The 53,036-nt window shown below is 70.7% G+C and carries 65 protein-coding genes (2 of these 65 only partly in view); 9 read left to right on the forward strand and 56 right to left on the reverse strand.

Features of this window, described 5'->3' with window-relative positions; genetic code table 11:
* From groL to ACIP93_RS07905, 4 genes are all read right to left on the reverse strand, one after another.
* Positions 1-1,327, reverse strand: partial view of a chaperonin GroEL gene (gene groL, locus ACIP93_RS07890; protein WP_345228911.1) — the 5' portion only. Its footprint begins 302 nt before the window's first position; the window shows 1,327 of its 1,629 coding nt (coding positions 1-1,327); its start codon is at positions 1,325-1,327; its stop codon lies off the left edge, out of view.
* A 145-nt stretch (positions 1,328-1,472) separates the two neighbouring features.
* Positions 1,473-1,781 carry a co-chaperone GroES gene (groES, locus tag ACIP93_RS07895; protein ID WP_345229175.1) on the reverse strand — a complete coding sequence of 103 codons (309 nt, stop codon included), beginning with the start codon at positions 1,779-1,781 and terminating at the stop codon, positions 1,473-1,475.
* Positions 1,782-2,133: 352 nt separating this feature from the next.
* Positions 2,134-3,024 (reverse strand): polysaccharide deacetylase family protein, encoded by an 891-nt coding sequence (locus ACIP93_RS07900; protein ID WP_401756722.1) that lies wholly within the window; start codon positions 3,022-3,024, stop codon positions 2,134-2,136.
* Between the two features lie 199 nt (positions 3,025-3,223).
* Positions 3,224-4,204: a polysaccharide deacetylase family protein gene (locus ACIP93_RS07905; RefSeq protein WP_401756724.1), complete on the reverse strand. Its 981-nt coding sequence runs from the start codon at positions 4,202-4,204 to the stop codon at positions 3,224-3,226.
* A 196-nt stretch (positions 4,205-4,400) separates the two neighbouring features.
* Between ACIP93_RS07905 and ACIP93_RS07910 the strand changes: the two genes are divergently transcribed.
* Together ACIP93_RS07910 and ACIP93_RS07915 are read left to right on the forward strand one after the other, a co-directional pair.
* Positions 4,401-5,831 carry an SAM-dependent methyltransferase gene (locus ACIP93_RS07910; protein ID WP_401756726.1) on the forward strand — a complete coding sequence of 477 codons (1,431 nt, stop codon included), beginning with the start codon at positions 4,401-4,403 and terminating at the stop codon, positions 5,829-5,831.
* Positions 5,832-5,841: 10 nt separating this feature from the next.
* Complete coding sequence (locus ACIP93_RS07915; protein ID WP_401756728.1) at positions 5,842-6,423, forward strand: hypothetical protein; 582 nt, start codon at positions 5,842-5,844, stop codon at positions 6,421-6,423.
* A gap of 102 nt (positions 6,424-6,525) precedes the next feature.
* Here the strand turns inward: ACIP93_RS07915 and ACIP93_RS07920 are convergent, their stop codons facing one another.
* Positions 6,526-6,891 carry a hypothetical protein gene (locus ACIP93_RS07920; protein WP_345228916.1) on the reverse strand — a complete coding sequence of 122 codons (366 nt, stop codon included), beginning with the start codon at positions 6,889-6,891 and terminating at the stop codon, positions 6,526-6,528.
* On the opposite strand from ACIP93_RS07920, the gene ACIP93_RS07925 reads away from it, so the two are divergent.
* Positions 6,866-7,117, forward strand: coding sequence for a hypothetical protein (locus ACIP93_RS07925; protein WP_401756730.1), 252 nt, complete (start codon positions 6,866-6,868; stop codon positions 7,115-7,117). The two genes, ACIP93_RS07920 and ACIP93_RS07925, sit on opposite strands and share 26 nt — an antisense overlap.
* A 20-nt stretch (positions 7,118-7,137) precedes the next feature.
* Here ACIP93_RS07925 and ACIP93_RS07930 read toward each other — a convergent pair whose 3' ends face one another.
* From ACIP93_RS07930 to tsaB, 5 genes are all read right to left on the reverse strand, one after another.
* Positions 7,138-7,548 carry an SH3 domain-containing protein gene (locus ACIP93_RS07930; RefSeq protein WP_401756732.1) on the reverse strand — a complete coding sequence of 137 codons (411 nt, stop codon included), beginning with the start codon at positions 7,546-7,548 and terminating at the stop codon, positions 7,138-7,140.
* 108 nt (positions 7,549-7,656) lie between these two features.
* The gene (locus ACIP93_RS07935) at positions 7,657-7,920 is read right to left on the reverse strand and encodes a hypothetical protein (protein WP_345228918.1); all 264 of its coding nucleotides are present in this window, start codon (positions 7,918-7,920) and stop codon (positions 7,657-7,659) included.
* Positions 7,917-9,092, reverse strand: coding sequence for a tRNA (adenosine(37)-N6)-threonylcarbamoyltransferase complex transferase subunit TsaD (gene tsaD / locus ACIP93_RS07940; RefSeq protein WP_401756734.1), 1,176 nt, complete (start codon positions 9,090-9,092; stop codon positions 7,917-7,919). Before tsaD ends, ACIP93_RS07935 begins: the two co-directional genes overlap by 4 nt.
* A complete protein-coding gene (gene rimI / locus ACIP93_RS07945) occupies positions 9,089-9,559 on the reverse strand; it encodes a ribosomal protein S18-alanine N-acetyltransferase (protein ID WP_345229176.1) in 471 nt (156 codons plus the stop codon). Before rimI ends, tsaD begins: the two co-directional genes overlap by 4 nt.
* Before the next feature lie 44 nt (positions 9,560-9,603).
* Positions 9,604-10,257, reverse strand: coding sequence for a tRNA (adenosine(37)-N6)-threonylcarbamoyltransferase complex dimerization subunit type 1 TsaB (gene tsaB / locus ACIP93_RS07950; RefSeq protein WP_401756736.1), 654 nt, complete (start codon positions 10,255-10,257; stop codon positions 9,604-9,606).
* A gap of 230 nt (positions 10,258-10,487) precedes the next feature.
* Here tsaB and ACIP93_RS07955 point away from each other — a divergent pair, with 230 nt between their 5' ends.
* Positions 10,488-10,715 carry a hypothetical protein gene (locus ACIP93_RS07955; RefSeq protein ID WP_345228921.1) on the forward strand — a complete coding sequence of 76 codons (228 nt, stop codon included), beginning with the start codon at positions 10,488-10,490 and terminating at the stop codon, positions 10,713-10,715.
* 34 nt (positions 10,716-10,749) lie between these two features.
* Here the strand turns inward: ACIP93_RS07955 and ACIP93_RS07960 are convergent, their stop codons facing one another.
* The 4 genes from ACIP93_RS07960 to alr all read right to left on the reverse strand — a co-directional run bounded on the left by ACIP93_RS07960 (position 10,750) and on the right by alr (position 14,707).
* Positions 10,750-11,319 carry a hypothetical protein gene (locus ACIP93_RS07960; RefSeq protein ID WP_401756738.1) on the reverse strand — a complete coding sequence of 190 codons (570 nt, stop codon included), beginning with the start codon at positions 11,317-11,319 and terminating at the stop codon, positions 10,750-10,752.
* Positions 11,320-11,548: 229 nt separating this feature from the next.
* Positions 11,549-12,079, reverse strand: a complete 531-nt coding sequence (gene tsaE, locus ACIP93_RS07965) for a tRNA (adenosine(37)-N6)-threonylcarbamoyltransferase complex ATPase subunit type 1 TsaE (protein ID WP_345228923.1) — start codon at positions 12,077-12,079, stop codon at positions 11,549-11,551.
* Entirely contained in the window at positions 12,048-13,403 is a 1,356-nt protein-coding gene (locus ACIP93_RS07970; RefSeq protein WP_401756741.1) for an alpha/beta fold hydrolase, read from the reverse strand. Before ACIP93_RS07970 ends, tsaE begins: the two co-directional genes overlap by 32 nt.
* 110 nt (positions 13,404-13,513) lie before the next feature.
* Positions 13,514-14,707, reverse strand: a complete 1,194-nt coding sequence (gene alr, locus ACIP93_RS07975; RefSeq protein WP_345229177.1) for an alanine racemase — start codon at positions 14,705-14,707, stop codon at positions 13,514-13,516.
* A gap of 392 nt (positions 14,708-15,099) precedes the next feature.
* On the opposite strand from alr, the gene ACIP93_RS07980 reads away from it, so the two are divergent.
* Positions 15,100-15,939, forward strand: a complete 840-nt coding sequence (locus tag ACIP93_RS07980) for a L,D-transpeptidase (protein ID WP_401756743.1) — start codon at positions 15,100-15,102, stop codon at positions 15,937-15,939.
* A 100-nt stretch (positions 15,940-16,039) separates the two neighbouring features.
* Here ACIP93_RS07980 and ACIP93_RS07985 read toward each other — a convergent pair whose 3' ends face one another.
* The 4 genes from ACIP93_RS07985 to ACIP93_RS08000 form a co-directional block, all read right to left on the reverse strand.
* On the reverse strand, positions 16,040-17,515 hold the full coding sequence (locus ACIP93_RS07985) for an NAD(P)H-hydrate dehydratase (RefSeq protein WP_401756745.1): 1,476 nt from the start codon (positions 17,513-17,515) through the stop codon (positions 16,040-16,042).
* 75 nt (positions 17,516-17,590) lie between these two features.
* Entirely contained in the window at positions 17,591-17,959 is a 369-nt protein-coding gene (locus ACIP93_RS07990; RefSeq protein ID WP_401756747.1) for a holo-ACP synthase, read from the reverse strand.
* An 18-nt stretch (positions 17,960-17,977) separates the two neighbouring features.
* Positions 17,978-19,837: a glutamine--fructose-6-phosphate transaminase (isomerizing) gene (gene glmS, locus ACIP93_RS07995; RefSeq protein ID WP_401756749.1), complete on the reverse strand. Its 1,860-nt coding sequence runs from the start codon at positions 19,835-19,837 to the stop codon at positions 17,978-17,980.
* Positions 19,838-19,938: 101 nt separating this feature from the next.
* Positions 19,939-20,742, reverse strand: coding sequence for a hypothetical protein (locus ACIP93_RS08000; RefSeq protein WP_401756751.1), 804 nt, complete (start codon positions 20,740-20,742; stop codon positions 19,939-19,941).
* 283 nt (positions 20,743-21,025) lie between these two features.
* On the opposite strand from ACIP93_RS08000, the gene coaA reads away from it, so the two are divergent.
* Entirely contained in the window at positions 21,026-22,012 is a 987-nt protein-coding gene (coaA, locus tag ACIP93_RS08005; protein ID WP_345228930.1) for a type I pantothenate kinase, read from the forward strand.
* A gap of 74 nt (positions 22,013-22,086) precedes the next feature.
* On the opposite strand, the gene glmM is transcribed toward coaA, so the two are convergent.
* The 4 genes from glmM to ACIP93_RS08025 form a co-directional block, all read right to left on the reverse strand.
* Positions 22,087-23,445 carry a phosphoglucosamine mutase gene (gene glmM / locus ACIP93_RS08010; protein ID WP_345228931.1) on the reverse strand — a complete coding sequence of 453 codons (1,359 nt, stop codon included), beginning with the start codon at positions 23,443-23,445 and terminating at the stop codon, positions 22,087-22,089.
* Between the two features lie 217 nt (positions 23,446-23,662).
* Positions 23,663-24,187 carry a 30S ribosomal protein S9 gene (gene rpsI, locus ACIP93_RS08015; protein WP_345228932.1) on the reverse strand — a complete coding sequence of 175 codons (525 nt, stop codon included), beginning with the start codon at positions 24,185-24,187 and terminating at the stop codon, positions 23,663-23,665.
* A 44-nt stretch (positions 24,188-24,231) separates the two neighbouring features.
* On the reverse strand, positions 24,232-24,675 hold the full coding sequence (gene rplM, locus ACIP93_RS08020; protein ID WP_189821091.1) for a 50S ribosomal protein L13: 444 nt from the start codon (positions 24,673-24,675) through the stop codon (positions 24,232-24,234).
* Positions 24,676-24,934: 259 nt separating this feature from the next.
* On the reverse strand, positions 24,935-26,554 hold the full coding sequence (locus ACIP93_RS08025) for an ABC-F family ATP-binding cassette domain-containing protein (RefSeq protein WP_401756754.1): 1,620 nt from the start codon (positions 26,552-26,554) through the stop codon (positions 24,935-24,937).
* A gap of 86 nt (positions 26,555-26,640) precedes the next feature.
* Between ACIP93_RS08025 and ACIP93_RS08030 the strand changes: the two genes are divergently transcribed.
* Both ACIP93_RS08030 and ACIP93_RS08035 read left to right on the forward strand, forming a co-directional pair.
* The gene (locus tag ACIP93_RS08030) at positions 26,641-27,858 is read left to right on the forward strand and encodes a hypothetical protein (protein ID WP_401756756.1); all 1,218 of its coding nucleotides are present in this window, start codon (positions 26,641-26,643) and stop codon (positions 27,856-27,858) included.
* A gap of 132 nt (positions 27,859-27,990) precedes the next feature.
* Positions 27,991-29,202 carry a hypothetical protein gene (locus ACIP93_RS08035; protein WP_401756758.1) on the forward strand — a complete coding sequence of 404 codons (1,212 nt, stop codon included), beginning with the start codon at positions 27,991-27,993 and terminating at the stop codon, positions 29,200-29,202.
* Between the two features lie 18 nt (positions 29,203-29,220).
* Here ACIP93_RS08035 and ACIP93_RS08040 read toward each other — a convergent pair whose 3' ends face one another.
* The 32 genes from ACIP93_RS08040 to rpsJ form a co-directional block, all read right to left on the reverse strand.
* The gene (locus ACIP93_RS08040) at positions 29,221-30,012 is read right to left on the reverse strand and encodes a hypothetical protein (RefSeq protein WP_401756760.1); all 792 of its coding nucleotides are present in this window, start codon (positions 30,010-30,012) and stop codon (positions 29,221-29,223) included.
* 127 nt (positions 30,013-30,139) lie between these two features.
* Positions 30,140-31,021, reverse strand: a complete 882-nt coding sequence (truA, locus tag ACIP93_RS08045) for a tRNA pseudouridine(38-40) synthase TruA (RefSeq protein WP_401756762.1) — start codon at positions 31,019-31,021, stop codon at positions 30,140-30,142.
* A gap of 111 nt (positions 31,022-31,132) precedes the next feature.
* Positions 31,133-31,630: a 50S ribosomal protein L17 gene (rplQ, locus tag ACIP93_RS08050; protein WP_345228937.1), complete on the reverse strand. Its 498-nt coding sequence runs from the start codon at positions 31,628-31,630 to the stop codon at positions 31,133-31,135.
* A 98-nt stretch (positions 31,631-31,728) separates the two neighbouring features.
* Positions 31,729-32,751: a DNA-directed RNA polymerase subunit alpha gene (locus tag ACIP93_RS08055; protein ID WP_185028035.1), complete on the reverse strand. Its 1,023-nt coding sequence runs from the start codon at positions 32,749-32,751 to the stop codon at positions 31,729-31,731.
* Positions 32,752-32,933: 182 nt separating this feature from the next.
* Positions 32,934-33,338, reverse strand: a complete 405-nt coding sequence (gene rpsK, locus ACIP93_RS08060) for a 30S ribosomal protein S11 (RefSeq protein ID WP_003948617.1) — start codon at positions 33,336-33,338, stop codon at positions 32,934-32,936.
* 72 nt (positions 33,339-33,410) lie between these two features.
* Positions 33,411-33,791, reverse strand: coding sequence for a 30S ribosomal protein S13 (rpsM, locus tag ACIP93_RS08065; protein ID WP_345228938.1), 381 nt, complete (start codon positions 33,789-33,791; stop codon positions 33,411-33,413).
* A 198-nt stretch (positions 33,792-33,989) separates the two neighbouring features.
* Positions 33,990-34,103, reverse strand: a complete 114-nt coding sequence (gene rpmJ, locus ACIP93_RS08070) for a 50S ribosomal protein L36 (protein WP_009740505.1) — start codon at positions 34,101-34,103, stop codon at positions 33,990-33,992.
* 58 nt (positions 34,104-34,161) lie between these two features.
* The gene (gene infA / locus ACIP93_RS08075; protein WP_003956442.1) at positions 34,162-34,383 is read right to left on the reverse strand and encodes a translation initiation factor IF-1; all 222 of its coding nucleotides are present in this window, start codon (positions 34,381-34,383) and stop codon (positions 34,162-34,164) included.
* Positions 34,384-34,571: 188 nt separating this feature from the next.
* Positions 34,572-35,408 (reverse strand): type I methionyl aminopeptidase, encoded by an 837-nt coding sequence (gene map / locus ACIP93_RS08080; protein WP_401757027.1) that lies wholly within the window; start codon positions 35,406-35,408, stop codon positions 34,572-34,574.
* A gap of 102 nt (positions 35,409-35,510) precedes the next feature.
* A complete protein-coding gene (locus ACIP93_RS08085) occupies positions 35,511-36,176 on the reverse strand; it encodes an adenylate kinase (protein WP_345228939.1) in 666 nt (221 codons plus the stop codon).
* Positions 36,176-37,498 (reverse strand): preprotein translocase subunit SecY, encoded by a 1,323-nt coding sequence (secY, locus tag ACIP93_RS08090; RefSeq protein WP_401756768.1) that lies wholly within the window; start codon positions 37,496-37,498, stop codon positions 36,176-36,178. The genes ACIP93_RS08085 and secY overlap by 1 nt, the downstream gene beginning before the upstream one ends.
* A gap of 224 nt (positions 37,499-37,722) precedes the next feature.
* Positions 37,723-38,178, reverse strand: a complete 456-nt coding sequence (rplO, locus tag ACIP93_RS08095) for a 50S ribosomal protein L15 (protein WP_345228941.1) — start codon at positions 38,176-38,178, stop codon at positions 37,723-37,725.
* Position 38,179: 1 nt separating this feature from the next.
* Positions 38,180-38,362 carry a 50S ribosomal protein L30 gene (gene rpmD, locus ACIP93_RS08100; protein WP_345228942.1) on the reverse strand — a complete coding sequence of 61 codons (183 nt, stop codon included), beginning with the start codon at positions 38,360-38,362 and terminating at the stop codon, positions 38,180-38,182.
* Positions 38,362-38,964 carry a 30S ribosomal protein S5 gene (rpsE, locus tag ACIP93_RS08105; protein WP_345228943.1) on the reverse strand — a complete coding sequence of 201 codons (603 nt, stop codon included), beginning with the start codon at positions 38,962-38,964 and terminating at the stop codon, positions 38,362-38,364. The genes rpmD and rpsE overlap by 1 nt, the downstream gene beginning before the upstream one ends.
* 46 nt (positions 38,965-39,010) lie before the next feature.
* Positions 39,011-39,394, reverse strand: coding sequence for a 50S ribosomal protein L18 (gene rplR, locus ACIP93_RS08110; RefSeq protein ID WP_345228944.1), 384 nt, complete (start codon positions 39,392-39,394; stop codon positions 39,011-39,013).
* Between the two features lie 3 nt (positions 39,395-39,397).
* Entirely contained in the window at positions 39,398-39,937 is a 540-nt protein-coding gene (gene rplF, locus ACIP93_RS08115; protein ID WP_345228945.1) for a 50S ribosomal protein L6, read from the reverse strand.
* 21 nt (positions 39,938-39,958) lie between these two features.
* A complete protein-coding gene (gene rpsH / locus ACIP93_RS08120) occupies positions 39,959-40,357 on the reverse strand; it encodes a 30S ribosomal protein S8 (protein WP_067163170.1) in 399 nt (132 codons plus the stop codon).
* Positions 40,358-40,579: 222 nt separating this feature from the next.
* Entirely contained in the window at positions 40,580-40,765 is a 186-nt protein-coding gene (locus ACIP93_RS08125; RefSeq protein WP_003956452.1) for a type Z 30S ribosomal protein S14, read from the reverse strand.
* Between the two features lie 5 nt (positions 40,766-40,770).
* Complete coding sequence (rplE, locus tag ACIP93_RS08130; RefSeq protein ID WP_345228946.1) at positions 40,771-41,328, reverse strand: 50S ribosomal protein L5; 558 nt, start codon at positions 41,326-41,328, stop codon at positions 40,771-40,773.
* Positions 41,328-41,639 carry a 50S ribosomal protein L24 gene (rplX, locus tag ACIP93_RS08135; protein ID WP_345228947.1) on the reverse strand — a complete coding sequence of 104 codons (312 nt, stop codon included), beginning with the start codon at positions 41,637-41,639 and terminating at the stop codon, positions 41,328-41,330. Before rplX ends, rplE begins: the two co-directional genes overlap by 1 nt.
* A gap of 2 nt (positions 41,640-41,641) precedes the next feature.
* Positions 41,642-42,010, reverse strand: a complete 369-nt coding sequence (gene rplN, locus ACIP93_RS08140) for a 50S ribosomal protein L14 (RefSeq protein ID WP_003966950.1) — start codon at positions 42,008-42,010, stop codon at positions 41,642-41,644.
* Positions 42,011-42,148: 138 nt separating this feature from the next.
* The gene (gene rpsQ, locus ACIP93_RS08145; protein WP_028812368.1) at positions 42,149-42,433 is read right to left on the reverse strand and encodes a 30S ribosomal protein S17; all 285 of its coding nucleotides are present in this window, start codon (positions 42,431-42,433) and stop codon (positions 42,149-42,151) included.
* The gene (gene rpmC / locus ACIP93_RS08150) at positions 42,433-42,657 is read right to left on the reverse strand and encodes a 50S ribosomal protein L29 (RefSeq protein ID WP_028812369.1); all 225 of its coding nucleotides are present in this window, start codon (positions 42,655-42,657) and stop codon (positions 42,433-42,435) included. The genes rpsQ and rpmC overlap by 1 nt, the downstream gene beginning before the upstream one ends.
* Positions 42,657-43,076, reverse strand: a complete 420-nt coding sequence (rplP, locus tag ACIP93_RS08155; RefSeq protein ID WP_189821106.1) for a 50S ribosomal protein L16 — start codon at positions 43,074-43,076, stop codon at positions 42,657-42,659. Before rplP ends, rpmC begins: the two co-directional genes overlap by 1 nt.
* Positions 43,077-43,081: 5 nt before the next feature.
* Positions 43,082-43,918, reverse strand: coding sequence for a 30S ribosomal protein S3 (gene rpsC / locus ACIP93_RS08160; protein WP_345228948.1), 837 nt, complete (start codon positions 43,916-43,918; stop codon positions 43,082-43,084).
* Positions 43,918-44,265 carry a 50S ribosomal protein L22 gene (gene rplV / locus ACIP93_RS08165; protein WP_135332555.1) on the reverse strand — a complete coding sequence of 116 codons (348 nt, stop codon included), beginning with the start codon at positions 44,263-44,265 and terminating at the stop codon, positions 43,918-43,920. The genes rpsC and rplV overlap by 1 nt, the downstream gene beginning before the upstream one ends.
* A 41-nt stretch (positions 44,266-44,306) precedes the next feature.
* Positions 44,307-44,588: a 30S ribosomal protein S19 gene (gene rpsS / locus ACIP93_RS08170; RefSeq protein WP_138894198.1), complete on the reverse strand. Its 282-nt coding sequence runs from the start codon at positions 44,586-44,588 to the stop codon at positions 44,307-44,309.
* A 12-nt stretch (positions 44,589-44,600) separates the two neighbouring features.
* The gene (gene rplB / locus ACIP93_RS08175; RefSeq protein WP_345228949.1) at positions 44,601-45,437 is read right to left on the reverse strand and encodes a 50S ribosomal protein L2; all 837 of its coding nucleotides are present in this window, start codon (positions 45,435-45,437) and stop codon (positions 44,601-44,603) included.
* 40 nt (positions 45,438-45,477) lie between these two features.
* Positions 45,478-45,795: a 50S ribosomal protein L23 gene (gene rplW / locus ACIP93_RS08180; RefSeq protein ID WP_185028010.1), complete on the reverse strand. Its 318-nt coding sequence runs from the start codon at positions 45,793-45,795 to the stop codon at positions 45,478-45,480.
* Positions 45,795-46,445 carry a 50S ribosomal protein L4 gene (rplD, locus tag ACIP93_RS08185; protein WP_345228950.1) on the reverse strand — a complete coding sequence of 217 codons (651 nt, stop codon included), beginning with the start codon at positions 46,443-46,445 and terminating at the stop codon, positions 45,795-45,797. The genes rplW and rplD overlap by 1 nt, the downstream gene beginning before the upstream one ends.
* Positions 46,446-46,452: 7 nt before the next feature.
* Positions 46,453-47,097, reverse strand: coding sequence for a 50S ribosomal protein L3 (gene rplC, locus ACIP93_RS08190; RefSeq protein ID WP_189821109.1), 645 nt, complete (start codon positions 47,095-47,097; stop codon positions 46,453-46,455).
* Between the two features lie 14 nt (positions 47,098-47,111).
* Complete coding sequence (rpsJ, locus tag ACIP93_RS08195; RefSeq protein WP_003948644.1) at positions 47,112-47,420, reverse strand: 30S ribosomal protein S10; 309 nt, start codon at positions 47,418-47,420, stop codon at positions 47,112-47,114.
* A 702-nt stretch (positions 47,421-48,122) separates the two neighbouring features.
* Here rpsJ and ACIP93_RS08200 point away from each other — a divergent pair.
* The gene (locus ACIP93_RS08200; RefSeq protein ID WP_401756774.1) at positions 48,123-50,147 is read left to right on the forward strand and encodes a PIG-L family deacetylase; all 2,025 of its coding nucleotides are present in this window, start codon (positions 48,123-48,125) and stop codon (positions 50,145-50,147) included.
* A 141-nt stretch (positions 50,148-50,288) separates the two neighbouring features.
* Here the strand turns inward: ACIP93_RS08200 and tuf are convergent, their stop codons facing one another.
* Both tuf and fusA read right to left on the reverse strand, forming a co-directional pair.
* A complete protein-coding gene (tuf, locus tag ACIP93_RS08205) occupies positions 50,289-51,482 on the reverse strand; it encodes an elongation factor Tu (protein ID WP_189821111.1) in 1,194 nt (397 codons plus the stop codon).
* Positions 51,483-51,699: 217 nt separating this feature from the next.
* On the reverse strand, positions 51,700-53,036 hold the 3' portion of the coding sequence (fusA, locus tag ACIP93_RS08210) for an elongation factor G (RefSeq protein WP_345228952.1). It continues 793 nt past the right edge of the window; the window shows 1,337 of its 2,130 coding nt (coding positions 794-2,130); its start codon lies off the right edge, out of view; the stop codon is at positions 51,700-51,702.

Consider the following 53,036-nt stretch of genomic DNA (forward strand, 5'->3'; position numbering starts at 1 on the left):
CGACCGCGACACCCGTGGCCTCGTCGCCGGTCTTGTCGAGGTTGCCCTCCAGGACCTTGACGGCGTGGACGAGCGCGGAGCCACCACCGGAGACGATGCCCTCCTCGACCGCGGCGCGGGTCGCGGAGATGGCGTCCTCCAGACGGTGCTTCTTCTCCTTGAGCTCGACCTCGGTCGCGGCGCCGACCTTGATCACGCAAACACCGCCGGCGAGCTTCGCCAGGCGCTCCTGCAGCTTCTCGCGGTCCCAGTCGGAGTCCGTGGACTCGATCTCGGCCTTGATCTGGTTGACGCGGCCCTGCACGTCCTCGCTGTTGCCGCCGCCGTCGACGATCGTGGTGTCGTCCTTGGTGACGGTCACGCGGCGGGCGGTGCCCAGCACGTCCAGACCGGCCTGGTCGAGCTTGAGGCCGACCTCCTCGGCGATGACGGTGGCACCGGTGAGGGTGGCCATGTCGCCGAGCATCGCCTTGCGGCGGTCGCCGAAGCCGGGGGCCTTGACGGCCACGGCGTTGAACGTGCCGCGGATCTTGTTGACGACGAGGGTGGAGAGCGCCTCGCCCTCGACGTCCTCGGCGATGATCAGCAGCGGCTTGGAGCTGCCGGCCTGGATGACCTTCTCGAGCAGCGGCAGCAGGTCCTGGATCGAACCGATCTTGCCCTGGTGGATCAGGATGTACGGGTCGTCGAGGACGGCCTCCATACGCTCCTGGTCGGTCACCATGTACGGCGACAGGTAGCCCTTGTCGAAGGCCATGCCCTCGGTGAAGTCGAGCTCCAGGCCGAAGGTGTTGGACTCCTCGACGGTGATGACACCGTCCTTGCCGACCTTGTCCATCGCCTCGGCGATGAGCTCGCCGACCTGCTGGTCCTGCGCGGAGAGCGCGGCCACGGCGGCGATGTCGGACTTGTCGTCGATCGGGCGGGCGGTCGCGAGGAGCTCCTCGGACACGGCCTTGACCGCGGCGTCGATGCCCTTCTTCAGGGCGGCCGGGGACGCGCCCGCGGCGACGTTGCGCAGACCCTCGCGGACGAGCGCCTGGGCCAGCACGGTGGCGGTGGTCGTACCGTCACCCGCGATGTCGTTGGTCTTGGTCGCCACCTCCTTCACGAGCTGGGCGCCGAGGTTCTCGTACGGGTCGTCGAGCTCGACCTCGCGGGCGATGGTGACACCGTCGTTGGTGATGGTCGGGGCGCCGAACTTCTTGTCGATGACGACGTTGCGGCCACGGGGGCCGATCGTCACCTTCACGGTGTCGGCAAGCTTGTTGACGCCGCGCTCAAGGGCGCGACGGGCGTCCTCGTCGAACTTCAGGATCTTCGCCATGGAGCTTTTCAAGTCCTCTCGGAATAACGAACTGCGGCACGTCGCAGATGCAGAAAACGAACTACGCCCCTCGCCGCCCGGCGTGTGAGCGGGGGCCAGGGGCGCAGTCCAAGAAATGCGGGAAGTGAGGTACTCCCCGGCCTGCTTACTTCTCGATGATGGCGAGAACGTCGCGGGCCGAGAGGACGAGGTACTCCTCGCCGCTGTACTTCACCTCGGTGCCGCCGTACTTGCTGTACAGCACCACGTCGCCGACGGATACGTCGAGCGGAAGGCGCTCGCCGTTCTCGAAGCGGCCCGGGCCCACGGCGAGGACGACGCCCTCCTGGGGCTTCTCCTTCGCGGTGTCCGGGATGACCAGGCCAGAGGCCGTGGTCTGCTCGGCGTCGAGCGGCTGGACCACGATGCGGTCCTCAAGCGGCTTGATGGCAACCTTGCTGGCGGTCGTCACGATCCGGTCTCCCCCTTCGGAGATCTCACGGGGTTAACAGTCTGGGGTGGCGACCAGGTGGATCCGTCGTCGCGGGTGCCGGACCTGCCCGTCGCTGTGTTGGCACTCTCCAGTGGTGAGTGCCAGAGCCGAGACTATGACGCGGTTAGCACTCGGTCAAGCGGAGTGCCAATTGAAGACCCCCGGGGGTGGCACGCGCGTGCCGGGAGCGGGGGAGGACGCGGGTCCGTTCGGGGGGCGCGGGTACGTTCGGGGGCGCGGGTCCGCTCCGGGGGGCCGGGCCCGTTCGAGGGGCCCGGGTCCGTTCTGGGAGCGCGGCGGCGGGAGCGCCGCTGCGGGCGGGACCGGCCGCGGGCTAGAGGTAGTCCTCCAGGCGGGCGACAGTGAAGCCCTGGTCCTGGATGCGGCGGAGCATGCGGGTCGTCATCTCGGTGATCGTCGAGCCCTTGAGCTCGGCGGGGCCGCGGAAGTGGGCGAGGACGATGTCGCCCGGCTTGAGGCGCTTGCCCTCCGCGTACTGCATGTTGTGGATCTGCATGGACTCCCGCCACAGGACGAGTGCCTTCACCCCGCAGGTCCCGGCGGCGCGCACGGTGGCGTCGTTGTAGTTGCCGTACGGCGGGCGGAAGAGGGTGGGGCGGGTGCCGAAGTGCGCCGCGAGGCGGTCCTGCTGGTCGCAGATCTGCTTGCGCTGGGCCTCGTAGGGGAGGGTGCGGAGGTTGGCGTGGCCGGTGGTGTGGTTCTGGATCGTGCCGTTGCCCGCGTCGCGGAGCTTCTTGAAGTGGCCGTAGTCGCTCCCGGCGACGCTGTGCGTGAGGAACATGCTGATCGGCAGCTTCAGGTCGCCGACCATCTTGACGAACTCGGGGTCCTTCTCGGCTCCGTCGTCGTAGGTGAGGAAGACGACCTTGTCGTTCGTCTTCACCCGGTCCAGGACGACCGGGGGCCCGGAGGGCTTGAGGACGGGGGTGCGGTCCGGGGACGCCGGGGCCGGCGCGAGGGGCTTGGCGAGGCCCCAGCGGGTGTACGCCTCGGCCGGTACGCCCCGGGGGTCGAGGCGGGGGGCGGCGGGGGCGGGGTTGCCGGGGGCGGTGGGGGCCTCGCGGTTCGCGGCCTTCGAGGGCCCCTCCCCCACCCCCTCCCCGGAGCCTCCTCCGGAACAGCCGCTCGCCCCCACGGCCAGCACACCCGCCGCCACCGCTCCCGCCACCCACAGCCCCGGCCGGCGCACCCGTACTCCGCTCACTGCGTTCCTTCGCCCTTCGACAACGACCCGGCGCGCTGTGCCGGAGGGCGTGCGATTCCCGCTTCCCCGCTACGAGAGGGAAACCCGCCCCCACGCGTTCCCCCGCACGCCCACGACCTTGCACGAGAAGGTCACAGGGCCCGCCTCCCGGACAGGAGCCGGCAGGCCGGCCGGTGGCCGGTGGCCGCCTGCCGCCGGATCACACGTAGTCCTCCAGCTTGGCCACGGCGTATCCCCTCGCCGTGATCGTCTTCATGACCCGGCGGATCATGTCGGGCATGGAGCCCTTCCAGTCGTCCCGCCCCCGGAAGTGCGTGAGGACGATGTCGCCGGGGTGCAGGTCCTTGTCCCACTCCCGCCACTCCATCCGGTCGGGGAAGGCCTCCGCCGCCCACAGCGGCACCGCCTTGACCCCGCACGTCTTCGCGGCGACGAGGGTGTCCTTGTTGTAGTTGCCGTACGGCGGGCGGAACAGCGGGGGCCGCTTGCCGTAGCGCTTCTCGATGTTGGCCTGCTGGCCGCAGATCTCGCGCTTCTGCTGCCGGTAGGTCAGGCCGGGCAGGAAACGGTGGTTGAGGGTGTGGTTGTGCAGGGCGACGCCCTTGTCCTGCATCTTCTTGAAGTAGCCGTAGTCCTCCTTCACCAGGTAGTCGGAGAGGAACGAGCTGTACGGGATCTTCAGCTCGTCCATCATCCGGAGCAGCTCGGGGTCCTTCTCCGCTCCGTCGTCGATGGTCAGGAACACGACCCGGTCCTTGACCGGCACCGTCGTGAACACCGGCGGCAGGCCCTCCGCCACCTGCCCCTCCACCTCGAAGCCCTTGCGGGTCGTGAGCCTCGGCTTCACCTTCGGCGGCGCGGGCGCCGTCAGCGGTACCTGCACCAGCCCCCAGCGTCTGGCCGCCGCCGCCCTCGCCGCCTGGGCCCGCCGCGCCTTCTCCGCGGGTGAGAGCAGTGCGCCGGCCGCACCGTCGACCTCCCTCCCCTGCTCCTCGCCCCTCCCCTCCTTGCCGGTGCCGGACCCTCCCTGTCCGCCCGTCCGCTCTGCCGGGGTCGCGCACCCCGAGGCGATCGCGGCCGTGACCAGAACCGCTACGGCAATGCTGCCCCGTTTCCGCCCGACACCTCGGCAGTTGTCCACAGAGAGGCCTCTTTCTTCGTTTTGTCTTACAAGACGCATGGCGCCGCATCCTGTCAGCGCCCCACGCTCCGGACCGGACGACACCGCGAGCGAGTACGCACCGTCGCCCGCTCGGCCCACACGAGGCAGGCACCCGTACGGACGCCCGCGCGGCACCCGCGCGGCACCCGCACAGCCCGCGCGCGGCTCCCGCACCGCGACCGCCCAGCGACCGGTGCTCCCCGGCTGGCCCACAATGGACCGGGTGAAGACCCCCTCCGCCGACGCCCGCACCAGCGCCGCCCCCACCCCCGACGCGGCCGCCGCGCCCGAAGCCGCCCTCGCCGCCCTCCTCACCCCCGAGGGGCAGGCCCTCCTCGCCGAGCTGCGCGACTACGACCCCGCCCAGGCCCTGGCCCTCGCGACCCGGCTGCGCCGCGACCACTCCCCCGAGCTGGTGTCGGCGGCCCTCGCCCAGGCCCGGCTGCGCCAGCGGGCGGCCGCCAAGTTCGGCCCCGAGGACGCACAGCGGATGTACTTCACCCCCAACGGCGTCGAGCAGTCGACCCGCAGGTCCGTCGCCGACCACCGCGCGGTCCGCTTCCACGCCATCGCCGCCGCACAACAAGCCGCCCGGCAAGCGGAGCAGCCAATGGAGCAGCCGGCGGAGCGGCAACCGGAGCAGCCGGCCCCCCAGCCGGCCACCCGGCAAACGGACCCGCCGGCCGCACCGGGGCGAGCGGACCCCCCGACCCCCCAGCGCCCCCACACCGTCGACCTCTGCTCCGGCATCGGCGGCGACGCCCTCGCCCTGGCCCGCGCCGGCCTGCGCGTCACCGCCGTCGACCTGGACCCCGCCGCCTGCCTCGCCGCCCGTGCGAACGCCGAGGTCCTCCTCCCCGACCCCGCCGCGCTCCGCGTCGTACAGGCGGACGTCCTGACGTACGACACGGGCGGCGCGCACGCCCTGTTCCTCGATCCGGCCCGCCGGTCCACCAAGCGCGGCCGCATCTTCGACCCCGAGGCCTACTCCCCGCCCCTCTCCTTCTCCGTCGCGGCGGTGCGCGGGGCGGGCGCGGGCGCGATCAAGATCGCCCCCGGCATCCCGCACGAGCTCGTCCCGGACGACTTCGAGGCGGAGTGGATCTCCGACCACGGCGACGTCAAGGAGGCCGTCCTCTGGCACGCGCCGCCCGGCAGCCCGCACCTCGCCCCCGGCGGCCGCCGCGCCACCCTGCTCCCCTCCGGGGCCTCCCTCCTCGGCCGCGGCCTGCCGAACCCCGACGTCCGCCCGCTGGGCCGTTACCTGTACGAGCCCGACGGCGCCGTCATCCGCGCCCACCTCGTCGCCGAGGTCGCCGAAGACCTCGACGGCGGTCTGATCGACGAGACGATCGCGTACGTCACCGCCGACGAGCTCCGCCCCACCCCCTACGCCACCCCGTACGTCATCACCGACCAACTCCCCTTCAGCGTGAAGAAGTTGAAGGCGCTCCTCCGTGAGCGCGAGGTCGGCGTCCTGACCGTCAAGAAGCGCGGCTCCGCCGTCGAGCCGGAGGAACTGCGCAAGAAGATGAAGCTCGCGGGCAGGAACTCCGCGACCGTCTTCCTCACCCGTGTCGCGGGCGCCCCCACCATGCTGGTCGGCCGGCCCGCCCAGGGGTGGGAGCACGGCTCCGCTGGGTAGGCAGGCTCCCATGACACACATCGAGAAGGCTCTCGCCGAGTCGCTGAGCATGCTGCGGCCGCATGCCGACACGTGCGACTGGTCGTCGTTACCGGCCGGTCCGCCGCAGCAGCGGATGGAGTGGTCCTGCTGGGAGACCGCCGCGCACATCGCGCACGACCTGGCCGCGTACGCGGGGCAGTTGGCGGCCCTCCCCGACGACGACTACCTGCCGTTCGACCTGGTGGTGCGTCCTGGAACTCCGCCCCGGGAAGTGCTCCGGGTGATCGAGGCGGCGGGCGGCATGCTCACGGGCGTCCTCGCCACCTCGGGCCCCGACGTGCGGGCGTTCCACTGGGGCCCGTGCGACCCGACGGGCTTCGAGGCGATGGGCGTCGCGGAGACGCTGCTGCACACGTACGACATCACCCAGGGCCTCGGCGTGACCTGGTCGCTCCCGGCCCGTCCGGCGGCGTACGCACTGGACCGGCTCTTCCCGGACGCCCCGTCGGGCGATCCCGCCGAGGTGCTGCTGTGGTGCACGGGACGCGGGGAGCTGCCGGGGCACAAGCGGCTCACGGAGTGGGTGTGGCAGGCGGCACGCGAGGGCTGACGCCCCTCCGACGGCCCCGGCCCGCCAGGGCCCGCGCGAAACCGGGCCCGCCCCGCCCGGGACCAGTCGGCTCCCCCGGCCGTCCGGTGCCGGCCGGCTTCCTTACGCGAGGTCGGTCAGCTCGTCCGCGTACACCTGGGAGAGCGGCTGCGGCCCCACGTACTGCTGGCAGGTGCAGGTGCCCGCCTCGAAGCGGACCGGCTTCTTGTTCTCGTCCCAGGCGGTCGGCTTCTCGACCTCCTCGTGGCACTTCCCCGCCTTGTCGTGCTTGGCGAGGTGATGGGTGCAGCCGCAGACCGGCTCCGGGGGCCGGTTGGCCGCCTCGATCGCCTGGCGCTCCCTGCGCAGCACTTCGGCGCGCTCCAACTGCCGTGCGTGGCGGGTGGCGAGGGCCTGCCGTCCCGCGTTCGCGAGGCCGCCGAAGCCGCCCATCAGGAAGAAGATGAACAACCACCAGTACCAGGCCACCGTGCGCCCCTTTCCCCAGTCCGGCGTGTACGACCAGGGTACGCGGACGGGCCGACTGGGCTTCGGTGGCGAGCAGTTCCACCGCTCTCCCGCAGTGCGCGTGGACGTCGACGGCGGTCACGGCCTCGCTCTCGTCCGTCGCGGTCTCGTACGGAACTGCCACAGCGACGACGGGGCGGGACACGCGGACGGGCCGCCCGGCGGAGTGCCGGGCGGTGCCGCGTGATGCCGCGACCGGCCCGCGGATCAGGCGGAGGGCGCCGCGTCGGCCGTGCGGTGACCGTTTGCGCACCAGCCCACGTACCCGAAGTTGTGCACGTACTTCGCGCTGAGCCAGCCCGAGCGGTCCCAGAGCTTGTACCAGAGGGCGTTGCCGTGGATGTTCTGGCCGCGCACCTTGCAGGCGAGGCGCACGATCGCGCCGTTCCGGTACGAGCCGATCTTCCGCGAGGAGGACGTGGGCCGCTCCCGTACGAACTGGCCGCCGTGCGCGGTCACCTTCCCGCCGACCCCGTGCATCACGGCCGCCTGCACCGCCCCCGTCCCCGCGGTCGCCGCAAGGGCGGCGGAGGCGGTCGTCGGCGCGCACACCGCGAGCGCCACCGCCATGGTCACTGCACCCAGCCCGGTCCGGGCCATCTTCAGCTGTACGGACATGTTCCTGCGACTCCTTCACGACGACGAGGGGCGATCCCTGGCGCCACCGAGTCTCACGTCGCATTGTCCGAAAAGCGGTCAACGCCACTCGGGAGTAAGCCGAACGGCTCAGCCCTGCTCCACCGACTCGAACCGCCACCTGTGCACGGCGCGCGTGATCAGCTCGGCCGCCGGTTCCGGGAGTTCGGGGAGCTCCGCGTCGTACGGAGCGTCCCACCAGGTCAGTACGAGGACCCGGTCCTGGGGGGCGCGCAGGATCTCCCGGCGCAGGGGCTCGGCCGCGAGCACCCGCGCCTGGGCCCGCGCCCACTCCAGCAGCTCGGCGCCCCTGCCCTCGGCGGCGCGGGCCTCCCACATCAGCGCGACGGTCATGAGTAGAGGTTGTCCTTGCTGATCTCGTGAACGTGGTCGTGGTCGTGCGCGTGCCCATGTCCATGACTGTGCCCGTGCCCGCCCTCGTGGCCCTCGTGGCCCTCGTCATGGACGTGTCCCGGCACGTGCGGTTCCGTCACCGGCAGCGAGGAGTCCGCCGAGAGGTCCCAGTCCGAGGCGGCCCGTCCCCGGGCCACCATCTCCGCGCCCAGCGCCGCGACCATCGCGCCGTTGTCCGTGCACAGCCCCGGGCGCGGGACCCGCAGGGTGATGCCCGCCTTGTCGCAGCGTTCCTGGGCGAGCGCCCGCAGCCGGGAGTTCGCGGCCACGCCGCCGCCGATCATGAGGTGGTCGACGCCCTCGTCCCGGCAGGCGCGGACGGCCTTGCGGGTCAGCACGTCGACGACCGCCTCCTGGAAGGACGCCGCCACGTCCCGTACCGGCACCTCCTCGCCCGCGTTCCGCTTCGCCTCGATCCAGCGGGCCACGGAGGTCTTCAGACCGGAGAAGGAGAAGTCGTACGCCGGGTCGCGGGACCCGGTCAGACCGCGCGGGAAGTGGATGGCCTTCGGGTCGCCCTCGCGCGCGAGCCGGTCGATGACCGGGCCGCCGGGGAAGCCGAGCTGGAGCACCCGGGCGATCTTGTCGAACGCCTCGCCCGCCGCGTCGTCGATGGTGGCGCCCAGCGGGCGGACGTCGGAGGTGATGTCGGGGGCGAGCAGCAGCGACGAGTGCCCGCCGCTGACCAGCAGCGCCATGGTCGGCTCGGGCAGTTTGCCGTGTTCGAGCTGGTCGACGCAGATGTGCGAGGCGAGGTGGTTCACGCCGTACAGGGGCTTGCCCAGGGCGTACGCGTAGGCCTTGGCCGCCGTCGTGCCCACCAGCAGCGCGCCCGCGAGGCCGGGGCCCGCGGTGACGGCGATGCCGTCCAGGTCGGAGGCGGCGACCCCGGCGTCCTTGAGCGCCCGCTGGATGGTCGGGACCATCGCCTCCAGGTGCGCCCGGGAGGCGATCTCGGGGACGACTCCGCCGAAGCGGGCGTGCGTGTCGACGCTGGAGGCGACCGCGTCGGCGAGCAGCGTCGTACCGCGCACGATGCCGACGCCGGTCTCGTCGCAGGAGGTCTCGATGCCGAGGACCAGGGGCTCGTCGATACCGCTGACAAGGTTCATGGCTGGGTCTCTTCTGTCTCTTCGGTCGTCGTACGGCGCATCACGAGGGCGTCGACGTTGCCCGGCTGGTAGTAGCCCTTGCGGAAGCCGATCGGCTCGAAGCCGAAACGTTCGTACAGCTTCTGCGCGCGTGTGTTGTCGACCCGCACTTCGAGGAGCACCTCGGCGCACTCGAAGGCGGTCGCGTGCTTGAGCAGGTCGGTGAGCAGGCGGGCGCCGAGGCCGGTGCCCCACTGGTCGCGGGCGACCGCGATGGTCTGCACGTCGGCGAGGTCGCCGGCGGCGGCCAGGCCCGCGTACCCGACGAGGCGGCCGGTCGCCGGGTCCTCGGCGACGACGTAGCGGCGGGAGGCGCGGGGGCCGCGCGCGTACGCCAGCTCGGACCAGAACATCCCCGGCGACCAGGCGTCCTCGGGGAACAGCTCGTGTTCGAGTTCCAGCACGGGTTCGATGTCCCACCAGCGCATCTCGCGCAGGACGGCCGACCCGGTCTCTCCGGCGGTGGCGGCGGTCACGTGGGGGTGACCACCTTGTAGTTCTTCGGGACCTGCGCGTCGGGGCGGCGCAGGTAGAGCGGGAGCGGCGGCAGGAAGTCGCTGCCGGCCGCCAGCTTCTCGGCGGCCAGCGAGGCGAGGGCCGCGGCCGAGACGTGCTCGGGCCCGCGGGCGTCGGGAAAGGCCTCGGGGTACAGGAGCGCGCCCGCGCCGACCACGGGCAGGCCCGCGAGGGACTCGGCGATCTCGGCGGGCCGGTCGACGGCGGGCTCGGTGGCGCGGGTGCGCGCGTCGTCGTACCGGGCCCAGTAGACCTCCTTGCGGCGGGCGTCCGTCGCCACCGCGAAGGGCCCTTCCCGCCCGGTGGCGTACGCGAGGGCGTCGAGCGTGCACAGGCCGTGCACCGGCACGCCGAGCGCGAAGCCGAAGGTCTCGGCCGTCGCGAGGCCGACCCTCAGTCCCGTGTACGGGCCCGGGCCGACGCCGACGGCCAGGCCGGTCACGGCGTCGAGCGTGCGGCCCGCCTCGCGGAGGGTCGCGTCGATCAGGGGCAGCAGCAGTTCCCCGTGCCTTCGGGCGTCGACCCGGGTGGTCTCGGCGACGACGGAGTCCCCGTCGTGGAGGGCGACGGTGACGGCGGGGGTGGCGGTATCAACGGCGAGCAGAAGCACACGAACAGCCTACGGCCCGCGCGGCACCGGCACGGCGTCCGGCCGCGCGGGCCGCCGGGACCGGGGAACTCCCCCGTCGCGCCGCGCGTTGTCCCCGTACGTTCCGACAACGTGTCGGGAAGATGTTGCATCGGGGGTGCGCGGCATGGTCACATGGGTCCCGAGAGACAGGTTAGGTCTACCTAACCACCATCCCGCTGCGCCTGCTCCCGTCGCCCCAGGAGGCGTCCATGTCGGCACCGGAACGAGAAGTCGAGAAGCCCATGACGCCTGCCGCCCCCGCCCCGGCTCCCGTCACGATGAGCGCCCTGCTGGCGTCCTGCGCCGCGGCCACGGCGGTGTCCACCCCGCCCCGGCAGACATCGGCCCGGCAGGCCGCGCCCCGGGAGGCCGGGTCCCGGCAGGCCGCGTCCCGGGACGGCGAGAAGGGGACCGCCGGGCAGCGCGAAGCCGCCTAGGCGATCCCCTTTGGGGACGAGGGAAGTTCCGGGGTTACGGGACGACGACGACCTTGACGCCGCCCGTCGCGAACTCCCAGACCTTGGTGCCGTCCTCCCGGCTGAGCCGCACCGCGCCCGTGCCCTCCTGCGGCTTCACGCCCGGGGTCGGCATGGTGCCGTCGACGGCGGCGCTGAAGCCGATCGTCACCCCGTCGACGTTCGCGAACCGCACCACGTGCTCCACGGGCTTGCCGTCCGATCCGGTGATCCGCTTCGAGCGGGTCGTCACCCGGTAGGTGTCCGGCGTCGGGCTGACCGCGCTCGGCGCGACCCGGTAGGTGGGCGGCTTGCCGCCCGGCTTGGCCGTGGAGTCCACCAGCCAGACCCGCTTGCCGGAGAGCGAGTACACCACCCGGGTGCCCTCGCCCGAGTCGGCGGGCAGCTCCAGCGGGGAGCGGGGCTTGGCGGGGCCCGTGGCGCCGGGCCTGGTGGGCGCGGCGGACGCGCTGGGCACGGCCACCGAGTCGGGGGCGTTCGCCGACGCCTGGTAGGCGAGGAAGCCGACGACGGCGAGTGCCCCCGCGGTGAGCCCGGCCACGATTCCCGAGCTGCTGCTAGCCACCTTGCTGCACCTTTCGATCAGCGCTGCGCTCAGCGCTTGGGTCCACCTGGTCGACGCTCCGGTCACGTCCCCGCAGGACGTCGTCGTGACGGTAGCAGCAGCCGTACGGCCCGCCCGGACGACGTGCTTCCGCCGGGGGCCGCGTTTCGTCGCCGCCGCCGGGGACCCGCGTTCCAGCGGGGCAGTCCGGCCGGTCCGGCCGGCCGGACGGTCCGCCCGCTCGGCGCGGTCAGGCCCCCAGGCCCGCCAGGTCCGCGTCCGCCCACCGGCCGCCGACGCCGGTCAGACGTACCGTCCGCACGTCGTCGTCCGTGTCGCCGGTCGCGCGGTCGATGACCACGTGCAGCCGGTCGTCGGAGAGCTCCTCGACCTTGCCGTCCCCCCACTCCACGACGATCACCGAGTCGGGCAGCGACACGTCCAGGTCGAGGTCCTCCATCTCGTCCAGGCCGCCGCCGAGCCGGTACGCGTCCACGTGGACCAGCGCGGGCCCGTCGCCCAGCGGCGGGTGCACCCGGGCGATGACGAAGGTCGGCGAGGTGACGGCCCCGCGCACGCCCAGGCCCTCGCCGAGGCCCCGGGTCAGCGTGGTCTTGCCCGCGCCGAGTTCGCCGGTGAGCATCACGAGGTCGCCGGGGCGCAGCAGCTTCGCGAGCGCGCGCCCCAGGTCCCCCATGGCGGCGGGGGAGGTGACGGTCAGGGAGTGGGAGGAGGTGGCCGGGCCGTTCTCAGCGGCCCCGCTGCTGTGCGGTGCGTCCATGCTGTCCCACGGTAGTCGGCGGTACGGCCCCCACCCGACCCAGGAGTTCCGTCAGGCGTGCGGAGACCAGTTCCGGGTGCTCCAGCATCACCAGGTGGCCGGCGTCGGGGACGATCTCCAGCTCGGCGTCGGGCAGCAGCGCGGCGATGGCCTCGCTGTGCGAGCTGGGGGTGACCAGGTCCCTGGCGCCCGCCAGGACCAGTACCGGAAGCTGGGCGAAGTGCTGGAGCGCCGCCGTCTTGTCGTGGTCCTGGAAGGCCGGGTAGAACTCGGCGACCACGTCGATGGGCGTGCTCTCGATGAGCCGTTCCGCGAACCGGGCCACCGCCGGGTCGACGTCGCGCGACCCGAACGAGTACCTCTTCACGATCCCCGCGAACAGGTCGGCCGTCGCCCGCCGCCCCCGCTCCACCAGCTCCGTCTGCGAGCCCAGGGTGCGCAGCACGCGCGGCAGGACGCGGCGCACCGCGTTCATCCCCGCGACCGGCAGCCCGAAGTTGACCTCGCCCAGCCGCCCGGACGAGGTGCCGACGAGCGCCACGCCGACCACCCGTTCGCGGATCAGCTCCGGGAACCGGTCGGCCAGCGCCATCACCGTCATGCCGCCCATCGAGTGCCCCACCAGCACCAGCGGCCCCTCGGGAGCGGCCGCGTCGATGACGGCCCGCAGGTCCCGGCCGAGCTGGTCGATGCTGACCTGCTCGCCGCCGGCCTGCGCCGTTCCGCGCGCGGACCGGCCGTGGCTGCGCTGGTCCCAGTGCACGGTGCGGACACGGCCGCGCAGGGCGGCGCGCTGGAAGTGCCAGGAGTCCTGGTTGAGGCAGTAGCCGTGGCTGAAGACGACGGTGACGGGCGGCCCGGCCCGGCGGCGGGAGCGGGTGCGCCGGGGCGGTCCTGCCCCGTCGCCGCCGCCCGCGGCTCCGCCTGCCGGGGCGGGGGAGGCGGACCCGAGGGTTCCGGCGCCGAGGCTCTCGACGCCTCCGCCGACGCCGCCGTCACTGCCGACACCGCTGTCGCTCGTGCTCCGCGGGTCGTCCACCTCGTAGTACAGCTCGGTGCCGTCGTCGGCGAGCGCCGTGCCCGGGGTGCCGCGCAGCGCCCCGTACGGGCCCGCCGCGTCCAGGGCGAGCCGGGCCTTCTTGCGCATCCCCCGCCCCACGGTGAGCCGCTCGACGGCCACCCCGGCGGCCGCGCCCGCGGCGAGCACGCCGATCGCGGCTCCGGCGAAACCCGCCCGGCGCCAGTTGCCCGGGGCCGCCGCGTCGGCCGCTCCGGCCGCCGTGCGTGCCGCGGCGGCGACGTCCTCCGCGCTGCTCCTGCTCACGTGCCGCTCCTCGCTGGTGCCTGCCGGCGGACCGGAGTCCGCCGGTCCGCCGGGTCTACGGGATCATCCAACGCTCCCGCCCACGGGTCCAGGGGCGGCGTTCCGCCGGACTACCGGCCGCCCGGGGACGGGTCCTCGTCCAGGTGGACGCGGGGGACGCGGACGCCGATGCGGGTGACGATCTCGTACCCGATGGTGTCCGCCGCCCGCGCCCAGTCCTCCGCGGTCGGCTCGCCCCGTTCGCCCGAGCCGAACAGGATCGCTTGTGCCCCCGGTTCGACCGTTTCACCGTCGAGGTCCACCACGAACTGGTCCATGGCGATGCGTCCGCTGGCGCGCCGCCACCGGCCGCCGACCAGCACCGGGCCGCGCCCGGACGCGTTGCGGGGGACGCCGTCCGCGTAACCGACGGGGATCAGGCCCAGGGTCGTGTCGCGCTCGGTGACGTAGTGGTGGCCGTAGCTGACGCCGTGCCCGGCGGGGACCTCCTTGACCAGCGCCACCGAAGCGGCCAGCCGCATCACCGGACGCAGCCCCAGCTCGGCGGGGGTGCCCAGCTCCGGGCTCGGGGAGAGCCCGTACATCGCGATGCCCGTGCGCACCAGGTCGAAGTGGGCGTGCGGGAGGGTCAGCGTGGCCGGGGAGTTGGCGATGTGCCGCACCTCCGGGTCCAGGCCCTGCTTCTCGGCGTACGCGACCATCTCGCGGAAGGCGGTGAGCTGGAGGTCGATCGAGGGGTGGCCGGGCTCGTCGGCGCACGCGAAGTGCGACCACAGGCCGGTGACCTCGACCAGGCCCTCGGTCTCGGCGGCGCGGGCGGCGGCGACCAGGTCGGGCCAGTCGGCGGGCTGGCAGCCGTTGCGGCCCAGTCCCGTGTCGGCCTTGAGCTGGATCTTCGCGGTACGGCCGAGGGCGCGGGCGGCGGCGGTGACCTCCTCCAGCGCCCACCTGCCGCTGACGCCCATGTCGAGTCCGGCCTCGATGCCGTCGGCCCACGGGTCGCCCGGCGTCCACAGCCAGCACATGACGCGGGCGTCGGCCTCGGTGATCCCGGCGGCGCGCAGCGCGAGCGCCTCCTGCGGGGTCGCCGTACCGAGCCAGGTCGCCCCGGCCTGCAGGGCGGCGCGGGCGCACGGCAGCGCCCCGTGCCCGTACGCGTCGGACTTCACGACGGCCATCAGCGCGGCGTGCGGGGCGCGCTCGCGCAGCGTGCGGACGTTGGCGCGGAGCGCGGCGAGGTCGATCTCGGCGCGGGCCCGCAGGGGAGGGGCCTGGGTCACCGGCTGGGGCACCGACTGGGTCATCGCCTGGCTCATCACGTCGTTCGGCACGCCGTGCGCTGCGGTGCCCGGCGCGGGGCGGGGAGCCCCGGTCGCCGCGCTCGTCACGGTCTCGGTCTTCGCGGTCATCGCCACCAAGTCTCGCAGAGGGGCGCGGTCCGGCCGGTCAGGCGGCCCGGGCCGCGATCGGGGCGACCGGCGCCACGCGCCGCCGCGCACACGCCTCTTCACGGAACGTCACGCTTTCGGCCCGCACGTTCACCCGCTCGGCAGGCCGTGCCTGGCGGGGCGGGCGTCGCGGCCGCCCGATGGACACAGCCGAAGGGTTCGTCCCCGCCGCACCGCGGGGACCGGTCCCGCCGGTTCACGCCGTCCGCGGCATGCGGATCCGCGCACGCTGGAGGAGCTGAGAGACCATGAAGCGCGCCCCCCTCGCCCGTCTGACCGCCCTGGCCGGTGTCGCCGCCGTCGCGCTCACCGCCCTGCCCGCGGCGTCCGCCGTCGCCGCGCCCGTCGCCGCGTCACCCGCCGGGACGCGTGCCCCGGAGCCCCCGTGCACGGCGCCCACGGGCCCGTACCAGGCGGAACTGGAGCGCAAGCTGAAGCTGAAGGTCGACGGGAAGCAGTCGACGGCGGACTGCGTGGCCATCCGCAAGCTCCAGCGGGAGCTGAACATCGCCCCGGCGGACGGGCGCGCCACCGCCAAGACGCACGGTCTCCTGCTGGTCCGCGAGGCCCGGAAGAACCCGAACGCGGCGGGCAGATGCCCGGTCCGCAGCTACTCGGTGACCTGTGTGGACCTGCCCCGCCAGCTCCTGTGGGTGCAGGTCGGCAAGAAGGTCACCTTCGCGCCGGTGCCGATCCGCAGCGGCATCCGGGGGCTGGAGACGCGGGTCGGCTGGCACCGGGTCTACTGGCGTCACAAGAACCACTTCTCCACCATCTACGACAACGCGCCCATGCCGTACAGCCAGTTCTTCAGCGGCGGGCAGGCGTTGCACGGCACGTACGGCGACCTCTTCGAGTCGGGCTCCGGGGGGTGCGTGAACCTGTACGTGGAGGACGCGGAACGTCTCTGGAAGAAGCTGGGCGTGGGCAGCCGGATCTACGTCTGGGGGGCCAAGCCGGGGACGAACGTGCGGTATCGGGACGGGCGGCGGCTGACGGACGAGGAGCTGATCGTGAAGTACTCGGGCAGCCAGTCCATCCCGGTCGACTGGGACCTGACCACCCCGCTCACCCCCACCCGGCCCTGACCCATTCCCTCGGGACCCGGCCCGCCCCCTCCCCGCGCCCCTGGCGGGGCGCCACCCCCGGCTCCCCGCAGCCCTGTAGGGGGCGGGCGCCCACGCCCCCCTACCCCACCTCCGCCACACTCCTCCACGCCGCCCCCAGCGCCTCCGCCACGTCGCCCGCCGTCACCGGCGCCCCCCGCCCCGCCGACCTCGCCGCCAGCCCGTGCAGATAGGCCCCCGCCGACGCCGCGTCCAGCGGTGCGAGCCCCGCCGCCAGCAGTGACCCGATCAGCCCCGCCAGCACGTCCCCGCTGCCCGCGGTCGCCAGCCACGGCGTCCCCGTCGGGTTGACCCGCACCGGGCCGCCCCCGGACGCCACCACCGTCGTCGACCCCTTGAGCAGCACCGTCGCCCCGTACCGCACCGCCAGCCGCCGCGCCGCGTCCAGCCGCCGCGCCTCGACCTCCTCCCGCGCGACCCCGAGCAGCCGCGCCGCCTCCCCCGCGTGCGGGGTCAGCACCACCGGCGCGTCCCGTCCCCGTACCGCGTCCGGATCGAGCGCCCCCAGCGCGTCCGCGTCCACGAGGACCGGCACGTCCGAGGCCAGCACCTCCTCCAGGGCCCCCGCCACCCCGTCGTCGAGGCCCGGCCCGATCACCCAGGACTGCACCCGGCCCGCCCCGCCGGGCTTCCCGTCGTGCACCAGCACCTCGGGGTGGCGGGCGAGCACCGCGTCCCCGTCGCCGCCCACGTAACGCACCGCGCCCGCGCCGCCGCGCACCGCCCCGCCGACGCACAGCACGGCCGCCCCCGGATACTTCGCCGACCCGGCGACCACCCCGACCACCCCCCGCCGGTACTTGTCGCTCTCGGCGTCCGGCACCGGCAGCAGCCGTGCCACGTCGGCGTGCTGGAGCGCCTCCACGTCGGCCGGGACGCCCAGGTCGAGCCCGATGTCGACCAGCCGCACCACCCCCGCGTGCGTGCGCGCCGGATCGACCAGGAGTCCCGGCTTGTACGCCCCGAAGGTCACCGTCGCGTCCGCCCGCACGCACTCCCCGGCCACCTCCCCGGTGTCCGCGTCGACGCCGCTCGGCAGGTCCACGGCGACCACCACGGCCCCCGAGTCCCGGGCCGCCCGCGCCAGCGGCAGCGCCTCCGCGCGCAGGCCGCCGCGCCCGCCGATGCCGACGATCCCGTCGAGGACGAGGTCGGCGCGGGCGAGGACCTCGTGCGCGCCGTACCGTCCGGCCACGTCACCGGCCGTTCCGTCGTGCGGGCCCGTCAGGATCCGGCCGCCCGCCGCGCGCAGCGCCGCGAGGCCGCCCGGGTGGGTGCGGCCGGGGGCGAGCAGCACCGCCGTCACCCCGGCCCCGCGCCGGGCGAGCCCGGCCCCCGCGTACAGCGTGTCGCCGCCGTTGTCGCCGCTGCCGACGAGCAGCACGACCCGTGCCCCGTACACCCGCCGATCCAGCAGGTCGGCGCAGGCGGCGGCCAGTCCGGCGGCGGCGCGCCGCATCAGCGCGCCCTCCGGGAGCCTGGCCATGGCCTCCCGCTCGGCGGTCCTCACGGTCTCGACTCGGTGTGCGGTACGCATGCCTCCGAGTCTGCCGCAGAACGCGCGGCGCAACCCGTCCGGCCCGGCGGCACGGCCCCGCCGGGCCCCGCCGGCTCACCCCTCCGCGATCACCACCGCCGAAGCCACCCCCGCGTCATGGCTGAGCGACACGTGCCAGGAGCGCACCCCCAGCACCTCCGCCCGCGCCGCCACCGTCCCCTTCACCCGCAGCCGGGGCTGCCCGCTCTCCTCGACGTACACCTCCGCGTCCGTCCACAGCAGCCCCGCCGGCGCCCCCAGCGCCTTGGCCAGCGCCTCCTTGGCCGCGAACCGCGCCGCCAGCGAGGCCACCCCGCGCCGCTCCCCGCTCGGCAGGTTCAACTCGCTCGGCACGAACAGCCGTTCAGCCATCTGCGGCGTACGCGCCAACGCGGCCCCGAACCTGTCGATCTCGGCCACATCGATCCCGACCCCAACAATCACGCGCCCACTCCAGCCAGCTCATTCCACCGTCACGGACTTCGCCAGATTCCTCGGCTGGTCCACCTCATTGCCCCGCGCCGTCGCCAGCTCGCACGCGAACACCTGCAGGGGCACCGTCGTCACCAACGGCTGGAGAAGCGTAGGCGTCCTCGGCACCCGGACCAGATGGTCCGCGTACGGCACGACCTCCTCGTCCCCCTCCTCGGCGATCACGACGGTCCGCGCCCCCCGTGCCCGCACCTCCTGGATGTTCGACACGACCTTGCCGTGCAGCACCGCCTGTTCCCTGGCCGGCGGCACCACCACGACCACCGGCGTCCCGTCCTCCACCAGCGCGATCGGCCCGTGCTTCAGCTCCCCCGCCGCGAACCCCTCCGCGTGCATGTACGCCAGTTCCTTCAGCTTCAGCGCCCCCTCCAGCGCCACCGGGTACCCGACGTGCCGGCCGAGGAAGAGCACGGTGTTCCGATCCGCCAGCGACCGGGCCAGCTCCCGCACGGGCTCCATCGTCGCGAGCACCTCCTGCACGGCCCCGGAGATCCCCGCCAACTCGCCCACCGCGTCCCGCACTTCGTCTCCCCGCGCGCTTCCCCGTACCTGCCCCAGGTACAGCGCCACCAGGTAGCAGGCCACCAACTGCGTCAGGAACGCCTTGGTCGAGGCGACCGCCACCTCCGGGCCCGCGTGGGTGTAGAGCACCGCGTCCGACTCCCGGGGAATCGTCGAGCCGTTCGTGTTGCAGATCGCGAGCACCTTCGCGCCCTGCTCCCGGGCGTGCCGCAGCGCCATCAGGGTGTCCATGGTCTCGCCGGACTGCGAGATCGCGATCACCAGCGTCCGCCCGTCCAGGATCGGGTCCCGGTAGCGGAACTCGCTCGCCAGTTCCGTCTCGCAGGGCAGCCCGGTCCAGTGCTCGACGGCGTACTTGGCGACCATGGCGGCGTGGAAGGCCGTTCCGCACCCCACCACGACGACCTTGTCGACCTCCCGCAGCACGGAAGCGGCGATCCGCACCTCGTCCAGGGTCAGCATTCCGTTGGCGTCGACGCGTCCCAGCAGCGTGTCCGCGACCGCCCTGGGCTGCTCGGCGATCTCCTTGAGCATGAAGTGGTCGTAGCCGCCCTTCTCGGCCGCCGACGCGTCCCAGTCCACGTGGTACACCCGTACGTCGGCGGGCGCGCCCGCGAAGTCGGTGACGGTGACGGAGTCCCGCCGCAGCTCCACCACCTGGTCCTGGCCCAGCTCGATCGCGGAGCGGGTGTGGGCGATGAACGCGGAGACGTCCGAGGCGAGGAAGGACTCGTCCTCGCCGACGCCCACCACGAGCGGGGAGTTGCGCCGCGCGCCCACCACCACGTCCGGCACGTCCGCGTGCACCGCGACGAGCGTGAACGCCCCCTCCAGCCGCCCGCACACCCGCCGCATCGCCTCCGCGAGGTCCCCGCGACCGTCCCCGTCCCCGGAGAAGCTCTCGGCCAGCAGGTGCGCCACCACCTCCGAGTCCGTCTCGGACGTCAGCTCCCGGCCCTGCGCGAGGAGTTCGGCCCGCAGTTCGGCGAAGTTCTCGATGATGCCGTTGTGCACGACCGCCACGCGTCCGGCGCCGTCCAGGTGCGGGTGCGCGTTCGCGTCCGTCGGCCCGCCGTGCGTCGCCCACCGGGTGTGCCCGATGCCCGTCCCGCCGGCCGGCAGCGGCCGCTCCGCCAGCTCCTTCTCCAGGTTGACCAGCTTTCCGGCCCTCTTCGCCGCCGCGAGCCCGCCGCCCGCGAGCACCGCGACCCCCGAGGAGTCGTACCCCCGGTACTCCAGCCTCTTCAGGCCCGCCATCACGACGTCCAGCGCCGACTGTCCACCGACGTATCCCACGATTCCGCACATAGGGGGCAGCGTATGCCGCGATCCGTCCCCGTCCCGGGACCCTGCGGGCACGAAAAAGAACCCCACCCCGGCCCGAAGACCGGAACGGGGTCCGCGCCCCCTCAGCCCAGCTTCTTCACCTGCGCCGCGATCAGCGACGCCGGCTGCTCCTTCACCGTGCCGCCCAGGCTGATCGTGTAGAAGGTGGCCAGCGTGTTCCCCTTGCGCACGACCGCCAGCTTGGTGAGCACCTCGGTGCCGTCGGCCTTCATGGCGATCGTCCAGCCCTGTGCCTCGTCGCCGCCCGTCACCGCGTCCGGCGTGACCTTGGTGAAGGCGAGCTTCTCCCCGGCCTGCTCCCCGCCGAAGCCGCCCGCGCACGCCTCGGCGGCCTTGGCGTAGGCCGCGTAACCCTCCTGGGCGCCCTTGCCGTCGTACGAGGCCAGCACGTCGGCGGTGACCGGCTGGCTGAGCGCGTCCAGGCCCGCCTTGGCCTTGTCCTCGGCCGACGCGGTCGGGTCGACCTTCATCTTCTCGGGCTTCTGGACCGCCTTGCGCAGCACCTTGGCCGCGGGCTTGCCCACCGGGACGGCCGAGGCGGCGTCCAGCAGCGGCTTGCACTCCGGCTTGTCGGTCTTCACCGCGCCCGGCGGGACCTCGTCGGCCTTCGTGCCGTTCACCACCTGGTGCGTGGTGACGTCGCCCTGCGCGAGGGCGGCCTTCTCCAGCTCGGCCGCCGTCAGCGTCTTCGCCGCGGGCTCCTCGCCCTTGGCGGAGGCCCCGGCGGACGCGCCGGCCCCCTTCGCGGGGCTCTCGGCGCCCTTGTCCGCGCCGCAGGCGCCCAGCAGCAGGGTCAGCGAGGCCACGGAAGCGGCGGCCGCGACGGTACGGACGACGGCGGCACGGCGAGAAACGGTACGGCGCATGAAGGTGCTCCTCCGAGCAGGAAGGGTGACGGGAGCGAACAGCGTTCCTCCCGCGCACGGTTCGCCTCTCGAAAGGCCGCGCGGAATCTGTCGCGCTCAGGAATGTAAGGCACCGGCCGCCCCTTGGAACACCGAATTCCGCCTCCGCGCCCGCCGCCTGCCCGATCGTGACGTCCGCGCAACCCCGCCTCCCCCCAATCGATACGCGACCCGTACGCCCCCACCCCTCACGTGACCCAGCCCACCCCCTCCATCCGGCGACATCCCCGCCCCACCCCCGACAATGGAGGGTGTGATCACTTCGCCGCCACGAAGCTCCCACCGCCGGGCCGAGTCCTCCCCGTACCTGGACCTCACCCGCGCCGAGTGGAGCGCCCTGCGCGAGAAGACGCCGCTGCCCCTCACCGCCGAGGAGGTCGAGCGGCTGCGCGGTCTGGGCGACGTCATCGACCTCGACGAGGTGCGCGACATCTACCTCCCGCTGTCCCGTCTGCTGAACCTGTACGTCGGAGCCACCGGCAACCTGCGCGGCGCCCTCAACACCTTCCTCGGCGAGAAGGGCGCCCAGCGCGGCACCCCCTTCGTCATAGGAGTGGCCGGAAGCGTCGCCGTCGGCAAGTCCACCGTCGCGCGCCTCCTCCAGGCCCTGCTGGCCCGCTGGCCGGAGCACCCCCGCGTGGAGCTGGTCACCACCGACGGCTTCCTGCACCCCATGCGGGAGCTGGAGAAGCGCGGCCTGACCGCCAGGAAGGGCTTCCCCGAGTCGTACGACCGCCGGGCCCTGACCCGCTTCGTCGCCGACGTGAAGGCCGGGAAGGACGAGGTCACCGCCCCCGTCTACTCCCACCTGATCTACGACATCGTGCCCGGCGAGCGCCTGACCGTGCACCGCCCGGACATCCTCATCGTCGAGGGCCTGAACGTCCTCCAGCCCGCCCTCCCCGGCAGCGACGGCCGCACCCGCGTCGCCCTCGCCGACTACTTCGACTTCTCGGTGTACGTCGACGCGCGCGAGGAGGACATCGAACAGTGGTACCTCAACCGCTTCCGCAAGCTGCGCGCCACCGCCTTCCAGAACCCCTTCTCGTACTTCCGCAAGTACACCCAGGTCTCCGAGGAAGAGGCCCTCGACTACGCCCGCAACACCTGGCGCACCATCAACCGCCCCAACCTCCTGGAGAACGTCGCCCCCACCCGCGGCCGCGCCACCCTGGTCGTCCGCAAGGGCCCCGACCACAAGGTCCAGCGCCTCTCCCTGCGCAAGCTCTAGACACCGCGGCACGTGAGAGGGGCCCGGCCGGAATCGCTTCCGGCCGGGCCCCTCTCACGTACCGCCCGAAACCCTTAGCCCAGCGCGGACTTGACCACGTCCGCCAGGCGGCCGGCGACGGCCTTCGCCTGCTCGATGTCGGCGGCCTCGACCATCACGCGCACCAGCGGCTCGGTGCCCGAGGGGCGCAGCAGCACCCGTCCCGTCGCGCCCAGCTCGCGCTCGGCGTCGGCGACGGCGGCCGCCAGCTCCGCGGACGTGCCCACCCGCGACTTGTCGACGTCGGGCACGTTGATGAGGATCTGCGGCAGCCGGTCCATGCACCCGGCGAGGTCCGCGAGGCGGCGGCCGGTGGCGGCGACGCGCGCGGCCAGCATCAGGCCGGTGAGCGTGCCGTCACCGGTCGTCGCGTGGTCCAGGACGATGACGTGCCCGGACTGCTCGCCGCCCAGCGCGTACCCGTGCTCCTTCATCGACTCCAGCACGTAGCGGTCGCCGACACCGGTCTGCACGACATCGATGCCTTCGCCCTCCATGGCCAGCTTGAAGCCGAGGTTCGACATCACGGTGCCGACGACGGTGTTCTTGCGCAGTTGGCCGGCCTCGCGCATGGCGAGCGCGAGCACGGCGAGGATCTGGTCGCCGTCGACCTCCTCGCCCCGGTGGTCCACGGCCAGGCAGCGGTCGGCGTCGCCGTCGTGCGCGACCCCGAGGTCGGCGCCGTGCTCGACGACGGCGGCGCGCAGGCGCTCCATGTGGGTGGAGCCGTAGCCGTCGTTGATGTTGAGGCCGTCCGGCTCGGCGCCGATGGTGACGATCTCGGCCCCGGCGCGTGCGAACGCCTCCGGGGAGACGCGGGAGGCCGCGCCGTGCGCCTCGTCCAGGACGACCTTCAGGCCGTCGAGACGGTTCGGCAGCACACCCATGAGGTGGGCGATGTACTTGTCGAAGCCCTCGTCGTAATCCGTCACCCGGCCGACGCCGGCGCCCGTCGGGCGGTCCCAGGCCTCGCCGCCGCGGTGCTGCTCGTAGAGGTTCTCGATGCGCACCTCCAGCTCGTCCGCGAGCTTGTGGCCGCCGCGCGCGAAGAACTTGATGCCGTTGTCCGGCATCGCGTTGTGGCTGGCGGAGAGCATCACGCCGAGGTCGGCGCCCAGCGCACCGGTGAGATACGCCACCGCGGGGGTGGGCAGCACACCGACGCGCAGGACGTCCACGCCCGCGCTCGCCAGGCCCGCCACGACGGCGGCCTCCAGGAACTCTCCCGACGCCCGCGGGTCCCGTCCCACCACTGCCGTCGGCCGATGGCCCGCGAAAGTGCCCGCCTCGGCGAGCACGTGCGCGGCCGCGACCGACAGGCCGAGCGCGAGCTCCGCCGTCAGGTCCGCATTGGCCTCGCCGCGCACACCGTCCGTGCCGAAGAGTCGTCCCACAGCTGTCCTCCGAAATGCCGTCGTACGTCGAAAACGCGACCCGCAACAGGCTCTGAGCGTTTCGTGCCCGTTGTGCGCCCGAGAGAGTCCACTTAGCGTCAGAAAAGGGTTATAAGCCGAACTACACGAACGCCCCGGCGGCACGAGAGTGCCACCGGGGCGACCGGTGATGCCGTGATGCGGACGGTCCGCGACAGCGGACCGCGCAGGCGCGTGGTTAGCGCTTGCTGTACTGCGGCGCCTTGCGGGCCTTCTTGAGACCGGCCTTCTTGCGCTCGACCGCGCGGTCGTCACGCGACAGGAAGCCGGCCTTCTTCAGGATGGCGCGGTTGTTGTCGACGTCGGCCTCGTTCAGCGCACGGGCGACACCCAGACGGAGCGCACCGGCCTGGCCGGACACGCCGCCGCCCGAGATGCGGGCGATGACGTCGTAGCGGTCGTCCAGCTCGAGCACCTTGAAGGGCTCGTTGACTTCCTGCTGGTGGACCTTGTTCGGGAAGTAGTCCTCGAGCGTACGCCCGTTGATCTTCCACTTGCCGGTGCCCGGAACGATCCGGACGCGGGCGATGGCGTTCTTGCGACGGCCAAGGCCGGCGGCGGGCTGCGGGTCGCCGAAGCGGCCTGCGAGCGACTCGCTGGTGTACTCGCCCTCGACGGGAACCTCCGACTCGAAGGTGGTGACCTCCGCGAAGGTCTCCTCTTCGGTACCCTCGACGGGCGTCTCAACAGTGGTCTCGGCCACGATTCTCCTCAGATCTTTCTGTACGTCTTAGGGGGTGGCCGGAACTACTGCGCGACCTGGGTGATCTCGAACGGGACCGGCTGCTGAGCAGCGTGCGGGTGCGTGTCGCCCGCGTAGACCTTCAGCTTCGAGAGCATCTGACGGCCCAGGGTGTTCTTGGGGATCATGCCCTTGATGGCCTTCTCGACGGCCTTCTCCGGGCTCTTCTCCATGAGCTCGTCGTAGCGCATCGAGCGCAGACCGCCCGGGAAGCCCGAGTGGCGGTACGCCATCTTCTGGGTCTTCTTGTTGCCCGACAGGTGGATCTTGTCGGCGTTGATGATGATGACGAAGTCACCCATGTCCATGTGCGGGGCATAGGTCGGCTTGTGCTTGCCTCGCAGGAGGTTCGCTGCCGTGGTCGCCAGACGGCCCAGGACGATGTCCTGCGCGTCGATGATGTGCCACTGGCGAGTGACATCGCCGGGCTTGGGGCTGTACGTACGCACTTCGTAGCCTTCGCTTCTTCAGTGGATGGGATCCAGACACACCTGAAGCGATCATGCAGCTGGGGCCCACAACCGCCGGGACACTGCCCGTATGCGAGCCACTGGTAACTGCTCCAGGGAACCTACGCAGGGGCCCTTCGCGTGAAAACGCCTATGCCCATACGTATAACAACACCCGACACTACCCGCGCGCCCCCGCACGGGTCAAAACGCCCTCCCCGCCCCCGGGCGGCGGGGCCGCCCCGCACCTCCCGAGCGGTCAGCGCACCCGCTCCACCCTCCGCTCGTCCCACACCGGCTCCGCCGTCTCCCGGACCACCCCGTCCGCCCCGAACACCAGATACCGGTCGAAGGACCTCGCGAACCACCGGTCGTGCGTGACCGCCAGCACGGTCCCCTCGTACGCCTCCAGCCCCTCCTGCAGGGCCTCCGCCGACTCCAGGTCCAGGTTGTCCGTCGGCTCGTCGAGCAGCAGCGCCGTCGTCCCCGCCAGTTCGAGCAGCAGAATCTGGAACCGCGCCTGCTGCCCGCCCGACAGCCGGTCGAAGCCCTGGTCGCCCTGCCCCTCCAGCTCGTACCGGCGCAGCACGGACATCGCCCCGCCCCGGTCCTTGGAGTGCTCGGCCCACAGGATGTCGACGAGGGTGCGCCCCATCAGCTCCGGATGCGCGTGCGTCTGCGCGAAGTGCCCGGCGACCACCCGCGCCCCCAGCTTCCAGGCCCCCGTGTGCGCGACGTCCTCGCCCGCCAGCAACCGCAGGAAGTGCGACTTCCCGGACCCGTTCGACCCGAGAACGGCGACCCGCTCGCCGTAGAAGACCTCCAGGTCGAAGGGCTTCATCAGCCCGGTCAGCTCAAGGCCCTCGCAGGTGAGCGCCCGCACCCCGGTCCGGCCGCCCTTGAGCCGCATCCGGATGTCCTGCTTCCGCGGCGGCTCGGGCGGCGGCCCCGCCTCCTCGAACTTCCTGAACCGCGTCTGCATCGCGTGGTACCGGGACGCCATGTCCGGGCTGATCGCCGCCTGCCCGCGCAGCCTCAGCACCAGCGCCTTGAGCCGCGCGTGCTCCTCCTGCCACCGCCTCAGCAGCTCCTCGAACCGCGCGAACCGCTCCTTGCGGGCCTCGTGGTACGTGTCGAACCCGCCCCCGTGGATCCACACCTCCGACCCCGTCGGGCCGGGCTCCACACTCGCGATCTTCTCCGCTGCCCGCGACAGCAGCTCCCGGTCGTGGCTGACGAACAGAACCGTCTTCCGGGTCTCCTTGAGCTTCCCCTCGAGCCACCGCTTGCCGGGCACGTCCAGGTAGTTGTCCGGCTCGTCGAGCAGCAGCACCTCGTCGGGCCCCCGCAGCAGCGCCTCCAGCACGAGCCGCTTCTGCTCACCGCCGCTGAGCGTGCGCACCTCCCGCCACTGCGCCTTCTCGTACGGCACCCCGAGCGCGGCCGTGGTGCACATGTCCCAGACGGTCTCGGCCTCGTACCCCTGGACCTCCGCCCAGTCGCTCAACGCCTGGGCGTACGCCATCTGCGCGGTCTCGTCGTCCCGCTCCAGGATCGCCGTCTCGGCCTTGTCGACGGCGGCCGCGGCCTGCCGGATCCTGGGCTGCGCCACCGAGACCAGCAGGTCCCGGACCGTCCGCCCGTCCCGCACGGACCCCACGAACTGCCCCATCACCCCGAGCCCGCCGCTGACGGTGACCGACCCCCCGTGGGCCTGGAGCTCCCCGGCGATGATCTTCAACAGCGTGGTCTTCCCGGCCCCGTTGGGCCCGACCAGGGCCACCACGGCCCCTTCCCCCACCCGGAACGAGACGTCACCGAGCAGCACCCGCCCGTCCGGAAGGTAGTACTCGACGTGTCCGACCTCAAGATGTCCCATACGGGCATTCTCGCCGCCCGCGCCTGTCCGCCCCAACCGCTTTACGCCCCCTCGCCGCGGGCGACGGGGTCATTAGGATGCGCCCCATGAGCATCGGGCATGGGGGACCCTCGGACGCCCCCGGGGCAAACCCCCCACACGGCACCCCCCAACCACCCACCCCCCAGCCCCACTTCACCCCACCCCCGCCCCCCGCGCCCTCCACCGGCCTCCCTCCGGCCGCCCCCTCCCCGGGCCGCGTCCCCGCCGGCCCCCTCCCGCCCCACGTCGCCGCCGCCTCCCCCTGGGCGGCACCCCCGCCCCCCGAGGGCGGAACGGGCGGGCAGGGCGGAACGAGCGGCCAAGGGGGACGGCCCCTCCCGCCGCCGGCCCCGCCCGGCGCCCCCCGCCCGGCCCCCGCCGCCCCCGTCCCGCACCACCCCTACAGCGGCCACCCGGCCCCACCCGTCACCTCCCAGAGCCCGACCGCCCAGGTCACGCCCCTCCCGGCCCCGGCCCCCTCCCCCGACTGGTCCGCCCTCGCCGACGCCGCCGCCCGCGCCCGCCGCAAACGCCTCCTCGGCATCGGCGGCGGCGTCCTCGCCACCCTCACCGTCGCCGCCCTCGTCACCACCGCGATCGTCTCCTCCGGCACGGGTCCCGCCGACGGCAAGAACACCTCCCTGCCCTCACCCGAGTCCCTGCCCACCGGCCCCGGCGCCCCCTCCCCCTCCTTCTCGCCGGTCGCGCCCCCGCCCCCGCCGGACCCCAAGGACTTCATCTCCAGCGCCGACAAGGACAAGGCCCCGCTCAGCGCCGACACCCTCTTCCCCGGCGCCTCGCTCACCCTGGAGAACCGCACCTACCCCAAGGGCGCCACCCACCGCGTCACCGACTGCGCCTCGGGCGCCCAGGGCCGCCTGGGCGGCATCCTCAACGCCAACGGCTGCACCCAGCTCATCCGCGCCACCTTCACCAAGGGCGGCGCGGCCGTCACCGTCGGCGTGGCGGTCTTCCCCACCGAGGCCCAGGCCCTCAAGGCGAAGGCCCAGGTCAAGGACGGCGTCGCCTCCCTCCCCGGCTCCGGCGTCCCCACCTTCTGCCGCAACGGCACGATCTGCCGCAAGACCGCCAACTCCTACGGCCGCTACGCCTACTTCACCGTGGGCGGCTTCACGGACAACAAGCGCGACGTCACCACCGCTGACAAGAACGTCTTCGCCCTCGGCGACGACGCCGCGAAGTACACCTTCCTGCGCATCGTCGAACGCGGCCGCGCCCAGGCCTCCGCCGCGGCCGCCACCGGCACGACCGCCAGCGGCTGACGCCGCGCCGCCCGCCCGGGGCGCGTGACGATGCCGTACCGGCCCCGGCCCGCCCCTGGCAACCCCTCCGCCCCCTGACTACCCTGGCGCCGGGCCGCACTCGGGCCTGACGCCAACGGGGAGCTGGAGCACATGAGCACGGGCAAGAACGAAGAACAGCGCACCCGGGACACCCCTGCCCCACCCAAGGCGCCGGCCCCCGCCCCCTCCGCCACCACCGAGCCCACCCCCTCGGACGGCTCGGACGGCTCGGACGCCCCGGACACCGCGCCCACCCCCACCGGCCCCGCCGAGCCCCGCCCCGCCCGGCTCACCAAGCGGCCCGACGACACCCGCCGCCCCCTGCCCACCCGCCCCCCGCGCTCGGAGAACACCCGCCACCCCGGCACCCGCACACCGGAAAGCACCCGCACACCGGAAACCACCGCCACACCGGAAACCACCCGCAGGCCCGTCCCCGGCAAGACCCCGCCACCCCCGGCCCCCGAGCCGAAGACCCCCGCCCCGGCCTCCCCCGGCCCCGGCACCGCCGAGCCCGCCACCGCCACACCCCGCCGCAGCTGGCCGCAGGCCGTCCCGCACCAGCAGTCCCCGGCCACCCCCCAGCCGCCCCCGCCGACGGCCCGCCCGGTACCCGCCGCCCGCCCGGCCCCGGCCGGCCGCTCCACCCCCGCACCGGCGTCCCGCCCCGCCCCCGCACCCCGCCGCGCGGCGGCCTCCGCCTCCCCCCGGACGCCGGGACCGTCCCCCGCCCCCGGCCGGGCGCGGGCCCACACCCCGTACCCCGGCACCAGCACGGCCACCGGGCGCTACAGCCAGCACCGCCAGCAGCCCGACGACGCCCCCGAGCCCATACCGGCCTCCCCCGGGACCCCGGAAGACCGCAGCGCCCCGCACCGCGCCCGCGCCACCGGCTTCGCCACCGGCGTCCTGCACGCTCTCGGCTTCACCCTGCTCACCGTGTACGAGTACTTCCGGACCTCCGTGCAGTCCCTCACCGAGGTGCAGCGCGCCGCGGGCGGCTCCGCCGGCCTGCGCGAGATAGCCGACCTGCAGGCCGAACTGGTGCAGCAGAGCTGGTACGGCGTCCTCAGCGACGTCGTCGGCGCCCTCACCTTCGGCCAGCCCCGCGCCGCCCTGTGGACCGCGGTCTTCCTGGCCGTCCTGGTCCGCCTCAACCAGCACGGCCCCGCCCGCGTCCAGCTCGGCCTCTCCGTCCTGGCCGCCGGCTACTGCGCGCTGATCGCCCTGCTCTGGTTCCCGTTCCTCTACGCGCTCGGCAGCATCACCTTCGTCGCCCTGGCCGCGACCGGCGCCGTCCTCTGGGCGGCCACCCGCCGCTGACGGCTCCCCCCGGTCGCCTCAGCCCCGGTAGACCATCGTGCACAGCAGCGTCTCGTCGCCCTTGACCCTCCAGAACCAGTAGAAGGTCCTGTCGTCCAGGGCACGGCTGCACCCGGTCCGCCCGGTCCCCGGCCCGTACACCCCGGTGATGTGCAGGACCGTGTCGTAGGGCTTGGTGAGCTTCTTCGCCTTGCAGTCGACCGCGGTCATCGACCCGAGCCGCATGGTCGCCCTCGCCGCTCCGGTGCCCTTCTCCGCGAGCACGCAGTACCCGGCCTTGTACTGCCGGGTCAGGCACAGCACCCGCTTGCCCTTGTCCGACCGGTGCACCACGTACGACAGTCCGTCCCCCGAGGGGCAGGCGCTCCACCCGGTCCGCACCGCGCTGACTCGGGTCAGCCCCGCGTCCCCGCCGCAGCCGACCTTCTGGGGTATGCGGGTGTTCCACCCGCCGCCGGTGTCGAAGAGCGCCAGGCAGTCCCCGGCACGGACGGCCGCGAAGGCCTCCCCGATCGCCGCCCGGTCCGCCGCCCGCTCCTGCGCACCGTCCCCCGCACCGTCGCCGGCGCCGTCCCCGGAGGTCGCACCGCCCCCCGTGCTCCCGGGCACCGGCCCGCCCCCCTTGGCCGCGTCGGGCGCCCCCTTCGGCGCGTCCTCGCCGGACTTCTCCGGCACGCCCAAGGACACCCCGGCCGCCTGCGACGGCCGGTCGTCACCGTCCCCGGCCAGGACCCGCGGCACCACCAGCGCCGCGAACAGCGCCACTGCCACCAGCAGCACCCACACCCCGCTCTTCTTCGCCCCCGTCATCGCAGCCCCCGTACATCAGCCGAGTGGATGTCTGAAAACACCTTCGCACAGCCCACTGACAACGGGACCGGACAAGCCACGACAAGCTCCCTCACCATCAAGGGCCCCTCACGACCCCCGACCCGCATCAGCAACAACCGTCCCCGCTCTCCCCACCACCAGCCGCGCTCCCCGGCAGCGTCCGCACGTTCCGTGCCTCCACCGCCCGCGCCGCGAGCAGCTCGTCCGCCGGATACGCCACCTCCTCCAGCGTGAGCCCGTGCGCCTTCACCACGTGCACCGCCGAGTCCCGCACCCGCGCCGCCAGCACCTTCGCCGGCCACTCCACGTCCCGGTGCCCGTCCCCGACGTACAGCAGCGCGCCCACCAGCGAGCGCACCATGTTGTGGCAGAAGGCGTCGGCCCGCACGGTCCCGGTGACGACCCCGTCCGCCCCCCGCTCCCACCACAGCTCCTGGAGCGTCCGGATGGTCGTCGCCCCTTCCCGCTTCTTGCAGTACGCCGCGAAGTCGTGCTCCCCGACCAGCAGGGCGGCCGCCGCGTTCATCTTCTCGACGTCCAACTCCCAGTCGTGCCACAGCACATGACTGCGGATCAGCGGATCGACGCCGCCCGGATGGTCCGTCACCCGGTACTGGTACCTGCGCCAGATCGCCGAGAACCGCGCGTTGAACCCCTCCGGCGCCCGGGCCGCCTTCCACACCCGTACGTCATGGGGGAGCCGCCCCGCGAGCCGCCGCAGCAGCTTCTCCTCGTGCTCCGCCCACACCTCCCGCGGCAGGTCCACGTGCGCCACCTGCCCGCGCGCGTGCACCCCGGCATCCGTCCGCCCGGCCACCGTCAGGTCGAAGTTCGTCGGCGACCGCGTCACCGTCCGCAGCGCCGCCTCGATCTCCCCCTGCACGGTCCGCCGCCCGCTGGGCTGCTTCGCCCACCCGGAGAAGTCCTTGCCGTCGTACGAGAGGTCCAGCCTCACCCGTACGAACCCGTCCGCCACCTCGTCAGCCACAACCAACCTCCACGCTCGCCACGAAAACCGTCCCCCGTCCCGCCACCGCACAGCAGAACGGGCCCGCCCCCAGAAAGACTGGGAACGGGCCCGTTCACGTACTACCAGGTACTACTTGGACTCGTCGCCCTCGGGCTTCGCGTCCTCGACGACCTCGGCCTGCTCGGCCTTGGCGGTCTCCTCCGTGGAGGACTCCTTCACGGCGCGCTTCGTGGCGGCCTCGGCCTCGCCCACAGCGTTCTGCTGCACGGTGAGGGCCTCGACCAGCTCGATCACGGCCATCGGGGCGTTGTCGCCACGACGGTTGCCGATCTTGGTGATGCGCGTGTAACCACCGGGGCGGTTCTCGTAGCGCGGGGCGATCTCAGTGAAGAGCGTGTGGACGACGCTCTTGTCCGTGATCGTCTGGAGCACCAGGCGACGGTTGTGGATGTCGCCCTTCTTCGCCTTGGTGACGAGACGCTCGGCGACGGGGCGCAGACGGCGGGCCTTGGCCTCGGTCGTCGTGATGCGGCCGTGCTCGAAGAGCGACTTCGCGAGGTTCGCGAGGAGCAGCTTCTCGTGCGCGGCGCTGCCGCCCAGACGGGCACCCTTGGCGGGACGCGGCATGGTGTTTCTCCTTGTGATCTGCACCGGCCGTATCAGGTACCGGTGTCAGTTACCGAGGGGCTACTGCCCCACGGAAGATTTCAGCGAGTCGCGAGGACTCAGTACTGCTCGGTCTCCACGAAACCGGCGTCCGCGTCGTCGTCGGCGCCGAAGGCGTCGGCGGCGGCGGTCGGGTCGAACCCGGGGGGCGAGTCCTTGAGGGCCAGGCCCATGCCGTTGAGCTTCATCTTGACCTCGTCGATCGACTTCGCACCGAAGTTGCGGATGTCGAGCAGGTCCGCCTCGGAGCGGGCCACGAGCTCGCCCACCGAGTGGATGCCCTCGCGCTTGAGGCAGTTGTACGACCGAACGGTGAGCTCCAGCTCCTCGATCGGCAGCGCCAGGTCGGCGGCCAGGGCGGCGTCCGTGGGGGACGGGCCCATGTCGATGCCCTCGGCGTCGATGTTGAGCTCGCGCGCCAGGCCGAACAGCTCGACCAGGGTCTTGCCGGCGGACGCCATGGCGTCACGCGGGCGCATGGCCTGCTTGGTCTCGACGTCGACGATCAGCTTGTCGAAGTCGGTGCGCTGCTCGACACGGGTCGCCTCGACCTTGTACGTGACCTTGAGCACCGGGGAGTAGATGGAGTCGACCGGGATACGGCCGATCTCCTGGCCCACCTGCTTGTTCTGGACGGCGGAGACATAGCCGCGACCGCGCTCGACGGTCAGCTCCATCTCCAGCTTGCCCTTGCCGTTGAGCGTGGCGAGGACCAGGTCCGGGTTGTGCACCTCGACACCGGCCGGGGGCGCGATGTCGGCGGCGGTGACCAGGCCGGGGCCCTGCTTGCGCAGGTACATCACGACGGGCTCGTCGTGCTCCGAGGAGACGACGAGCTGCTTGATGTTGAGGATGAGGTCGGTGACGTCCTCCTTGACGCCCGGCACGGTGGTGAACTCGTGCAGGACGCCGTCGATCCGGATGCTGGTGACAGCGGCACCCGGGATGGACGACAGGAGGGTACGACGCAGGGAGTTGCCGAGCGTGTAACCGAAGCCGGGCTCCAGCGGCTCGATGACGAACCGGGAGCGGTACTCGTCGACGACCTCTTCGGTCAGCGACGGGCGCTGAGCAATAAGCATGGGGTTCCTTTGTTCTTGGCGCCCACTATTTGACGCCAACTACCACAAGGGTACGGGCGGTACGGCCCCGAGGAGCCGTACCGCCCGAAACGCGAGGCGAGCGCCGTACGGAGGTCGGTCTCCGCACGGCCACTCACGACACGAGGTATTGCAGACACGACGCCCGACGAGCGGGCGACGGGTCAGACGCGGCGACGCTTCGGCGGACGGCAGCCGTTGTGCGGCGTCGGGGTGACGTCCTGGATCGAACCGACCTCGAGGCCCGTGGCCTGGAGGGAGCGGATCGCGGTCTCACGGCCGGAGCCGGGACCCTTGACGAAGACGTCGACCTTGCGCATGCCGTGCTCCTGCGCGCGACGGGCGGCCGACTCGGCGGCCATCTGCGCGGCGAAGGGGGTGGACTTGCGCGAGCCCTTGAAGCCCACGTGGCCGGCGGAGGCCCACGAGATCACGTTGCCGGTCGGGTCCGTGATGGACACGATCGTGTTGTTGAACGTGCTCTTGATGTGCGCGTGGCCGTGAGCGACGTTCTTCTTTTCCTTGCGGCGCACCTTCTTGGCAGCGCCCTGACGTCCCTTGGGGGGCATGTCTTACTCCAGATGGAGAGGGAGGTGATCGGTCCTACAGCGAAGACCGCTTGATAAGCGTCCGGCTGAGGACTACTTCTTGCCCGGCTTCTTCTTACCGGCGATCGCGCGACGCGGGCCCTTGCGGGTACGAGCGTTCGTGCTGGTGCGCTGGCCGTGGACCGGCAGGCCGCGACGGTGACGCAGACCCTGGTAGCAGCCGATCTCGACCTTGCGGCGGATGTCGGCCTGGATCTCGCGACGGAGGTCACCCTCGGTCTTGAGGTTGGCGTCCACGTACTCGCGGATCTTGACCAGGTCCTCTTCGGCCAGGTCGCGAACGCGGGTGTTCGGGTTCACACCGGTGGCGGCGAGGGTTTCCTTCGCCAGGGTGCGGCCGATGCCGAAGACGTAGGTGAGGGCGATCTCCACACGCTTTTCGCGCGGGATGTCAACACCTGAAACGCGTGCCATTCAATGGCTCCAGTTGTTAGTTCGGGGGTCTTCCACAGAGCCGCTCCCGACCGCCGACCCCACGGTGGTGAGGTGGTACGTCCGGGTCCCCGGCCCCCGCCGGAGGTGCCGCCGGCCTCGCTGGACCGGTCGTGCTCTGCGTATGTACGAATTGCTTGCGTCGCGCGAAGAACTGCGAGATGCAGGAAAGGTCGTGCGTCAGCCCTGGCGCTGCTTGTGGCGCAGGTTTTCGCAGATGACCATGACCCGGCCGTGACGGCGGATCACCTTGCACTTGTCGCAGATCTTCTTGACGCTCGGCTTGACCTTCATGGGATGTCAGGTTCTCCGGGTCAGTGCCACTCGCCCCCCGGAAGGGGCGCGGCAAGATCTACTTGTACCGGTAGACGATCCGGCCGCGCGTCAGGTCGTACGGAGACAGCTCCACGACGACCCGGTCATCCGGGAGGATGCGGATGTAGTGCATACGCATCTTGCCGCTGATGTGCGCGAGGACTTTGTGACCGTTCTGCAGTTCCACCTTGAACATTGCGTTCGGGAGGGACTCGATCACGGTGCCCTCGATTTCGATGGCACCTTGCTTCTTGGCCACGCTTCGCCCTTCGAATCGGCTACCTTGATCGACTCTTGCACTGTGTATGCAGGCATACGGATGCACGCGAGCCGACGAGTCAGTCTACGTCAGGCCACCCGAAAAGACGAATCCGTCAAGTTTGCCCAACACTGATGATCGTTATGCGGCATTCACCCCGGCGGGGAGAACCCGCCGGAAGTAATCCGTCACGCCAGCGGGTCCGGTGCCGCCGTGATGCCGTACTCCGCGAGCTTCGCCTTGCCGCCGTCGACCGCGGTCAGCACCAGCGGGCCGTTCTCGGTGAGGGCGATGGAGTGTTCCCAGTGCGAGGACCAGGTGCCGTCGGTCGTGATGACCGTCCAGTCGTCGGCGAGCACCTCGGTCTGCGCGGTGCCGAGCGAGACCATCGGCTCGATCGCCAGGCACACGCCCGGGACCAGCTTGATGCCCTTGCCGCGCTTGCGCGTGACGTAGTTGAGCAGGTGCGGGTCCATGTGCATCTCGGAGCCGATGCCGTGCCCGCCGTAGTCCTCGATGATCCCGTACTTCCCGGTGGCCGGACGGGGCTGGCGGCGGATGTAGCCCTCGATGGCCTTGGAGATGTCGACCAGCCGGTTGCCGTTCCTCATCGCGGCGATGCCGGCCCACATCGACTCCTCGGCCACCCGGGAGAGCTCCAGCAGCTCCGGCGCGTGGCCCGAGCCGACGAAGGCGGTGTAGGCCGCGTCGCCGTGCCAGCCCTCGACGATGGCGCCGCAGTCGACGGAGATGATGTCGCCGTCCTTGAGGACGGTCTTCTCGTCCGGGATGCCGTGGACGACGACCTCGTTGACCGAGGTGCAGATGGTGGCGGGGAAGCCGCCGTACCCGAGGAAGTTCGACTTCGCGCCGTGCTCGGCGAGCACCTCGCGGGCGACCGCGTCGAGGTCCTTGGTGCTGGCGCCGGGGACGGCCGCCTCGCGGGTGGCCGCGTGAATGGCGGCGACGACCAGGCCCGCCTCACGCATCTTCGCGATCTGCTCGGGAGTCTTGATCTCCACCATGGGTGTGCCTTCCACGCTCGTGTGTCTTCGGTTCAACAGTAAGGCCGCGGTGTCTGTGGGACACCGCGGCCTTCCGTCGTACGCAGGGGAACCGGCCGGGGCCTAGTCCTGGTCCTTCTTCAGGTTGTCCAGCGCGTCCATCGCGCGCTTGGTCACCTCGGCGACCTTGCCCTCCGCGGAGAGGGTGACCACCAGGCCCTGCGCCTTGTAGTGGTCGATGATCGGCTCGGTCTGCGTGTGGTACACGTCGAGCCGCTTGCGCACGGTCTCCTCGGTGTCGTCCGGACGCTGGTAGAGCTCGCCGCCGCAGACGTCGCAGACGCCCTCGGCCTTCGGCGGGCTGTACGTCGCGTGGAAGACGTGCGCGGAATCGTTGCGGCAGATGCGCCGGCCGGCGATCCGCTTGACGACCTCTTCCTCGGGGACCTCGAGGTCGAGGACGGCGTCGAGCTTCTGCCCCTGCTCCTTCAGCGCGGCGTCCAGGGCCTCGGCCTGGAAGACGTTGCGCGGGAAGCCGTCGAGCAGGAAACCGCTCTCGGCGTCCGGCTGGGCCATGCGGTCCAGCGCCATGCCGATCGTGACCTCGTCGGGGACCAGATTTCCGGCGTCCATGATCGCCTTGGCCTTGCGGCCGAGCTCGGTGCCCTGGCTGATGTTGGCCCGGAAGAGGTCACCCGTGGAGATGTGCGGGATCGACAGGTTCGTGGCGAGGAACGCGGCCTGCGTTCCCTTGCCCGCGCCCGGCGGCCCGACGAGGACGATACGCATCAGCGGAGGAACCCTTCGTAATTGCGCTGCTGGAGCTGGCTCTCGATCTGCTTCACGGTCTCCAGACCCACACCCACGATGATGAGGATGCTCGTGCCGCCGAACGGGAAGTCCTGGCTCGCACCGAAGCCGGCCAACGCCATCGTCGGCACGAGAGCGATCAGACCCAGGTACAGCGATCCCGGCCACGTGATGCGGTTCAGCACGTAACTCAGGTACTCAGCAGTAGGTCGACCTGCCCGGATGCCCGGGATGAAGCCACCATACTTCTTCATGTTGTCGGCAACTTCCTCGGGGTTGAACGAGATCGCCACGTAGAAGAAGGCGAAGAACACGATCAGGAGGAAGTACGTGACGATGTAGTACGGGTGGTCGCCCTTGGTCAGGTTGGTCTGGATCCACTGCGCCCAGGACGCCGTGGAACCGGAGAACTGAACGATCAAAGCAGGGATGTAGAGCAGCGAAGAAGCGAAGATGACGGGAATCACACCCGCCTGGTTCACCTTCAGCGGGATGTATGTGGACGTTCCGCCATAGGACTTCCGGCCGATCATCCGCTTCGCGTACTGCACGGGGATGCGGCGCTGGGCCTGTTCCACGAACACCACGAGCGCGACCATCGCGAATCCGACCAGGATCACGATCCCGAACTCGATCCAGCCGTCCGCCATCTTGCCGCCGTCCTTGATGGCCCACAGCGACGCCGGGAAGCCCGCGGCGATCGAGATGAACATCAGGATGGACATGCCGTTGCCGATGCCGCGGTCGGTGATGAGCTCACCGAGCCACATGACCATCGCGGTGCCGGCGGTCATCGTGATGACCATGACCGCGGTGGTGAAGACCGACTTGTCCGGCACGATCTGCGAGCGGACCGACTCCGCGCAACCCTGGAAGAGCGCGCCGGAGTTGGCGGTGGCGACGAGGCCGGTGCCCTGGAGGATGGCGAGCGCCACGGTCAGATAACGCGTGTACTGCGTGATCTTCGCCGTGCCGGACTGGCCCTCCTTCTTCAGGGCTTCCAGACGTGGGATCACCACGGTGAGCAGCTGAAGGATGATGCTCGCCGTGATGTACGGCATGATGCCGAGCGCGAAGATGGTGATCTGCAACAGCGCGCCACCACTGAACATGTTGACCAGGCTGAAGAGACCGCCTCCGCCTTCCTTGGCGGAGTCGATGCAGATCTGCACGTTCTTGTAGTTGACGCCCGGGACAGGAATGTGCGCGCCGAGCCGGAACAGCACAATGATGCCGAGTGTGAAGAGCAGCTTCTTGCGCAGGTCGGGCGTCTTGAACGCCCGGGCGAACGCGGTGAGCACGGTGCCTCCTGCGACCCCCGCGCTACTGCGTCGAAGGGTGACGGTATTGAGGATCGACGAATACGTATCAGTCAAACAACGAGCGGACAGCGTTGTGGGCACACCGCGCGAAAGTTAACAGTGCACGCCACCATACCGGCGGACCCCGCCCCCTAGGAACGACCAACCGGGGATGCCCCATATGAGAGGCATCCCCGGTCGGATGTTCAAGCCATCGAGCTGTCTCAGACGAGCTCGGTGACGCTGCCGCCAGCGGCAGCGATCTTCTCCTTGGCGGAGGCGGAAGCGGCGTCAACCGAAACCGTCAGTGCCACGGAGATCTCGCCCTGGCCCAGGACCTTGACGAGGTGGTTGTTGCGCACCGCACCCTTGGCGACCAGGTCGGCCACCGTGACCTCTCCACCCTCGGGGTAGAGCTCGGCGAGCTTGTCCAGGTTCACGACCTGGTACTCGGTGCGGAACGGGTTCTTGAAGCCCTTGAGCTTCGGGAGACGCATGTGGAGGGGCATCTGCCCGCCCTCGAAGCGCTCCGGCACCTGGTAACGAGCCTTGGTGCCCTTGGTACCGCGACCAGCCGTCTTGCCCTTCGACGCCTCACCACGACCCACACGGGTCTTGGCGGTCTTGGCGCCCGGAGCGGGACGGAGGTTGTGGACCTTCAGCGGGTTGTTCTCCGCCATGTCAGTCGACCTCCTTGACCGACACGAGGTGGCGGACGGTGTGCACCATTCCGCGGAACTCGGGGCGGTCCTCCTTGACAACCACGTCGTTCAGGCGCTTGAGCCCGAGCGAACGCAGGGTGTCGCGGTGGTTCTGCTTGCTGCCGATGTACGACTTCGTCTGCGTGATCTCAAGACGGGCCATTACGCACCCGCCCCAGCACGCGCACGGAGCAGAGCCGCCGGGGCGACGTCCTCGAGGGGCAGACCACGGCGAGCCGCGATCTCCTCGGGACGCTGCAGGCCCTGGAGGGCCGCGACGGTCGCGTGCACGATGTTGATCGCGTTGGACGAGCCGAGCGACTTCGACAGGATGTCGTGAACGCCGGCGCACTCCAGCACGGCACGCACCGGACCACCGGCGATAACACCGGTACCCGGGGAAGCCGGCTTGAGCATGACGACGCCCGCGGCCTTCTCGCCCTGAATCGGGTGAGGGATGGTGCCCTGGATGCGCGGAACCTTGAAGAAGTTCTTCTTGGCTTCCTCGACACCCTTGGCGATGGCCGCGGGAACTTCCTTGGCCTTGCCGTAACCGACACCTACGGTGCCGTCACCGTCTCCGACCACGACGAGCGCGGTGAAGCTGAAGCGACGACCACCCTTGACAACCTTGGCAACGCGGTTGATCGCGACAACGCGCTCAACGTAAGCGGTCTTCTCGGCGGCAGCGCCACCGTCGCGACCCTTCCGGTCCCGCCGCTCGCCGCCACCGGCACCGCTTCCGCGGCGCTGGGGTCCAGCCATTGGATTTACCTCTCTCTGTTACGTCCGTTAGTCCCGGAACCGGGGCTTAGAACTTCAGCCCGGCTTCGCGGGCGGCGTCAGCCAGAGCGGCAATGCGCCCGGCGTACCTGTTGCCACCACGGTCGAACACGACGGTCTCGACGCCGGCGGCCTTCGCACGCTCAGCGACCAGGGCGCCGACCTGCTTGGCCTGGGCGCTCTTGTCGCCCTCGCCGCCGCGGATCGAAACGTCCAGGGTCGACGCCGACGCGAGCGTGTGGCCCGCGATGTCGTCGATGACCTGAGCGGTCACGTTGCGGTTGGACCGCGTCACGACCAGGCGAGGACGCTCCGGCGTACCGGAGACGTGCTTGCGGATGCGGACGTGGCGACGCTTGATGGCAGCGCGCTTGTACGCGTCACCCTTAGCAATCTTGACACCGTATGCCATGGCTTACTTACCCGCCTTTCCGACCTTGCGGCGGATGACCTCGCCGGCGTACTTGACGCCCTTGGCCTTGTACGGGTCGGGCTTCCGCAGCTTGCGGATGTTAGCGGCGACCTCGCCGACCTTCTGCTTGTCGATGCCCTCGACGCTGAGCTTCGTGGGCGACTCGACCTTGAAGGAGATGCCTTCGGGGGCCTCAACAACGATGGGGTGGCTGTAGCCCAAGGCGAACTCCAGGTTGGAGCCCTTCGCCTGGACGCGGTAACCGACACCGCTGATTTCGAGCGCCTTGCTGTATCCCTGGGTCACGCCGGTGATCATGTTCGCCACCAGCGTGCGGGACAGGCCGTGCAGGGCCTTGTTCTGACGCTCGTCGTTGGGACGGGTGACGTTGAGAACGCCGTCCTCGCCCTTAACAATCTCGATCGGCGCGGCAACAGTGTGCGTGAGGGAGCCCTTGGGACCCTTCACGGCAACCGTGCGGCCGTCGATGGTGACGTCCACACCAGCGGGAACCTGGATGGGGAGCTTGCCAATACGCGACATGAGCTTTCCTTCCTTTCCCGACTACCAGACGTAGGCGAGGACTTCCCCACCTACGCCCTTCTTGCCTGCCTGCTGGCCGGTCAGAAGACCGTGCGACGTGGAGATGATCGCCACGCCGAGGCCGCCGAGGACCTTGGGCAGGTTGGTGGACTTCGCGTAAACACGCAGACCCGGCTTCGAGATCCGCTTGATGCCGGCGATCGAGCGCTCGCGGTTCGGGCCGAACTTCAGCTCGAGGACGAGGTTCTTGCCGACCTCGGCGTCCTCGACCTTCCAGCCGGTGATGAAGCCCTCCTGCTGGAGGATCTCCGCGATGTGCGACTTGATCTTGCTGTGCGGCATCACGACGGTGTCGTGGTACGCCGAGTTCGCGTTGCGCAGACGCGTGAGCATGTCTGCGATGGGATCAGTCATGGTCATGAATTGGCCTTCGGCCTCTCTCGCCGGGGTTTCCTGTATGCGCCATCCCTCTCCCCACTCAGAGGCGGGACGGGTGCGGTGCGGGGACCTACGGCGTAGTAAGTCGTTATGGGCGGCAGGCGCCCAACCCTTCTAGCCTACGGCATTCGGGGTGGGGCTCCTGCCGACCAGATACTTACCGAGAGCTCAAGGAAATCCGTACGCCCAAAGGGCAGTACTGGACTACCAGGAGCTCTTGGTCACGCCCGGCAGCTCGCCACGGTGAGCCATCTCACGAAGGCACACGCGGCACAGGCCGAACTTGCGGTACACGGAGTGGGGCCGGCCACAGCGCTGGCAGCGCGTGTAGGCACGCACGCCGAACTTCGGCTTGCGAGCGGCCTTAGCGATCAGAGCCTTCTTCGCCATCTCGGTTACGCCTCCTTGAAGGGGAAGCCGAGGTGACGGAGGAGGGCGCGGCCCTCGTCGTCGTTCGTCGCCGTGGTGACCACGGTGATGTCCATTCCCCGGACTCGGTCGATCTTGTCCTGGTCGATCTCGTGGAACATGACCTGCTCCGTGAGACCGAACGTGTAGTTGCCACGGCCGTCGAACTGCTTCGGCGACAGACCACGGAAGTCACGGATACGCGGCAGCGCGAGCGACAGCGTACGGTCCAGGAACTCCCACATGCGGTCACCGCGGAGGGTGACGTGGCAGCCGATCGGCTGACCCTCGCGCAGCTTGAACTGCGCGATGGACTTCCGGGCCTTGGTGACGGCCGGCTTCTGACCCGTGATGGTCGTCAGGTCCTTGATGGCCCCGTCGATCAGCTTCGAGTCACGGGCGGCGTCGCCGACGCCCATGTTGACCACGATCTTGACCAGACCGGGGATCTGCATGACGTTCTCGTAGGAGAACTCTTCACGCAGCTTGCCCGCGATCTCCTCGCGGTAGCGCAGCTTGAGGCGCGGTGCGGTGGTGGCAGTCATCAGATGTCCTCACCAGTCCGCTTGGCAACGCGGATCTTGTTGCCCTCGTCGTCAAAGCGGTAGCCGACGCGGGTAACGACCTTGTTGCCGTCCTTCTCCACGACCAGCTGAACGTTGCTGACGTGGATGGGAGCCTCGGTCGTCACGATGCCGCCGGCCTGGTTCTGGCCGGCCTTCGTGTGCTTCTTGACCCGGTTGACACCCTCGACCAGGACGCGGTCCTCGCGGGGGAAGGCCTGAACGACCTTGCCCTGCTTGCCCTTGTCCTTGCCGGTGATGACCTGTACCAGGTCGCCCTTCTTGATCTTCATGCTTACAGCACCTCCGGCGCGAGCGAGATGATCTTCATGAACTTCTTCTCGCGCAGCTCACGGCCCACCGGGCCGAAGATACGGGTGCCGCGGGGGTCGCCGTCGTTCTTGAGAATGACAGCGGCGTTCTCGTCGAAGCGGATGTACGAGCCATCCTGGCGACGACGCTCCTTGACGGTGCGAACGATGACCGCCTTGACGACGTCACCCTTCTTCACGTTGCCACCGGGGATCGCATCCTTGACGGTGGCGACGATGACGTCACCGATGCCCGCGTAGCGGCGACCCGAGCCACCGAGAACACGGATGGTGAGAATTTCCTTCGCACCCGTGTTGTCGGCGACGCGAAGTCGCGACTCCTGCTGGATCACGTCTATCTCCTGATCGTCTGCCGGTTCCCGGCGGGGGCCGTATCGCTACGGCCCCCGCCGAGCCTGGCGGAACTGCCTGGCGGGGAGACCCCCTCCAGGACTGAAATATTTCGGAATTCCCCGACGGGAATTACCGGGCTACTTGGCCTTCTCGAGGATCTCGACGATGCGCCAGCGCTTCGAGGCGGACAGCGGACGCGTCTCCATGATGAGGACGCGGTCGCCGACGCCGGCGGCGTTGGACTCGTCGTGAGCCTTGAGCTTGTTCGTACGGCGGATGACCTTGCCGTACAGCGCGTGCTTCACGCGGTCCTCGACAGCGACGACGACGGTCTTGTCCATCTTGTCGCTGACGACCAGACCCTCACGGGTCTTGCGGAATCCGCGCTGCTCAGTCGTCTCAGTCACATTCTTCTCGCTCATCAGGCGCTCTCCACCGTCTCGATGCCCAGCTCGCGCTCGCGCATCAGGGTGTAGATCCGGGCGATGTCCTTACGGACGGACTTGAGCCGGCCGTGATTTTCGAGCTGTCCGGTCGCCGCCTGGAAGCGGAGGTTGAACAGTTCTTCCTTGGCCTCACGGAGCTTGGCGACGAGGTCCTCGTCGTTCAGCTCGCGCAGCTCGGTCGCCTTGGTACCGGCCGCCATCACGACTCACCTGCCTCGCGCCGAACAATCCGGCACTTCATCGGAAGCTTGTGAGCAGCGCGGGTAAGCGCCTCACGAGCAATCTTCTCGTTCGGGTAGGACAGCTCGAACATCACCCGACCGGGCTTGACGTTCGCGATCCACCACTCGGGGGAACCCTTACCGGAACCCATGCGGGTCTCGGCGGGCTTCTTCGTGAGCGGACGGTCCGGGTAGATGTTGATCCAGACCTTGCCGCCACGCTTGATGTGGCGGGTCATCGCGATACGCGCGGCCTCGATCTGGCGGTTCGTCACGTACGCCGGGGTCAGCGCCTGGATGCCGTACTCGCCGAATGCGACCTCAGTGCCACCCTTGGCCATGCCGTTGCGCTTCGGGTGGTGCTGCTTGCGGTGCTTGACCCTACGAGGGATCAGCATGTCGGTCAGGCCTCCGTTCCGGTGCTCTCAGCCGGAGCAGCGGCGGCGGGAGCGTCGGCCTTGGGGGCCTCGGCTGCCGGCGCGGACTGCTGCGGCTTGCGGCCGCGGCCGCCACGCTCGCCGCCACGGCCACCACGGGCCGGGCGCTCGTTCGCACCACCACGGGCCGGGCGGTTGCCCGCACGGGCCGCGGCGTTCTCGGCGCGAACCTCGGCGATGTTCTTGACGTCGCCCTTGTAGATCCAGACCTTGACGCCAATGCGACCGAAGGTCGTCTTGGCCTCGAAGAAGCCGTAGTCCACGTTCGCGCGGAGCGTGTGCAGCGGCACACGGCCCTCGCGGTAGAACTCGGAGCGGGACATCTCGGCGCCGCCGAGACGGCCACCGCACTGGATCTTGATGCCCTTGGCGCCGGCCTTCATGGTGCCCTGCATGCTCTTGCGCATGGCACGGCGGAAGGAGACGCGGGAGGAGAGCTGCTCGGCAACGGCCTGGGCGACCAGCTGGGCGTCCATCTCGGGGTTCTTGACCTCGAGGATGTTCAGCTGGACCTGCTTGCCCGTGAGCTTCTCGAGGTCGCCGCGGATGCGGTCGGCCTCGGCGCCACGGCGGCCGATGACGATGCCCGGACGAGCGGTGTGGATGTCCACACGCACGCGGTCACGGGTGCGCTCGATCTCCACCTTCGAGATGCCGGCGCGCTCCATGCCGGACGTCATCATCCTGCGGATGGCGACGTCTTCCTTGACGTAGTCCTTGTACAGCTTGTCGGCGTACCAACGGGACTTGAAGTCCGTGGTAATGCCGAGCCGGAACCCGTGCGGGTTTACCTTCTGGCCCATTACCGGGTTCCTTCCTTGCTGCTGACGACCACGGTGATGTGGCTGGTCCGCTTACGGATCCGGTAGGCACGGCCCTGAGCACGCGGACGGAACCGCTTCAGGGTCGGGCCCTCGTCCACGAACGCCTCGCTGATGAACAGCGACGAGGCGTCGGAGTGGTCGTAGTTGTGCGCGGCGTTGGCAATGGCGCTGTCCAGCACCTTGCCGACCGGCACGCTCGCGGCCTGCGGGGCGAAGCGCAGGACCGCCTGAGCCTCCGTGGCATCCATGCCACGGATAAGGTCCACCACTCGGCGGGCCTTCATGGGCGTGACGCGGATGTACCGCGCCTGGGCCCTGGCTTCCATGGTTGTCCCTTCGGTGTCGTTCATAGTCATCGCACCCCGCCTTAGCGGCGCTTCGACTTGCGGTCGTCCTTGACGTGGCCGCGGAAGGTGCGGGTCGGCGCAAACTCGCCGAGCTTGTGGCCGACCATCGACTCGGTGACGAACACCGGGACGTGGATCTTGCCGTTGTGCACCGCGATGGTGTGACCCAGCATGCTGGGGATGATCATCGAGCGCCGGGACCAGGTCTTGATGACGTTCTTGGTGCCAGCTTCGTTCTGGACATCCACCTTCTTTACGAGGTGTCCGTCGACGAAGGGCCCCTTCTTGAGACTGCGCGGCATCTAAACCCGCTCCTAGCGCTTCTTGTTCGACTTGCGGCGGCGGACGATGTACTTGCTCGAAGCCTTCTTCGGCGAGCGAGTACGACCCTCCTTCTGACCCCACGGGGAGACCGGGTGGCGACCACCGGAGGTCTTACCCTCACCACCACCGTGCGGGTGGTCGACCGGGTTCATCGCCACACCGCGAACGGTCGGGCGAACGCCCTTCCACCGCATGCGGCCGGCCTTGCCCCAGTTGATGTTCGACTGCTCGGCGTTGCCGACCTCGCCGATCGTGGCGCGGCAGCGGGCGTCGACCAGGCGGATCTCGCCGGAAGGCATACGAAGGTGGGCCATGGTGCCCTCCTTCGCAAGAAGCTGCACGGAGGTACCGGCGGAGCGGGCGAACTTCGCACCGCCGCCGGGCCGCAGCTCGATGTTGTGGATGGTGGTACCCACCGGGATGTTGCGCAGCGCGAGGTTGTTGCCCGGCTTGATGTCGGCCCCGGGGCCGTTCTCGATCCGGTCACCCTGCGACAGGCCGCGCGGGGCGAGGATGTAACGCTTCTCGCCGTCCGCGTAGTGCAGCAGCGCGATGCGCGCGGTGCGGTTGGGGTCGTACTCGATGTGCGCGACCTTGGCCGGCACGCCGTCCTTGTCGTGACGACGGAAGTCGATCACGCGGTAGGCGCGCTTGTGGCCACCACCCTGGTGGCGAACGGTCACACGACCGGCGTTGTTACGGCCGCCCTTGCTGTGCAGGGGGCGGACCAGCGACTTCTCCGGCGTGGACCGCGTGATCTCGACAAAGTCGGCTACGGAGGAGCCACGGCGGCCCGGCGTAGTCGGCTTGTACTTGCGGATTCCCATTTCTCAGTCCTCGTCCGATTCCGGACGATCCAGACCGCCGTTAGGCGGTCGGACCGCCGAAGATGTCGATACGGTCGCCCTCGGCGAGGGTCACGATGGCCCGCTTGGTGTCGGCACGCTTGCCGAAACCGGTGCGGGTGCGCTTCCGCTTGCCCTGACGGTTGATCGTGTTGACTCCGGTGACCTTGACCGAGAAGACCGCTTCCACGGCCTGCTTGATCTGGGTCTTGTTGGAGCCCGGGGCGACGATGAACGTGTACTTGTTCTCGTCGAGCAGCGCGTAGCTCTTCTCCGAGACGACCGGCTTGACAAGAATGTCGCGGTGGTCCGTGAAGGTCTTGCTGGTAACGGCGCTCATCAGGCGTCGCTCCCTTCGGTCTCAGCGGCCTGGGGGCCAGACACGAAGGACTCGAAGGCGGCCTTGGTGAAGACCAGGTCGTCCGAGACGAGCACGTCGTACGTGTTCAGCTGGCCCGGCTCCAGGATGTGCACCTGGGGCAGGTTGCGGGCGGAGAGCCACGCGGCCTCGTCCGAGCGCTCGGCGACCAGGAGCACGTGCTTGCGCTCGCTGATCTTGCCCAGCAGGGACTTGGCGGCCTTCGTGGAAACCGCACCGTCGACCACGCCGGTGACGACGTGGACGCGCGCGTTGCGGGCCCGGTCCGTGAGGGCACCGCGCAGGGCGGCGGCCTTCATCTTCTTCGGGGTGCGCTGCGAGTAGTCACGCGGCTGCGGGCCGTGGACGACGCCACCGCCGGCGAACTGCGGGGCGCGGGTCGAACCCTGGCGGGCGCGGCCGGTGCCCTTCTGGCGGTACGGCTTCTTGCCGCCACCGCGGACCTCGCCGCGACGCTTGGTCTTGTGCGTGCCCTGGCGGGCAGCGGCCAGCTGAGCGACGACGACCTGGTGGATCAGCGGGATGCTGACCTTGGCGTCGAAGATCTCCGCGGGGAGTTCGACGGTCCCGGTCTTGTCGCCTGCCGGCGAAAGGATGTCAATGGTGCTCATCGGTTCCTCAAACCCCCTTGGCCGCGGTGCGGACCAGGACGAGGCCACCGTTGGGGCCGGGGACGGCGCCCTTGATGAGCAGCAGACCCTTCTCGGCGTCAACGGCGTGGACGGTCAGGTTCTGGGTGGTGACCCGCTCGTTACCCATGCGACCCGCCATGCGCATGCCCTTGAAGACACGGCCGGGGGTGGCACAGCCACCGATGGAACCAGGCTTGCGGTGCACGCGGTGGGCACCGTGCGAGGCCTTGCCGCCGTGGAAGTTGTGACGCTTCATCACACCGGCGAAGCCCTTGCCCTTGCTCTTGCCCGTGACGTCGACCTTGACGCCGGACTCGAACACCTCGGCAGTGATCTCCTGGCCCAGCGTGTACTCGCTGGCGTCCGGGGTGCGCAGCTCCACGAGGTGGCGGCGCGGGGTCACGTCGGCCTTGGCGAAGTGACCCTTGAGGGGCTTGTTCACCTTGCGCGGGTCGATCTCGCCGAAGGCGATCTGGACCGACTCGTAGCCGTCGTTGTCGTTCGTACGTACCTGCGTCACGACGCACGGACCGGCCTTGACGACGGTCACCGGGACGACCCGGTTGTTCTCGTCCCAGACCTGGGTCATGCCGAGCTTCTCGCCCAGGACGCCCTTGATGTTCTTGCTCATCTCGGCCCGTCCCTTCAGAGCTTGATCTCGATGTCGACGCCGGCCGGCAGGTCGAGACGCATCAGCGAGTCAACCGTCTTCGGCGTGGGGTCGAGGATGTCGATGAGGCGCTTGTGCGTGCGCATCTCGAAGTGCTCGCGAGAGTCCTTGTACTTGTGCGGCGACTTGATGACGCAGTACACGTTCTTCTCAGTGGGCAGCGGCACCGGGCCTGCGACCGACGCACCAGTGCGGGTCACCGTCTCGACGATCTTCTTCGCCGAGGAGTCGATGACCTCGTGGTCGTAGGCCTTGAGCCGGATGCGGATCTTCTGTCCCGCCATGGCTACTAGTAGTCCTTTGTCTCTTAACGCTCTGGAACCCGGGCGGCTGCGCTCTGAACGCTCAGCACCGTCCCCCTCCGACCCACGCGGTCGGGCGTGTCGCATCCTCGCCAGTACGAAATCCCGAAGGAATTCCCTGCTGTAGGGGATACGGTCCGCGACCGCAAGCCGGGGGAGAACACCCACCGGGTGCCTGGCCGGCACCGCGCTGGCACTTCCCGAAAGATTCCCGTACGTCCGCCCCATTGCTGCCCGGAGGCAGGTGAAGGCGACGAGTACTGTGGGACTCGCTTCCGGTCCTCCCGGCGGGAGGCGTGCAGCATCGATACTCAACCGAGCAACTCAGACAGTCTGCCATACGGGGCACGGGCAGCGCCAATCGGGGCGAAGACATTACCCGGAGCGTGACGGAGGTCAAACCCGGGTCCTGCACCCGAACGGGTGCTCAGCGGATCCCGCGGTGCGCCACGTCCCCGCCGCGACGGACTCCAGGCGTACGCCGGCCCCCCTCCGGGGCGCCCACGCCCCCGCGGTCCCCGCCCCCGCACCGGAGCCGCCCTCCGCAGGCAACCCCCGCCCCTCCCCCGCCGTCTAGCTGACCGCAGCGGGGCGGCGGCGCCTGCCCGTACCGTCCCGCCGGTCACGACGGCACGCAGCGCACGACCATCCGCTGCGGGGGAAGCGGACGGAGTACGAGGACACATGCACAGCGGTACGGGGCCCGGCCTGCCCGGACGACTGCCCAGACGGACCCTGCTGACGGCCGCCACGGCCGCCGCCGCGGGCCTGCCCCTGGCGGCCTGCACGGTGCCCGCGGCCCCGCGCCGCCGGGACCCGGGGCCCGACCCCGCGCCCGGACGGCCCATCTCGCTCACCGGGCGGTCGCTGCTGATGCAGTTCCTCGCCCACCCGGACGACGACCTGTACTTCATGAACCCGGACACCCGCAGGCTGCTGGAGGCCGGGGCCCCCGTCGTCTCCGTGTACGTCACCGCGGGCGAGGCGAACGGGATCAACCACGCGCCGGGCCACCCCCGGCCCGAGCCCGACAAGAACGCGTACGCCTCCGCCCGTCAGCAGGGGCTCCGGCAGGCGTACGCGACCCTGCTCGGGCTGCCGAAGTTCACGCCGTGGCGGCGGACCGTGATGGAGCTGCGCGGCGGCAAGCGCGCCGAGCTGAACACCCTCGCGCACGGCGGCCTCCGCGCCGAGCTGGTCTTCCTCAACCTCTCCGTGATCTCGCCCCGCAACCGGCCGTCCCTGCCCGCGCTGTGGACCGACCGCGGCATGCGCCAGCGGACCCTGGTGGCCGACAACTCGCCGCTGGACAGGCCGAGTTCGTACGACTACGACGAACTCGTCGACGCGCTCGTCGGGCTGCTGGACCACTACCGGCCGACCGTCGTGCAGACCCTCGACCCCGACCCCGACATCCAGCGCAGCACCGTGCGCGTACGCAGCAAGGACAGCGAACAGCCCGGCTACTCCGACCACCGCGACCACACCGCCGTCGCCTGCTTCAGCTGGGCGGCGCTGATCCGCTGGGTCGCCGAGAAGTCCGCGGCCCGCCAACCGCTCCCCCGCTTCACCGCCACCGCCTTCCGCGGGTACTACAACCGGCACTGGCCCAAGAACCTCCCTGAGAGCGTGCTCCAGGAGAAGGCCGAGACGCTTTTCGCGTACGGCGGCGACCCGGACTGGGAGTGCGGGAACCCGGCGGGCTGCGGGGACTACAGCGTCGGCCAGGGGCGTCCGCTGACGAACTACAAGGGGTGGGCGCGCTCCACCAACTACCGTTATCCGGGAGGCGAGTTGGTGGTCGACGGCACCCGCGCCGCGTACGCGGTGGCGGGGCTGCGGCTGGTGCGCTGGCGGGCGGACGGGACCGGCTGGGGCGCGCCTGAGGACCTGGGCGGCGGTCCGCTGGCCCCCGGGCTCGGGCACGCCGCGACGGAGGACGGCGGGCAGCTGCTGTTCGCCGTGCGCATCGCCTCCCTCGTCGGGCACGGCGGCGCGAACCTGCGCGAGGTCGTCCAGTACGACGGCCGCGCCTGGACCTCGCTCGGCAACCCCGAGCGCCTGCCGGACCGGGGGCGGCGGATCGGCGTCCCGGTCGCGGTGACGGCGGGCGACGGCAGTGTCCACCTCTTCGTGCGGAACGCGGCGAAGAGCGTGAGCACACGGGTACGGGACCCGCGTGGCCGGTGGGGTCCCTGGCGCGGCCTGGCGGGTCCGGGCGGGGACGTCATGGGCGACGGCGACGGCATCCAGGACGGCCTGTCGGCGGTCGTCGACGGGCAGGGCCTGGTCCATCTCCTCGCCGCCGCGCGGAAGTCCGTACGGCACTGGGCGCAGCCCTCGCCCGGCGGGCCCCTCGCGCTGCGCCCGCCCGCGATGCCCGCCCCCGGCACGCCGCCGCACGCCTTCCTCCGGCCGGACGGCTCGCTCGGCGTCGTCTACCGTGCCCCGCACTCCCCCGGGCTCGTCGCGGTGCGCCCCGACGGCTCGCCGCTGCCCGGGCTCGCCCTCCAGGGGTACGGTCCGGTGGCCGGCGGCCCGGGCCCGGTGCTGCTGGGGCGGGGCGAGCGGGGGGAGGTTCGGCTCCGGGACGCCGGGGGGAGGACGCGGCGGCACCAGGGGGTGTGCGTGGGGACGCCGGTCCTGGTGGGCGCCGGCGCGGTGGCGGGGCTCGGGGCGGACGCGGCGCCGTGGCTCTGGCGGACGTAGGGCCCGTACGCGTACGAGGAGAAAGACGGCACGGGAGGAAGAAGGACGAGAAGGGCCCCGGCACCCCCCGCTTGCGCGAGGGGGCCGGGGCCCTTCCCTTGGAGCTCAGTTCAGCGAGCTACCAGGTCGAACACCGGGGAATTACTTGGTGATCTTGGTGACCTGGCCGGCGCCGACGGTCCGGCCACCCTCACGGATGGCGAACTTGAGGCCCTCCTCCATGGCGACCGGCTGGATCAGCGCGACCGACATGACGGTGTTGTCGCCCGGCATGACCATCTCGGTGCCCTCGGGCAGCGTGACGACACCGGTGACGTCCGTGGTGCGGAAGTAGAACTGCGGGCGGTAGTTGTTGAAGAAGGGGGTGTGACGGCCACCCTCGTCCTTCGACAGGATGTACGCCTGCGCCTCGAACTCCGTGTGCGGGGTGACCGAGCCCGGCTTGATGATGACCTGGCCGCGCTCGACGTCCTCGCGCTTGATGCCACGGAGGAGCAGACCGACGTTCTCACCGGCCTGGCCCTCGTCGAGCAGCTTGCGGAACATCTCGATGCCGGTGACCGTGGTGGTGGTCTTCTCTTCCTTGATACCGACGATGTCGACGGTCTCGTTGACCTTGAGGACACCACGCTCGATACGGCCGGTGACGACGGTGCCACGACCGGTGATCGTGAAGACGTCCTCGATCGGCATCAGGAACGGCTTGTCGACGTCGCGCTCGGGCTGCGGGATCGACTCGTCGACGGCGGCCATCAGGTTCAGGACCGACTGGCCCCACTCCTTGTCGCCCTCGAGCGCCTTGAGCGCCGAGACCTTGACGACCGGCAGGTCGTCGCCCGGGAACTCGTACTCGGAGAGGAGCTCACGGACCTCGAGCTCGACGAGCTCCAGGATCTCCTCGTCGTCCACCATGTCGGCCTTGTTCAGCGCGACGACGATGTAGGGGACGCCTACCTGGCGGGCCAGGAGGACGTGCTCCTTCGTCTGCGGCATCGGGCCGTCGGTGGCCGCGACCACGAGGATGGCGCCGTCCATCTGCGCCGCACCCGTGATCATGTTCTTGATGTAGTCCGCGTGACCGGGGCAGTCGACGTGGGCGTAGTGACGCGACTCGGTCTGGTACTCGACGTGCGCGATGGAGATGGTGATACCGCGCTGACGCTCTTCCGGCGCCTTGTCGATCTGGTCGAAGGCCGAGGCCTCGTTCAGGTCCGGGTACGCGTCGTGCAGCACCTTGGTAATGGCGGCCGTGAGGGTCGTCTTACCGTGGTCAATGTGACCGATGGTGCCGATGTTGACGTGCGGCTTAGTCCGCTCGAACTTTGCCTTCGCCACTGGGTCCTCCTGCGGAGTGGTTCTGTACGCCTTGCTTCATCGGCGCCAGGTGATCTTTGCTGGGATGCCGGCGCCCGGGGCATTCGGCGCGGATTGCGCTGAATGCCCCAGTGGCTCCGGTGATAAGCCTAAAGCGTGTGCTCGTACGGGTGAGAACCCGTCCTCGCGGCAGGCGACCGGCCCTGCGGCCGGGCGCCCGGTGAGTGAACTCGAAGAGTTACTCGCCCTTGGCCTTCGCGATGATCTCCTCGGCGACGTTCCGCGGAACCTCGGCGTAGGAGTCGAACTGCATCGAGTAGCTTGCGCGACCCGAGGTCTTGCTGCGGAGGTCTCCGACGTAGCCGAACATCTCCGAGAGGGGCACGAGGCCCTTCACGACGCGAGCGCCGCTGCGCTCCTCCATGGCCTGGATCTGGCCACGGCGGGAGTTGAGGTCGCCGATCACATCGCCCATGTAGTCCTCGGGCGTGGTGACCTCGACGGCCATCATCGGCTCGAGGAGCACGGGAGAGGCCTTGCGGGCACCCTCCTTGAAGGCCTGCGAACCGGCGATCTTGAAGGCGAGCTCCGAGGAGTCGACCTCGTGGTAACCGCCGTCGAGAAGGGTGACGCGGACGCCGACCATCTCGTAACCGGCCAGGATGCCGAACTGCATGGCTTCCTGGGCGCCCGCGTCCACCGACGGGATGTACTCCCGGGGGATGCGGCCACCGGTGACCTTGTTGACGAACTCGTACGACGCGTCGCCACCCTCGATGGGCTCAAGGGCGATCTGCACCTTCGCGAACTGGCCGGTACCACCAGTCTGCTTCTTGTGCGTGTAGTCGATGCGCTCGACGGTCTTGCGGATCGTCTCGCGGTACGCGACCTGGGGCTTGCCGACGTTCGCCTCGACGCGGAACTCGCGCTTCATGCGGTCGACGAGCACCTCGAGGTGAAGCTCGCCCATACCACCGATGATGGTCTGGCCGGTCTCCTCGTCCGAGTGGACCTGGAAGGAGGGGTCCTCCTCCGAGAGCCGCTGGATGGCGACACCCAGCTTCTCCTGGTCGCCCTTGGACTTGGGCTCGATGGCGACCTGGATGACCGGAGCCGGGAAGTCCATGGACTCCAGGATGACCGGGGCCTTCTCGTCGCACAGCGTCTCACCGGTGGTGGTCTGCTTGAGACCCATGACGGCGATGATGTCGCCGGCGCCCACCGATGCGATCTCCTCACGCTTGTTCGCGTGCATGCGGTAGATCTTGCCGATGCGCTCCTTCTTGCCCTTGACCGAGTTCAGCACGGAGCTGCCGGCCTCGAGGCGGCCCGAGTAGACCCGGACGAAGGTGAGCTTGCCGAGGTGCGGGTCGCTCATGATCTTGAACGCCAGGCCCGAGAAGGGCTCGTCGTCCGACGGCTTGCGCGAGACGACCTTCTCCGGGTCCTTCACGTCGTGGCCTTCGATGGCCTCGACGTCCAGGGGGGAGGGGAGGTAGCGCACCACGGCGTCGAGCAGGGGCTGGACGCCCTTGTTCTTGAACGCCGTACCGCAGAACACGGGGCTGACGGTCA

Source organism: Streptomyces sp. NPDC088745, from assembly GCF_044751045.1.
Lineage (GTDB): Bacteria > Actinomycetota > Actinomycetes > Streptomycetales > Streptomycetaceae > Streptomyces > Streptomyces cremeus.

What these genes read in the sequence shown, in the direction of transcription:
- rplQ (WP_345228937.1), bottom strand. Translation starts at nt 31,630, where the DNA reads ATGCCGCGTCCCGCCAAGGGTGCCCGTCTGGGCGGCAGCGCCGCGCAC.
- rplX (WP_345228947.1), bottom strand. Translation starts at nt 41,639, where the DNA reads ATGAAGATCAAGAAGGGCGACCTGGTACAGGTCATCACCGGCAAGGAC.
- ACIP93_RS08200 (WP_401756774.1), top strand. Translation starts at nt 48,123, where the DNA reads ATGCACAGCGGTACGGGGCCCGGCCTGCCCGGACGACTGCCCAGACGG.
- tsaD (WP_401756734.1), bottom strand. Translation starts at nt 9,092, where the DNA reads ATGAACCTTGTCAGCGGTATCGACGAGCCCCTGGTCCTCGGCATCGAG.
- ACIP93_RS08040 (WP_401756760.1), bottom strand. Translation starts at nt 30,012, where the DNA reads ATGACGGGGGCGAAGAAGAGCGGGGTGTGGGTGCTGCTGGTGGCAGTG.
- tsaE (WP_345228923.1), bottom strand. Translation starts at nt 12,079, where the DNA reads ATGGACGCACCGCACAGCAGCGGGGCCGCTGAGAACGGCCCGGCCACC.
- rplF (WP_345228945.1), bottom strand. Translation starts at nt 39,937, where the DNA reads ATGTCGCGTATTGGCAAGCTCCCCATCCAGGTTCCCGCTGGTGTGGAC.
- rplW (WP_185028010.1), bottom strand. Translation starts at nt 45,795, where the DNA reads ATGAGCGCCGTTACCAGCAAGACCTTCACGGACCACCGCGACATTCTT.
- rplV (WP_135332555.1), bottom strand. Translation starts at nt 44,265, where the DNA reads ATGGAAGCCAGGGCCCAGGCGCGGTACATCCGCGTCACGCCCATGAAG.
- rplP (WP_189821106.1), bottom strand. Translation starts at nt 43,076, where the DNA reads ATGCTGATCCCTCGTAGGGTCAAGCACCGCAAGCAGCACCACCCGAAG.
- ACIP93_RS07930 (WP_401756732.1), bottom strand. Translation starts at nt 7,548, where the DNA reads ATGTCCGTACAGCTGAAGATGGCCCGGACCGGGCTGGGTGCAGTGACC.
- rpsK (WP_003948617.1), bottom strand. Translation starts at nt 33,338, where the DNA reads ATGCCCCCCAAGGGACGTCAGGGCGCTGCCAAGAAGGTGCGCCGCAAG.
- ACIP93_RS07910 (WP_401756726.1), top strand. Translation starts at nt 4,401, where the DNA reads ATGGACCGGGTGAAGACCCCCTCCGCCGACGCCCGCACCAGCGCCGCC.
- ACIP93_RS07980 (WP_401756743.1), top strand. Translation starts at nt 15,100, where the DNA reads ATGAAGCGCGCCCCCCTCGCCCGTCTGACCGCCCTGGCCGGTGTCGCC.
- ACIP93_RS08030 (WP_401756756.1), top strand. Translation starts at nt 26,641, where the DNA reads ATGAGCATCGGGCATGGGGGACCCTCGGACGCCCCCGGGGCAAACCCC.
- ACIP93_RS07935 (WP_345228918.1), bottom strand. Translation starts at nt 7,920, where the DNA reads ATGACCGTCGCGCTGATGTGGGAGGCCCGCGCCGCCGAGGGCAGGGGC.
- rplE (WP_345228946.1), bottom strand. Translation starts at nt 41,328, where the DNA reads ATGACTGCCACCACCGCACCGCGCCTCAAGCTGCGCTACCGCGAGGAG.
- ACIP93_RS08085 (WP_345228939.1), bottom strand. Translation starts at nt 36,176, where the DNA reads ATGCGTATCGTCCTCGTCGGGCCGCCGGGCGCGGGCAAGGGAACGCAG.
- ACIP93_RS07905 (WP_401756724.1), bottom strand. Translation starts at nt 4,204, where the DNA reads ATGCGTCTTGTAAGACAAAACGAAGAAAGAGGCCTCTCTGTGGACAAC.
- rplC (WP_189821109.1), bottom strand. Translation starts at nt 47,097, where the DNA reads ATGAGCAAGAACATCAAGGGCGTCCTGGGCGAGAAGCTCGGCATGACC.
- rpsS (WP_138894198.1), bottom strand. Translation starts at nt 44,588, where the DNA reads ATGCCGCGCAGTCTCAAGAAGGGGCCCTTCGTCGACGGACACCTCGTA.
- ACIP93_RS07985 (WP_401756745.1), bottom strand. Translation starts at nt 17,515, where the DNA reads ATGCGTACCGCACACCGAGTCGAGACCGTGAGGACCGCCGAGCGGGAG.
- ACIP93_RS08055 (WP_185028035.1), bottom strand. Translation starts at nt 32,751, where the DNA reads ATGCTTATTGCTCAGCGCCCGTCGCTGACCGAAGAGGTCGTCGACGAG.
- rpmD (WP_345228942.1), bottom strand. Translation starts at nt 38,362, where the DNA reads ATGGCCCGTCTTGAGATCACGCAGACGAAGTCGTACATCGGCAGCAAG.
- ACIP93_RS08025 (WP_401756754.1), bottom strand. Translation starts at nt 26,554, where the DNA reads ATGGGACATCTTGAGGTCGGACACGTCGAGTACTACCTTCCGGACGGG.
- glmS (WP_401756749.1), bottom strand. Translation starts at nt 19,837, where the DNA reads ATGTGCGGAATCGTGGGATACGTCGGTGGACAGTCGGCGCTGGACGTC.
- rpmC (WP_028812369.1), bottom strand. Translation starts at nt 42,657, where the DNA reads ATGGCGGCCGGTACCAAGGCGACCGAGCTGCGCGAGCTGAACGACGAG.
- rpsH (WP_067163170.1), bottom strand. Translation starts at nt 40,357, where the DNA reads ATGACCATGACTGATCCCATCGCAGACATGCTCACGCGTCTGCGCAAC.
- rplD (WP_345228950.1), bottom strand. Translation starts at nt 46,445, where the DNA reads ATGAGCACCATTGACATCCTTTCGCCGGCAGGCGACAAGACCGGGACC.
- rplR (WP_345228944.1), bottom strand. Translation starts at nt 39,394, where the DNA reads ATGGCATACGGTGTCAAGATTGCTAAGGGTGACGCGTACAAGCGCGCT.
- ACIP93_RS08125 (WP_003956452.1), bottom strand. Translation starts at nt 40,765, where the DNA reads ATGGCGAAGAAGGCTCTGATCGCTAAGGCCGCTCGCAAGCCGAAGTTC.
- rpsQ (WP_028812368.1), bottom strand. Translation starts at nt 42,433, where the DNA reads ATGAGCGAGAAGAATGTGACTGAGACGACTGAGCAGCGCGGATTCCGC.
- coaA (WP_345228930.1), top strand. Translation starts at nt 21,026, where the DNA reads ATGGAGGGTGTGATCACTTCGCCGCCACGAAGCTCCCACCGCCGGGCC.
- rpsM (WP_345228938.1), bottom strand. Translation starts at nt 33,791, where the DNA reads ATGGCACGCGTTTCAGGTGTTGACATCCCGCGCGAAAAGCGTGTGGAG.
- rimI (WP_345229176.1), bottom strand. Translation starts at nt 9,559, where the DNA reads ATGCGCTGGTGGGACATCGAACCCGTGCTGGAACTCGAACACGAGCTG.
- ACIP93_RS07955 (WP_345228921.1), top strand. Translation starts at nt 10,488, where the DNA reads ATGTCGGCACCGGAACGAGAAGTCGAGAAGCCCATGACGCCTGCCGCC.
- ACIP93_RS08035 (WP_401756758.1), top strand. Translation starts at nt 27,991, where the DNA reads ATGAGCACGGGCAAGAACGAAGAACAGCGCACCCGGGACACCCCTGCC.
- rpsE (WP_345228943.1), bottom strand. Translation starts at nt 38,964, where the DNA reads ATGGCTGGACCCCAGCGCCGCGGAAGCGGTGCCGGTGGCGGCGAGCGG.
- rplO (WP_345228941.1), bottom strand. Translation starts at nt 38,178, where the DNA reads ATGGCGGAGAACAACCCGCTGAAGGTCCACAACCTCCGTCCCGCTCCG.
- rpsJ (WP_003948644.1), bottom strand. Translation starts at nt 47,420, where the DNA reads ATGGCGGGACAGAAGATCCGCATCCGGCTCAAGGCCTACGACCACGAG.
- ACIP93_RS07925 (WP_401756730.1), top strand. Translation starts at nt 6,866, where the DNA reads ATGAACAACCACCAGTACCAGGCCACCGTGCGCCCCTTTCCCCAGTCC.
- ACIP93_RS07915 (WP_401756728.1), top strand. Translation starts at nt 5,842, where the DNA reads ATGACACACATCGAGAAGGCTCTCGCCGAGTCGCTGAGCATGCTGCGG.
- rpsC (WP_345228948.1), bottom strand. Translation starts at nt 43,918, where the DNA reads ATGGGCCAGAAGGTAAACCCGCACGGGTTCCGGCTCGGCATTACCACG.
- rplB (WP_345228949.1), bottom strand. Translation starts at nt 45,437, where the DNA reads ATGGGAATCCGCAAGTACAAGCCGACTACGCCGGGCCGCCGTGGCTCC.
- rpmJ (WP_009740505.1), bottom strand. Translation starts at nt 34,103, where the DNA reads ATGAAGGTCAAGCCGAGCGTCAAGAAGATCTGCGACAAGTGCAAGGTG.
- ACIP93_RS08000 (WP_401756751.1), bottom strand. Translation starts at nt 20,742, where the DNA reads ATGCGCCGTACCGTTTCTCGCCGTGCCGCCGTCGTCCGTACCGTCGCG.
- map (WP_401757027.1), bottom strand. Translation starts at nt 35,408, where the DNA reads ATGGTGGAGATCAAGACTCCCGAGCAGATCGCGAAGATGCGTGAGGCG.
- alr (WP_345229177.1), bottom strand. Translation starts at nt 14,707, where the DNA reads ATGACCCAGTCGGTGCCCCAGCCGGTGACCCAGGCCCCTCCCCTGCGG.